Origin of the sequence: Streptomyces sp. NPDC014882 (assembly GCF_043081325.1) — a bacterium.
In the GTDB taxonomy this organism is placed as follows: Bacteria; Actinomycetota; Actinomycetes; order Streptomycetales; family Streptomycetaceae; genus Streptomyces.
Window position 1 is genome coordinate 1 of record NZ_JBIBWL010000022.1, and the last position, 56,555, is coordinate 56,555.

General features: G+C 72.2%; 50 protein-coding genes and 4 pseudogenes (1 of these 54 running past the window's edge). 21 read left to right on the forward strand and 33 right to left on the reverse strand.

Features of this window, described 5'->3' with window-relative positions:
* Positions 1-511: 511 nt before the first annotated feature.
* The 3 genes from ACF09K_RS32805 to ACF09K_RS32815 form a co-directional block, all read right to left on the reverse strand.
* Complete coding sequence (locus ACF09K_RS32805; protein ID WP_392248982.1) at positions 512-1,069, reverse strand: hypothetical protein; 558 nt, start codon at positions 1,067-1,069, stop codon at positions 512-514.
* 13 nt (positions 1,070-1,082) lie between these two features.
* Positions 1,083-1,271: a hypothetical protein gene (locus ACF09K_RS32810; RefSeq protein WP_392248983.1), complete on the reverse strand. Its 189-nt coding sequence runs from the start codon at positions 1,269-1,271 to the stop codon at positions 1,083-1,085.
* Positions 1,272-1,376: 105 nt separating this feature from the next.
* A complete protein-coding gene (locus ACF09K_RS32815; RefSeq protein ID WP_392248984.1) occupies positions 1,377-1,529 on the reverse strand; it encodes a hypothetical protein in 153 nt (50 codons plus the stop codon).
* 474 nt (positions 1,530-2,003) lie between these two features.
* Between ACF09K_RS32815 and ACF09K_RS32820 the strand changes: the two genes are divergently transcribed.
* Entirely contained in the window at positions 2,004-3,779 is a 1,776-nt protein-coding gene (locus ACF09K_RS32820; protein ID WP_392248985.1) for a serine/threonine-protein kinase, read from the forward strand.
* 138 nt (positions 3,780-3,917) lie between these two features.
* Positions 3,918-4,184 carry a hypothetical protein gene (locus ACF09K_RS32825; RefSeq protein WP_392248986.1) on the forward strand — a complete coding sequence of 89 codons (267 nt, stop codon included), beginning with the start codon at positions 3,918-3,920 and terminating at the stop codon, positions 4,182-4,184.
* Positions 4,185-4,205: 21 nt separating this feature from the next.
* Here ACF09K_RS32825 and ACF09K_RS32830 read toward each other — a convergent pair whose 3' ends face one another.
* Complete coding sequence (locus tag ACF09K_RS32830; protein WP_392248987.1) at positions 4,206-4,784, reverse strand: DUF6461 domain-containing protein; 579 nt, start codon at positions 4,782-4,784, stop codon at positions 4,206-4,208.
* A 697-nt stretch (positions 4,785-5,481) separates the two neighbouring features.
* On the opposite strand from ACF09K_RS32830, the gene ACF09K_RS32835 reads away from it, so the two are divergent.
* From ACF09K_RS32835 to ACF09K_RS32860, 6 genes and pseudogenes are all read left to right on the forward strand, one after another.
* Positions 5,482-5,877, forward strand: coding sequence for a DUF4158 domain-containing protein (locus ACF09K_RS32835; protein WP_392248988.1), 396 nt, complete (start codon positions 5,482-5,484; stop codon positions 5,875-5,877).
* Between the two features lie 343 nt (positions 5,878-6,220).
* Positions 6,221-6,652 carry an Rrf2 family transcriptional regulator gene (locus ACF09K_RS32840; protein ID WP_190191534.1) on the forward strand — a complete coding sequence of 144 codons (432 nt, stop codon included), beginning with the start codon at positions 6,221-6,223 and terminating at the stop codon, positions 6,650-6,652.
* 93 nt (positions 6,653-6,745) lie between these two features.
* Positions 6,746-7,498 (forward strand): SDR family NAD(P)-dependent oxidoreductase, encoded by a 753-nt coding sequence (locus tag ACF09K_RS32845; RefSeq protein WP_392248989.1) that lies wholly within the window; start codon positions 6,746-6,748, stop codon positions 7,496-7,498.
* Positions 7,499-7,607: 109 nt separating this feature from the next.
* Positions 7,608-7,784 (forward strand): annotated as a pseudogene (locus tag ACF09K_RS32850) (NAD(P)-binding domain-containing protein); the annotation flags it as partial.
* A gap of 128 nt (positions 7,785-7,912) precedes the next feature.
* Positions 7,913-8,134, forward strand: a complete 222-nt coding sequence (locus ACF09K_RS32855; RefSeq protein ID WP_392249067.1) for a hypothetical protein — start codon at positions 7,913-7,915, stop codon at positions 8,132-8,134.
* Between the two features lie 47 nt (positions 8,135-8,181).
* On the forward strand, positions 8,182-8,598 hold the full coding sequence (locus ACF09K_RS32860; RefSeq protein ID WP_392248990.1) for a nuclear transport factor 2 family protein: 417 nt from the start codon (positions 8,182-8,184) through the stop codon (positions 8,596-8,598).
* 697 nt (positions 8,599-9,295) lie between these two features.
* Here the strand turns inward: ACF09K_RS32860 and ACF09K_RS32865 are convergent.
* Positions 9,296-10,243 (reverse strand): alpha/beta hydrolase, encoded by a 948-nt coding sequence (locus tag ACF09K_RS32865; RefSeq protein ID WP_392248991.1) that lies wholly within the window; start codon positions 10,241-10,243, stop codon positions 9,296-9,298.
* A 98-nt stretch (positions 10,244-10,341) separates the two neighbouring features.
* Between ACF09K_RS32865 and ACF09K_RS32870 the strand changes: the two genes are divergently transcribed.
* Positions 10,342-10,977 (forward strand): TetR/AcrR family transcriptional regulator, encoded by a 636-nt coding sequence (locus tag ACF09K_RS32870; RefSeq protein ID WP_392248992.1) that lies wholly within the window; start codon positions 10,342-10,344, stop codon positions 10,975-10,977.
* Positions 10,978-11,410: 433 nt separating this feature from the next.
* On the opposite strand, the gene ACF09K_RS32875 is transcribed toward ACF09K_RS32870, so the two are convergent.
* Complete coding sequence (locus ACF09K_RS32875) at positions 11,411-11,992, reverse strand: GNAT family N-acetyltransferase (RefSeq protein WP_392248993.1); 582 nt, start codon at positions 11,990-11,992, stop codon at positions 11,411-11,413.
* Positions 11,993-12,446: 454 nt separating this feature from the next.
* Between ACF09K_RS32875 and ACF09K_RS32880 the strand changes: the two genes are divergently transcribed.
* The gene (locus ACF09K_RS32880; protein WP_392248994.1) at positions 12,447-13,280 is read left to right on the forward strand and encodes an alpha/beta fold hydrolase; all 834 of its coding nucleotides are present in this window, start codon (positions 12,447-12,449) and stop codon (positions 13,278-13,280) included.
* Between the two features lie 124 nt (positions 13,281-13,404).
* Here the strand turns inward: ACF09K_RS32880 and ACF09K_RS32885 are convergent, their stop codons facing one another.
* From ACF09K_RS32885 to ACF09K_RS32955, 15 genes are all read right to left on the reverse strand, one after another.
* A complete protein-coding gene (locus ACF09K_RS32885) occupies positions 13,405-13,983 on the reverse strand; it encodes a ScbR family autoregulator-binding transcription factor (protein ID WP_392248995.1) in 579 nt (192 codons plus the stop codon).
* Positions 13,984-13,989: 6 nt separating this feature from the next.
* Positions 13,990-15,060, reverse strand: a complete 1,071-nt coding sequence (locus ACF09K_RS32890) for a DMT family transporter (protein ID WP_392248996.1) — start codon at positions 15,058-15,060, stop codon at positions 13,990-13,992.
* Between the two features lie 145 nt (positions 15,061-15,205).
* Entirely contained in the window at positions 15,206-16,234 is a 1,029-nt protein-coding gene (locus ACF09K_RS32895; protein WP_392248997.1) for a GntG family PLP-dependent aldolase, read from the reverse strand.
* A 41-nt stretch (positions 16,235-16,275) separates the two neighbouring features.
* The gene (locus ACF09K_RS32900) at positions 16,276-17,493 is read right to left on the reverse strand and encodes an MFS transporter (RefSeq protein ID WP_392248998.1); all 1,218 of its coding nucleotides are present in this window, start codon (positions 17,491-17,493) and stop codon (positions 16,276-16,278) included.
* A 116-nt stretch (positions 17,494-17,609) separates the two neighbouring features.
* A complete protein-coding gene (locus tag ACF09K_RS32905) occupies positions 17,610-18,902 on the reverse strand; it encodes a DUF1116 domain-containing protein (RefSeq protein ID WP_392248999.1) in 1,293 nt (430 codons plus the stop codon).
* On the reverse strand, positions 18,899-20,275 hold the full coding sequence (locus tag ACF09K_RS32910) for an acetyl-CoA carboxylase biotin carboxylase subunit family protein (RefSeq protein ID WP_392249000.1): 1,377 nt from the start codon (positions 20,273-20,275) through the stop codon (positions 18,899-18,901). Before ACF09K_RS32910 ends, ACF09K_RS32905 begins: the two co-directional genes overlap by 4 nt.
* Before the next feature lie 56 nt (positions 20,276-20,331).
* A complete protein-coding gene (locus tag ACF09K_RS32915; protein ID WP_392249001.1) occupies positions 20,332-21,330 on the reverse strand; it encodes an aspartyl/asparaginyl beta-hydroxylase domain-containing protein in 999 nt (332 codons plus the stop codon).
* A 71-nt stretch (positions 21,331-21,401) separates the two neighbouring features.
* Positions 21,402-23,204, reverse strand: coding sequence for an asparagine synthase (glutamine-hydrolyzing) (gene asnB, locus ACF09K_RS32920; protein ID WP_392249002.1), 1,803 nt, complete (start codon positions 23,202-23,204; stop codon positions 21,402-21,404).
* 3 nt (positions 23,205-23,207) lie between these two features.
* Positions 23,208-24,470, reverse strand: coding sequence for a hypothetical protein (locus tag ACF09K_RS32925; RefSeq protein WP_392249003.1), 1,263 nt, complete (start codon positions 24,468-24,470; stop codon positions 23,208-23,210).
* Positions 24,471-24,508: 38 nt separating this feature from the next.
* Entirely contained in the window at positions 24,509-25,516 is a 1,008-nt protein-coding gene (sbnB, locus tag ACF09K_RS32930; RefSeq protein WP_392249004.1) for a 2,3-diaminopropionate biosynthesis protein SbnB, read from the reverse strand.
* A 53-nt stretch (positions 25,517-25,569) separates the two neighbouring features.
* On the reverse strand, positions 25,570-26,550 hold the full coding sequence (gene sbnA, locus ACF09K_RS32935) for a 2,3-diaminopropionate biosynthesis protein SbnA (RefSeq protein ID WP_392249005.1): 981 nt from the start codon (positions 26,548-26,550) through the stop codon (positions 25,570-25,572).
* Entirely contained in the window at positions 26,547-28,034 is a 1,488-nt protein-coding gene (locus tag ACF09K_RS32940; protein ID WP_392249006.1) for a M20/M25/M40 family metallo-hydrolase, read from the reverse strand. Before ACF09K_RS32940 ends, sbnA begins: the two co-directional genes overlap by 4 nt.
* Positions 28,024-28,956 (reverse strand): hydroxyacid dehydrogenase, encoded by a 933-nt coding sequence (locus ACF09K_RS32945; RefSeq protein ID WP_392249007.1) that lies wholly within the window; start codon positions 28,954-28,956, stop codon positions 28,024-28,026. The genes ACF09K_RS32940 and ACF09K_RS32945 overlap by 11 nt, the downstream gene beginning before the upstream one ends.
* Before the next feature lie 306 nt (positions 28,957-29,262).
* Positions 29,263-30,192 (reverse strand): NAD-dependent epimerase/dehydratase family protein, encoded by a 930-nt coding sequence (locus tag ACF09K_RS32950; protein ID WP_392249008.1) that lies wholly within the window; start codon positions 30,190-30,192, stop codon positions 29,263-29,265.
* Positions 30,189-31,322: a ScbA/BarX family gamma-butyrolactone biosynthesis protein gene (locus ACF09K_RS32955; protein WP_392249066.1), complete on the reverse strand. Its 1,134-nt coding sequence runs from the start codon at positions 31,320-31,322 to the stop codon at positions 30,189-30,191. Before ACF09K_RS32955 ends, ACF09K_RS32950 begins: the two co-directional genes overlap by 4 nt.
* 53 nt (positions 31,323-31,375) lie before the next feature.
* On the opposite strand from ACF09K_RS32955, the gene ACF09K_RS32960 reads away from it, so the two are divergent.
* Positions 31,376-32,011, forward strand: a complete 636-nt coding sequence (locus tag ACF09K_RS32960) for a ScbR family autoregulator-binding transcription factor (protein WP_392249009.1) — start codon at positions 31,376-31,378, stop codon at positions 32,009-32,011.
* A gap of 878 nt (positions 32,012-32,889) precedes the next feature.
* Here the strand turns inward: ACF09K_RS32960 and mscL are convergent.
* Positions 32,890-33,333, reverse strand: coding sequence for a large conductance mechanosensitive channel protein MscL (gene mscL, locus ACF09K_RS32965; protein WP_392249010.1), 444 nt, complete (start codon positions 33,331-33,333; stop codon positions 32,890-32,892).
* Positions 33,334-33,559: 226 nt separating this feature from the next.
* Positions 33,560-34,549 (reverse strand): AraC family transcriptional regulator, encoded by a 990-nt coding sequence (locus tag ACF09K_RS32970; RefSeq protein WP_392249011.1) that lies wholly within the window; start codon positions 34,547-34,549, stop codon positions 33,560-33,562.
* Between the two features lie 90 nt (positions 34,550-34,639).
* Here ACF09K_RS32970 and ACF09K_RS32975 point away from each other — a divergent pair, with 90 nt between their 5' ends.
* From ACF09K_RS32975 to ACF09K_RS32990, 4 genes and pseudogenes are all read left to right on the forward strand, one after another.
* A complete protein-coding gene (locus tag ACF09K_RS32975; RefSeq protein WP_392249012.1) occupies positions 34,640-35,476 on the forward strand; it encodes an NAD(P)H-binding protein in 837 nt (278 codons plus the stop codon).
* A 112-nt stretch (positions 35,477-35,588) separates the two neighbouring features.
* Positions 35,589-36,188: an NAD(P)H-dependent oxidoreductase gene (locus ACF09K_RS32980; RefSeq protein WP_392249013.1), complete on the forward strand. Its 600-nt coding sequence runs from the start codon at positions 35,589-35,591 to the stop codon at positions 36,186-36,188.
* A gap of 276 nt (positions 36,189-36,464) precedes the next feature.
* Positions 36,465-36,581, forward strand: a pseudogene (locus ACF09K_RS32985) (IS5/IS1182 family transposase); the annotation flags it as partial.
* A gap of 294 nt (positions 36,582-36,875) precedes the next feature.
* Positions 36,876-37,301, forward strand: a complete 426-nt coding sequence (locus ACF09K_RS32990; RefSeq protein WP_392249014.1) for a hypothetical protein — start codon at positions 36,876-36,878, stop codon at positions 37,299-37,301.
* A 154-nt stretch (positions 37,302-37,455) separates the two neighbouring features.
* On the opposite strand, the gene ACF09K_RS32995 is transcribed toward ACF09K_RS32990, so the two are convergent.
* Positions 37,456-38,130 (reverse strand): formylglycine-generating enzyme family protein, encoded by a 675-nt coding sequence (locus tag ACF09K_RS32995; RefSeq protein ID WP_392249015.1) that lies wholly within the window; start codon positions 38,128-38,130, stop codon positions 37,456-37,458.
* 732 nt (positions 38,131-38,862) lie between these two features.
* Between ACF09K_RS32995 and ACF09K_RS33000 the strand changes: the two genes are divergently transcribed.
* The 3 genes from ACF09K_RS33000 to ACF09K_RS33010 all read left to right on the forward strand — a co-directional run bounded on the left by ACF09K_RS33000 (position 38,863) and on the right by ACF09K_RS33010 (position 42,188).
* Complete coding sequence (locus ACF09K_RS33000) at positions 38,863-39,507, forward strand: hypothetical protein (protein ID WP_392249016.1); 645 nt, start codon at positions 38,863-38,865, stop codon at positions 39,505-39,507.
* Positions 39,508-40,368: 861 nt separating this feature from the next.
* Positions 40,369-41,532, forward strand: coding sequence for a sensor histidine kinase (locus tag ACF09K_RS33005; protein WP_392249017.1), 1,164 nt, complete (start codon positions 40,369-40,371; stop codon positions 41,530-41,532).
* Positions 41,529-42,188, forward strand: a complete 660-nt coding sequence (locus tag ACF09K_RS33010) for a response regulator (RefSeq protein ID WP_392249018.1) — start codon at positions 41,529-41,531, stop codon at positions 42,186-42,188. The genes ACF09K_RS33005 and ACF09K_RS33010 overlap by 4 nt, the downstream gene beginning before the upstream one ends.
* A gap of 118 nt (positions 42,189-42,306) precedes the next feature.
* On the opposite strand, the pseudogene ACF09K_RS33015 reads toward ACF09K_RS33010, so the two are convergent.
* The 3 genes and pseudogenes from ACF09K_RS33015 to ACF09K_RS33025 form a co-directional block, all read right to left on the reverse strand.
* Positions 42,307-42,614 (reverse strand): annotated as a pseudogene (locus tag ACF09K_RS33015) (IS5/IS1182 family transposase); the annotation flags it as partial.
* Positions 42,615-42,641: 27 nt separating this feature from the next.
* Positions 42,642-43,025 (reverse strand): peptidase inhibitor family I36 protein, encoded by a 384-nt coding sequence (locus ACF09K_RS33020; protein WP_392249019.1) that lies wholly within the window; start codon positions 43,023-43,025, stop codon positions 42,642-42,644.
* Between the two features lie 363 nt (positions 43,026-43,388).
* A complete protein-coding gene (locus tag ACF09K_RS33025; protein WP_392249020.1) occupies positions 43,389-43,781 on the reverse strand; it encodes a beta/gamma crystallin domain-containing protein in 393 nt (130 codons plus the stop codon).
* A gap of 1,082 nt (positions 43,782-44,863) precedes the next feature.
* Here ACF09K_RS33025 and ACF09K_RS33030 point away from each other — a divergent pair.
* On the forward strand, positions 44,864-46,786 hold the full coding sequence (locus ACF09K_RS33030; RefSeq protein WP_392249021.1) for a cellulose binding domain-containing protein: 1,923 nt from the start codon (positions 44,864-44,866) through the stop codon (positions 46,784-46,786).
* A gap of 98 nt (positions 46,787-46,884) precedes the next feature.
* Here the strand turns inward: ACF09K_RS33030 and ACF09K_RS33035 are convergent.
* Both ACF09K_RS33035 and ACF09K_RS33040 read right to left on the reverse strand, forming a co-directional pair.
* A pseudogene (locus ACF09K_RS33035) lies at positions 46,885-46,974 on the reverse strand (IS5/IS1182 family transposase); the annotation flags it as partial.
* Between the two features lie 299 nt (positions 46,975-47,273).
* Entirely contained in the window at positions 47,274-48,095 is an 822-nt protein-coding gene (locus tag ACF09K_RS33040; RefSeq protein WP_392249022.1) for an SDR family oxidoreductase, read from the reverse strand.
* Positions 48,096-48,302: 207 nt separating this feature from the next.
* Here ACF09K_RS33040 and ACF09K_RS33045 point away from each other — a divergent pair, with 207 nt between their 5' ends.
* The gene (locus ACF09K_RS33045) at positions 48,303-49,748 is read left to right on the forward strand and encodes a flavin monoamine oxidase family protein (protein WP_392249023.1); all 1,446 of its coding nucleotides are present in this window, start codon (positions 48,303-48,305) and stop codon (positions 49,746-49,748) included.
* 32 nt (positions 49,749-49,780) lie between these two features.
* Here ACF09K_RS33045 and ACF09K_RS33050 read toward each other — a convergent pair whose 3' ends face one another.
* A complete protein-coding gene (locus ACF09K_RS33050; protein WP_392249024.1) occupies positions 49,781-52,102 on the reverse strand; it encodes a chorismate-binding protein in 2,322 nt (773 codons plus the stop codon).
* 194 nt (positions 52,103-52,296) lie between these two features.
* Between ACF09K_RS33050 and ACF09K_RS33055 the strand changes: the two genes are divergently transcribed.
* Positions 52,297-53,457 carry an FAD-dependent monooxygenase gene (locus ACF09K_RS33055; RefSeq protein WP_392249025.1) on the forward strand — a complete coding sequence of 387 codons (1,161 nt, stop codon included), beginning with the start codon at positions 52,297-52,299 and terminating at the stop codon, positions 53,455-53,457.
* 30 nt (positions 53,458-53,487) lie between these two features.
* Here ACF09K_RS33055 and ACF09K_RS33060 read toward each other — a convergent pair whose 3' ends face one another.
* The 3 genes from ACF09K_RS33060 to ACF09K_RS33070 form a co-directional block, all read right to left on the reverse strand.
* Positions 53,488-53,691: a tautomerase family protein gene (locus ACF09K_RS33060; RefSeq protein WP_392249026.1), complete on the reverse strand. Its 204-nt coding sequence runs from the start codon at positions 53,689-53,691 to the stop codon at positions 53,488-53,490.
* 131 nt (positions 53,692-53,822) lie between these two features.
* Positions 53,823-56,117 (reverse strand): ATP-binding cassette domain-containing protein, encoded by a 2,295-nt coding sequence (locus tag ACF09K_RS33065; RefSeq protein ID WP_392249027.1) that lies wholly within the window; start codon positions 56,115-56,117, stop codon positions 53,823-53,825.
* 65 nt (positions 56,118-56,182) lie between these two features.
* Positions 56,183-56,555 carry the 3' portion of a gamma-glutamyltransferase family protein gene (locus ACF09K_RS33070; RefSeq protein WP_392249028.1) on the reverse strand. 1,421 nt of this gene lie beyond the right edge of the window, so 373 of the gene's 1,794 nt are visible here — the last part of the coding sequence; its start codon lies off the right edge, out of view; the stop codon is at positions 56,183-56,185.

The following is a 56,555-nucleotide window of genomic DNA, read 5'->3' on the forward strand; positions in this document are numbered from 1 at the left end:
CGCCCGGCTCCACAACCTCGCCTTGACCGGATAGTGGATCTATGACGACGACTGCTGAGGAGCACATCTGAGATCACTTGCGGGACAGCCCTTAGCGACGGCCATGATGTCGGGGCTTACCCGCGAGAGAAATCGAGTTCTTGGCCGCCGATTCGTCGGCTGCTGATGCAGCCGGTTCAGTCGCGCTTGACCAGGGTGGCCGGGCAGCTTGTCCGGTCCTCGTCCACGTGTGACGGGACAGGGCGAGGGGCTAGGGCGTGTTTCGAAAGTCCCTCCCCCAGAGGGGGTGCCCCCAGCCCGGCGACGCCTGGCACGCACTCCCCCCGAGGGGGACCCCCAGCCGCGTTGTCGGGATCACCCCGATACAACCAGTATCGGGGCGACCCTCCGCCTTGCGATCGCACGCACCAGACGCCGGACGAGTTCGAGTGCTGGCCCTGCGGTGGGGAGAGCACGAGCCCGCCTCCGCCCTGGACGCCGGCTGATTGACTGTCGTAGCCGGAGCGGGGTTTTACAGACCGCGGGCGTCGGCGAGGCCGGCAGCTTGGTCGAGCATGCGCAGCGGGATCCGGCCGGTGCCGTGGGCGTCGTTGAAGGCGGGCACGGATTCGACGTGGTCGCCGAAGCGGCGGCGGATGGCGTCCAGGACGACGGCCGCGGCGTCGGCTTCCAGGCCGCGGTCGCCGCCGGCTTCCTTGCGGATGGCGCCGAGCAGGCAGACCGCGCCGGACTCGTCGGTCAGTGCTCCCGCGCACCATCCGTCGGCTTCCATCCGGGTGCGGGCCCGCTCGAGGAGAGCGGCCACCGGGGTGGCGGGGAGCCGCTGCGGTGGCTGGAGGGTCGGTGTGAGCGGCACCGTGATGACGTCGGCGAGGTCGACGGGGTCGGTGTGGATATGCGCGATGCGTACTTCGTGGGCGACGGCGGCTTCGTCGAGCCGGACGGTCATGGCCGCCTCTACAGCGGCCAGCCGGGCGTCCAGGCTGAGGCGGCCTCCGTCGGCGGGTGCTGCTGCCGGGGGCGTCTGGACGGGCGTGGCGGCGGGTGCGGTGGGCAGTGAGGCGGCCATGGTGGTGCTCCCGTCAGCCCAGCGACACGAGGCCGGCCACGGCGGCCAGGAACTCCGTGGTGGCGGGGGCGATGCCGGTGGAGGCGAGGCAGAAGCCGAGCGCACCGCGGGCGAGGGCGGAGCCGGTGCCGACGGTGCGCCGGCGCAGCAGGACGGCCACGACGACGGCCAGGAGCAGGACGGCGGAGACGGAGACGATCACAGGGTGATTCCTTCCATGGGGTGGGGCGGGAGGGTGTGGGCCGTGCGGGTACGGCTGTGGCCCCGGGCGGGTGCCGGGGCCACAGCGCAGTAGGACGGAGGTTGGTCAGTCGTCCTGCGGGCCGGCGGGAGCCGGGGCGGGTGCGCAGATGCCGTGGTCGACCTGGTGCAGGCGTCCTTCGGCGACGAGGTCGGACAGGGCGTTGCGGACGGTGCCGGCGGCGGCGTCGACCTTGCTGCGGATTTCCTTGGCCGTCATCTGGCCGGTGACCGCGGCCAGGACTTTGTCCTTGACCGTGATCTTGGGCTGCTTCTGGGTGGGAGGGGCGGCGGGGCGAACGTGGCGACGTCGTCGAACTGGCCGCTGTCGGCGCCATGGCTGTCGTCGTCCTTGCCGGAGGGCGGTGGCACGGTCCAGTCGTGCCACAGGCCCTGTGCTTCCAGGGCGGCGGTCTCCCGGTCGGTGAGGCAGTTGATGGAGCCGTCCTCGGGGAGGATCTCGTCCAGTCCGTCGGGGGGCCGTCTTTGGGCAGGTGGACGTACAGGGAGCGCATCATGGTCGCTCCGGAGCCGGTGACGGTGCGGCCGACGCCCTGGGTGGGGTCGCCGCGTTCGTCGACGGTGGGGCCGCCCAGGTGCCGTTGATGAGGGCGTAGTCCGCGCACGTACCCCGGCCGGGGCCGCCCACTATCCTGCTTCCGTCACGGGGTGAGGTGACCAAGGGGAGGCGTACGTGCAGTCGTTGGAGAGCACGGACCCGGCCACGATCGGCGGCTATCCGCTGCTGGCGCGGCTCGGCGCGGGCGGTATGGGGCAGGTCTACCTGTCGCGCACGCCGACCGGCCGCCCTCTGGCGCTGAAGACGGTCCGGCCCGGCCTCACCGCCGCCCCGGACTTCGAGCGGCGCTTCGCCCGGGAGATCCGCACCAGCGACCGCGTCCGCTCCCCGTGGACCGTTTCGGTGGTGGACTTCAGTCCGCCCGGCCACCGCCCGCTGTGGCTGGCCATCGAGTACGTCGCCGCGCCTGCCCTCTCCGACTGGGTCGCCGGGCACGGGCCGCTGCCGCCCGCCGCCCTGCGCGCCCTGGCCGCCGAACTCGCCGCGGCGCTGGCCGCCGTGCACGCCTGCGGGCTCACCCACCGGGACGTCAAACCGTCCAACGTCCTGCTCGGCCGCGACCGGCCCATGCTCATCGACTTCGGCATCGCCCGAGCCGCCGATGACTCCCACCACACCAGCACCGGCGGTGTCATCGGCTCGCCCGGCTACCTCGCTCCCGAACAGGCCGCCGGGGGAACCGTCACCGAGGCGGGCGACATCTTCTCCCTGGGCGCGGTCCTGGTGTTCGCCGCGACCGGCACCGGTCCCTTCGAGTATCCCGGTGAGCAGCCCTCGGCCGCCTCCCTGCTCTACCGCATCGTCCACGAGCCGCCCCGCCTGGACGGCGTGCCGGCCGAACTGGCCCCGCTGATCCGCGACTGCCTGGCGAAGCGGCCCAAGGACCGGCCGGACAGCGTCGAGTTGGCGGCCCGGCTGCGCCGGGGGCGGGTCGCGGACGACCCGCGGACGGCCGCTCACGAGGGCGGGCCCGCTCCGGTGGCCGACGCGTGGAAGAGCGCGCTCCCGCCCGGACTCGGCGCCGACCTCGCGGCCCGCGAGGAGGAGGTCGCACACCGGTGCGCGGTACCGCAGCACGGCCAGGGGCAGGCGCCGTCGGACACGGTGACGCCCGCCGGCGGGAGACCGCCCGTGCCGACGGCCGCCGGGGCGGTGTCCCTGGCCCCGTCCCTCGAATACCCGACCCCCGCCACGCCGTACGCGCCGCCGCCCGGCGCCCCGGCCCCGTATGGCCAGTCGGCCACAGACACCCCCGGCCCGTTCGCCCCCGGCACCGCCGGGCCGGCCGGGTTCGGGCCGCACGGCGCCTGCACCCCCCACGGGGAGGGGGCCGCACGCCGCCGCGTCCGCTGGACCGCCGCCGGTTCCGTTCTCGCGGTGGCCGCCCTGGTGACCGGCGTCCTGCTGTGGAACCCGTTCGGCAAGGAGGCGGCCGGCGGAGGCTCCACGGCCTCCCCGACCCCGTCGTCCTCCACGCCCGCCCTCTCCGCCGCATGGGCGGGCGTCTGGACCGGCACGGGGCCGGGCAACCCTGACGCGGACGGCCGACAGCACCCGCGCACCGAGTCGTTCACCGTGACCCTCACCCTGCACACCGCCGCGGTGGGCGAACTGGCCGGCAAACAGGTCAGCAACATCAAGGAAACTGGCACCGGCCGCGAGGTCGGCTGCACGGAAGCCCTGGAACTACGGTCGGTGCGCGGCACGACAGCCACGTTCGTCGCGGCCACCAGCCACGCGACCAACCGCTCGGACACCTCGCTGCAGTGCGAGAGCGGCCACCTGTACGTGGTCCAGCTGACCGCTGCCGACACCATCAGCCTCGGTGATGAGGGCAGCCAGTCCGCCGGTGCGCCCACGGCCCTGTACCACAGCCGCGGCACGTCCTGAGCTTGTTCTTTGTCTACCGGGGTCTACCGGGCTTGCCGATGGCTTTGAGGGTCTCGGGGCGTTTGACGGTCTTGCCGACGTCGTAGCGGGGTGCCCAGTGCTTGTTCTTGGCGCCGGGTGGCCCTCACGGCCTTTGTCGTGATCACGTACACCTTGGTCGGAGCACATGACCAGACGAAGAAGGACTGCGCCCAGGTGACCGCTGTCCGCGCGGATGACACAGGTGACAACGCCGCCGGCCGGCCCACGATCACCCCCCTCGGCCCGTTCACCGGGGAGGAGAAGTGCGTGCGCGGCCACATCCCCGGAAGCCTCGACTCCGACCTGGGCGGTGCCTACGGAAACTTCGTCCAGAGCGCGCGTCTGGCTGACAATGACGGCTTCCGGCTGAGGGTGACTTTCTGACCGGCGGCCGCTGCAGTCCGGTCAGTCGGCCCGTAAGGGAACGACGACCGTCGGCAGCGGCCCCGCCACCTCCTGCGGGTTCACCGCCAGGCCGAACTCGCTCTCCACCGCCTCCAGAGCGGCAGCCGGGTCGGAGAAGTCGTCATCCGGCTCGTCCAGGAAGAAGCCGACCCGTTCCAGGGCTCGGTTGAGCCGGTCCGGCTCCTTCCCAGAAGCCGGGTCGAACCTCCACGAGTCGAACAGGGCGAGAATCTCCCCGTCGCGGGCGTGCGCCACGCGAGTGGTGCCGCCGAGGAACTTCCACACGGACACCGCTTCCGTGCTCCTGGACAGCTCCTTGAGCACCGGCTTCCTGAACGGGACACCCATCTGCGGGAGCGCATCGAACACATACGCCCAACCCGGCCCCTCCGGGCAGTGGACCCGCACCGCCCAGCTGTCCAGGCTGAAGTGCTCAGCCACACCGTCGATGGGATACCGGGGCAGCGGATCCGAGCCGGCAGCACCCAGCCGGGCCACTACGTCCGCCTCCCCCAGCCCCCGGACCGCGGTCACGCAGAACCACTCGTCCCCCAGCACATCGAACAACGTGGAAGCCATCACGACCCGCGCCTTCCCGGTCAGCATCCGCGTGGCGACCGCCAACACTACGACACGCACCTGAACTCCCGGTGACGAACGCTGACACCATGAAACCGGCAAGAGCCTGGTGGCCAGTCCCCCGGTTACCCGCGGCCGCAGCAGACCCCTTCGCTTCGATCCCCGTCCACCGGGCCGGCCAGGCCGAACCCTCCTCCAGCTCAACAGCAGACCGGCCGGACCGCCCGGGTCCCGCCTCAGTACCCGCGTGGCGCGCACCGTGCGCCACGCACCAGGAGTTCCCCCCTGCGCACCGCACGTGTCCGAATCAACCGCAGGATCGCCGTCGCCGCAGCAGCCGCCCTCATCGCCGGGGTGGCCATCACCGCCCACGCGTCGGCCTCACCCACTGCACCGTCCGCAGCCACCACCGCCCCGGTGCCGGAAAAGGACGCCCAGGCGTTCGCCGACGCGGCCGCGAAGAACCCGCCGGCAGCCGTCGACCAGGCCCACCACTTCCTCTGCACCGGCCTTCACAGCGGCTCCTGACCCCCGCTCCAAAGCGACCGGCTCCGGCCGTGCCGCCGAGCCCGGCCCGCGGCGGGGAGCGTGAGGACCAGCCGGGGCATGACCCAGATACGCCAGAAACCCGCCGCGGGATGATCTTGAACGCCTGAGCGGGTCCGCCCGTCACCCGTTCGGCTCAGCGTCGTTGGTGGTGACGTTGGATGCCGTCCGGGGCGGGGTGGGGGTGACCTCGATCGAGAGGACCGCGTGTCCGCGGTTCAAGTGGCTGATCACCGCGCATGAGCTGCATCTGTTCTTCGCGCCGAGCCGTGACGAGGTTGAGCGGGCTACCACCCGTACCGACGGCGATGAGCATCTGCTGGCCCAGCTGCTGATGCTGAAGCCGTACCAGCGAATGGGGTGCTTCCCGAAGCTGGACGGGCCCCCCGACACGGTCGTCGACTTCGCCCACCGGGCGTCGGACCTGCCGGAGGGCACCATGCCGGGAGCCGCGAACCGTACGGCGGAGCGGCAGCGGACCGCCGTACGGCAGCGAACGGGCCTGTCGTACGACAAGGCGAGGGCCGGAAGATCGCCGAGGCGGTGATGCGGAGCGAGGCCGTCTCGAAGAACCGCCCGGCGGACCTGGCATGACCAGGAGAGTCGGCCCTGGAGTCCTGCTGGCTCGGAGACCAGGGGACACCGGACCCGCCGGCAGGCTGGCGGGGCCCTGCTGCCGTTCGGCTTCTGTACGGTGCCGGCCGTGGGTGCGTTCCAGGAGTCGACGGACGGTGGCCCGGCTTGGCGGAGAAGAACTCGGCGATGGTGTGCTCGCGGGTGGCGTGCTCCTTGACGAGGCCGGTCCAGCCGGCTCCGCAAGACTTGCCGCACAGGGTTGTAACATCTACAGTTACGACTAAAGCCGAGGGGTGAGGGAGGTGGAGTCCGACGTGAGTGCCAACAGCAGACTGACCATCGCGGCGCACACCCTGACATGGATCGGGCTGTATCAGCGGCGCGGCCATGAGGTCGCCACCTCCGAGCAGATCGCGACGAGCGTCAACACCAACCCCGTGGTGATCCGCCGCCTGCTGGGCGAGCTGCGCAAGGCCGGCCTGGCCGATTCACGGCGGGGGGCGGGGGCGGGCTGGATGCTCGCGCGGGACCTGGCGGCGATCACCCTGCTCGACGTCTACCAGGCGATCGAACCGGGACCGGTCTTCGCCCTGCATCGCGCGACACCGAACCCCGAGTGCGTCGTGGGCCACGGCATCGGGCCGGCGATGACCGCCGTGTACGACGACGTGGAGGCCGCCCTGCGCAGGGAGCTGGCCAAGACCACGCTGGAGGACGTGCTGCGGGACGTCTTGAAAGCCGCCTGACCTCGAACCGCCGACTCCCCCTGATCGAGGGGGGTCGCATTCCACGGCCATCGATGTAACAAAAATAGTTACACCAAGGAATCGGAGAATCTCATGGGACAGCTGGACGACAAGACCGCCCTCGTCACCGGCGCCTCCAGCGGCATCGGCCTGGCGATCGCCCGCCGTTTCGCCGCCGAGGGCGCCACCGTCTACCTGACCGGGCGCCGCAAGACCGAGCTCGACGCCGCCGCCGCACAGGTCGGAGCCCTAGGCATCGCCATCCAGGCCGATGCCTCCGATCTCGGCGACCTCGACCGGGTCTTCGCCGAGATCACGAACCGCAGCGGCCGCCTGGACATGGTGGTGGCCAACGCCGGGGTCGGGGAATACAGCCCGCTCGGCACGATCACCGAGGAAGAGTACGACCGCACTGTCTCGATCAATTTCAAGGGCACGGTCTTCACTGTTCAGAAGGCGCTGCCGCTGCTGACGGCCGGCGCCTCGGTGACGCTGATCTCTTCCAACTCGGCCCTGCTGGCCACCCCGGGCCTGGGCGTCTACGCCGCCTCCAAGGCCGCGGTCCGCAGCCTCGCACGCACCTGGGCCGCTGAGCTGGCCGGCCGCGGAATCCGCGTCAACGCTCTTACCCCCGGCCCTGTCGAGACCCCTGGTCTGGCCGAGCTCATCGCCGCTTTTCCGCGCGACGATCGGCCCACCGCGGCCGAGCCCGCCCCGCCGACCCCGCTCGGCCGCTTCGGCCGTCCCGACGAGATCGCCGCTGCCGCCCTCTACCTGGCCGGCGACCAAAGCAGCTTCACCACCGGCGCTGAACTGCTCGTCGACGGCGGCGTCACACAGCTCTAGGCGGCGAATCGGCGAGGCGGCACGCATCGACGCTCCAGGGCCTCCGAGCCGCGTACTTGCGACCGTCTCGCCAGGGCAACGGCTTCGACACCACGACAAGGAGTGCGTCATGAAGAGCGTGGTCCACCACCGGGCGGGCGATGCGGCAGTCGCCGCCATCGGGCCCGGCGCCTCGGCGGCCACGTTCGAAGAAGCGGCGGCGGCCGACCTGGTTCTGCTCGCCGTCCCGTTCGGCGCGGTCCCCGCGGTCGGGCGGCGGCTCGGACACTGGACGGACCGAGTGGTGGTCGACATGACCGACCAGTTCGCCCGGTCCGACCCCTACCGCGGCTTCGCCGACGTCTCGCCGCCGACCGGCAGCGAGTGGGTCGCCCAGCAACCGCCCGGCGCCACGCCGATCAAGGCCTCACCACCATGTTCGCCACCTGTACGGCTCCCGTTCCCCGGCACCGGGACGGCAACCAGGTCGTCTTCCTCGCCGGTGACGACGAGAGCACCAAGACCCCCTTCACACGACTGCTGACCGAATCCGAATTCGAGTTCGCGCCGGTCGGCCTTGGCGCGCTGCGCGAAGGCGGGGCGCTCATGCAGCTCGGCGGGCCGCTGAGCGGCAAGCACTTCCTGCTCCAGGGCTGAGGCCCGACCGAGACCCTCAAGAGACGAAGAGACAAAGGACAAGGACGATGGCACCAGATGCTCAGACCTCGCGGACCGTGGCCGAGAAGTTCCTGGAGCGCCTCGGCAGGCAGGACCCCGACGGCATCCAGGAACTGTTCTCCGAGGAGATCGACTGGCACGTCCCCGGCAGCGACGCGCTGCCCTGGACCGGGCGCCGTACCCGCCGGGAGGAGGTCGCCCTCTACTTCACCACCATGTGGCCGCACTTCGCGCACGGCCGGAGCGAGGTCGTGCTGGAGCGCTTCATCGTCGACGGTGGTGACGTGGTGCTGCTGGCAGTCTTCACGCACACCGCCGTGGCCAGCGGCAAGGAGTTCACCACACCGGCGGCCATGCACCTGGCGGTCGAGGACGGCCGAATCGTTCGCATGCACCTGTACGAGGACACACTGACCGTCGCCGAGGCGTTCAACGCCGTCTGAGCGGAGGGCACTCAGGGACCCCGCGGCCCGGGGCGGCCCGGCCGGGCAGGTACGCACAGGGTCAGCCGAGACACAGCCGAAGCCGAAACGGGGAGCAGAACTCGCCCCCGGTCAATTGCTGCCGGTCAGCACGTCGGGGCGGTCGGCCTTCGGCGATGACTGCCGACCAGGTCCCCCGGCGTCGCCAGGCCGTCGGCCGGTGTCGCCATGTCGACCAGCGTGCCGCCCGCCGGGCCTGCCGCGCTGGGAACTTGACCGGCGCCCACGAACTTTCGCCCCCCACCGTGTTCCGCCGGTCTCCGGCCTCCTCGCCCGGCTGAATGGTGTTCGCAGACGATCGTTTGACGACAGCCGGCGGGCGTGGCTTGATCCGCGTGTCCGCGTCCACCCGGGTCGATGGCGGGCCGTCCCGGCCGGGTGGCGGCGAGAGACGCGCGCGGCGGCCGTGAAGCGGCTGACCAAGGCGGGGTCCGCAAGCTGGTCACCGCCCTGATCGGCCACAGTCGGGAGGTGTTTGACCCGCTTCTCGACTCTTTACGGCTCATCGGCCGGGACGGCCACGAGCTGCCGCAGCCGAAGCGGCCGGTCCGGGCAGCCCCGTACCGGCCGCTTCACAGCAGGGGTCGGCACAGTGGCGGTCGCCGTCCTGCTTGCGTGCGGCAGAAGATCGGCGGCCGGCGGTGCCGCACAGGCCGGGTCAGTTGAAGGCTGTGGCCACGGCGTCCGCGAGCTGGTTCAGTACGTCCCGCGAGAGTTGCACCGAGCCGGTGAACGAGAGGAAGCCGTGAACGGCTCCCTCGACCGGGAGGTGCTGGACCGGCACGCCGGCGTCGGCCAGCTTGCGGGCGTAGTGGTCACCCTGGTCGCGCAGGGGGTCGTTCTCGGCGGTAACGATGACGGCAGGAGCGAGTCCGGCCAGTTCCCGGGAGCGTGCCGGCGAGACCCTCGGGTCGGCGCCCTGGTCCGGGGTGCTGAGGTAGGCGCCCCAGAACCACTCGAGGTAGGAACGGGAGAGGACCGGGCCCGCCATGCTCTCGTACATCGAGGGGCTGTCGTCGAACCGGTCGACCGCCGGGTAGGCGAGCACCTGAAGCATGATGCGAGGTCCCCCGCGGCGCAGGGATTCCTGTGCGAGAACCGCGGCGAGGTTGCCGCCGGCGCTCTCGCCGAACACGGCGATGCGCTCTCCGTCGCCCCCGAAGCCCGGGGCGTTGTCCGCAACCCAGGCCAGCGCGGCGCAGGCGTCGTCGACCGCGGCCGGGAAGCGGTGCTCGGGTGCCAGCCGGTAGTCGACGGAGACCACGATTGTGCCGGAGCGGCTGGTCACGGTGCGGGCGATGTCGTCCTGAGTGTCCAGGTCCCCGAAGACCCATCCGCCGCCGTGGAAGAAGAGCGTCACGGGCAGTGGCCCGGCGCCCGGCTGGGCGAAGGGCCGGTAGATGCGGACGGGTATGTCGCGGCCGTCGGCAGGCACCGTGGTGTCCCGGACGTCGGCGACCGGTACGGGATCGCCGGCCAGGGCGCCGAAGGCGCGCCCGAACGCGCGGTTCTCCGCCACCGTCAGGGTCTCGGGGGCCGGTCCGCCTCCTGCGGCCACTTTCTTGAGCAGGGTCTCGATCTGGAGGTCGAGGGGCACGGCACTCACCTGTCCGAAGAGACGGCCACCCGGGATGGAATGACCTTTCCAGAATCATTGGCGGAGCGTAGTTGGAATGTCAATTCCAACTTGGGTAGCGTGGGCACATGAGCGCACCAGCGAAGGCCGGAGAGTCGAAGGGGCAGCGGCTCACCAAGGGCGGCCGCAAGACCCGCGAACGCATCATCGAGGCCGCCGCGGAACTGATGTTCCACCGCGGCGTGGGAGGCACGAGCATCCCGGACATCCAGGCGGCCGCCGGAGTCAGCGCGTCGCAGATCTACCACTACTTCGGCGACAAGCAGGGCCTTGTCCTGGCGGTCATCGACCACCAGACGGACACCCGGCTCGCCCAGCAGCGCCCGCTGCTGGACAACCTGGACAGCATCGAGGCCCTGCGCGAGTGGTGCGACAGGGCAGGGAGCCGGCAAGACGCGAGAGGATGCGAAGGCGGCTGCGAGATCGGCTCGCTCGCCGGCGAACTCGCCGACAGCGATCAGTCGGCGCGGACCAGACTCGTCTCCGCCTTCGACCGGTGGGAAGGCCCCGTCAGGTCCGGACTCGCACGCATGCAGGCACGGGGCGAGCTGAGCGAGCGCGCCGATACCGCCGCGCTCGCCACCGCTCTGCTGGCCGCCGTCCAGGGCGGCATGCTGCTGTCCCAGGTCCGCCGGTCGAGCACCGCCTACCGGCAGGCCGTGTCAGTGGTGATCGACCATATCGAGAGCTACCTCGTCCGGTAGCGGCTCGCGGGCGCCAGCTCACCCCTAACACCCTTTGACCTGCTGATACAGCGTCCGGAAACAGGCACTTACCGGCGCGCGGTGAAGGGGGTGGTGGGAGCGGTCGTCGCGGCCCGGGGAGTCGTACTGCACGTCGGAGATCCGCGCATCCGGCCGGTGCGGGCGGTGCTCGGCCGCCGACGTGGGCGCGGTCAGGGCGCCGGCGCTCAGGCGGCGGGCGGTGATGGACGCCGTGGTGCGTCACCCCAGGTCGCCCGGGGCCGCCACCCGAAAGTGGGCAACAGTTCCCCGCACCATCACCGTCTGCCGGACGTGTACGCGCGGCGGTACGAGCGGGCTGCGGTCTCGAGCGGAGGCTCCGGCCTGGCTGCCGACCGTCGCCTTCGCACCGGTCGACGGACCCCGCTCCTTGCCTGTGCCGCCCGGGGTCGGCTCAGCGGCAGGGCATGCTCATGTAGAGCGCCTGCTCACCCTTGGAAGCGGTGCCTTCGTAGAGGGTGGTGTCGAGTCCGCAGAAGGCGAAGCCCATTCGGCGGTATGCGTGGATTGCCGGCGCGTTGATGCTGGTGACCTCCAGCCAGAGGTGACCGGCGCCCCGCTCGCGGGCGAACTCCCCCGCGAGTCCCATCAGCGCGCGGCCCACTCCCCGGCCCCGGTGCTGTGGGGCGACTGCGATGTCCTCGACGACCAACCGGCGGTTCCAGCCAGAGTACGAGACGGCGACGAACCCGGCCAGGTCGCCGGCGGCGCCATGGACGACGAAAGCGCGGGAGTCCGCGCCGTCCGCGCCGTCCGCGCCGTCCGCGCCGTCCTCGTCGTCGTCCGGCTCGTCCTCGGGGAACACCTTGGTCAGGGGCGGCTCCACCGGGATCTCCCGCAGCGCGAACCCCTCCTCGGTCACGGTCACCTGGAAGACGGTGCCGGTGGTGAAGGAGGCGTCCAGGGCGTTGACGGCCTCGGTGTCCTCGGCAGTGGCGATGCGGTACCGGTAAGCCGTGTCGTCCACAGTGGTCATGGCACGACGCTACGACCACTCCCACCACGGCAGGACGGGTTCCGGCCGGGCTCGCCCGCACCCCGGCCCAAGGCTCCAGGTCGCCGGGCACCTCCGATCCCTCCACGCCCGCGGCGGTTTCGTCCGTTCGCGCTTCGTCGCCCCCCGGAGTCCGCCCGGCCGGACGCGGCATCCCCCAGGCCGCCGACGACCCGGAACTGCCCGAACGCCGGCTGGCCGAGTGGCCCGCCGACGAGAACGAACCGGTACAGCGCCGGCTCTCCGGCCTGCCATCCGAAACGACAGCGCGCCCCGAGGCGGACGTTCGCTCGTCGGGGAAGGCGGAGCCCGTCCCACCGCCCGAGGATCCTTGCGGGTGGCCGGAACGCGCCGTTTCCCCCGCCGGGCCGCCTCGTTGTGGATGCCATGTATGCCCGTCCGCGGGCAGAAGGGCTCGTCCAGGAGGTACAGCACCGTGCTCGAAGTGGAACGCGACGGCGTCCGGATCACTCTGACCCGGCGGGACGGCTCGGGCAGACCACTGCTCATCGTGCCGGGAGTGATGGCCGACGCCGCCGCCTGGCAGCCGGTCGTGGACGCCCTGGAACTGGCCGGACCGGTCTACGTGATGAACCGGCGCGGGCGCCGGCCCAGCGGTGAGCTCGGCGCGGACTACTCGGTGCGCACCGAGATCGACGACCTGGACCGTGTGCTCGACGAGATCGTCGCCGCCGAGGACGTGGGGCAGGGGGTGGACCTGTTCGGCTGGAGCTTCGGCGGGCTCGTCGCGCTGGAGGCGGCGGCGCGGCGCCCCGCGGCCGTACACTCGCTCACCCTCTACGAACCCGTCGTACGGCCCTTCGGCCGCCACGTGCTCGGCGCCCTGCGGGAGGCCGACGAGGCCGGCGACCTGGACCGCGCCGTGGAGATCGTGAATCGCGACGTGTCCGGGTTCTCCGAGGAGTACGTGGCGCGACTGCGCCGGAGCCCCGCCTGGGAGGTGCTGAGGCGACTGGCCGCCCCGCTGGCCCGGGAGCTGACGGCCCTCGACCGGCACCCCGCCGACCTGCGGGAGCTGGGCACGCTCGACCTGCCCGTCACCCTGCTGCTCGGCGGCGAGAACGAGGGTGTCCCGCCCTACGGCGACGCGTTCGCCGCGTTCGCGTCAGCCCTGCCCCGGGCCCGTGTGGTCACCATGCCCGGCCAGGGTCACCTCGCGCACGCGCAGGACCCCGAGGGCCTGGCCCGGCACATCGAGCGGACCCTCCAGGGGGCCGTGGGCCGGGACGTCGAGGCGCGGCTGCCGTAGCCGTGACAGTGGTTCCGGCCCGGTGCGGCGCGCGGGGCCGCGGACGCCGACGGGGCCGCGGGCCGGGGCCCCTGCGGCACCGCCGGCCGAGAGCTCCCCGGCTGCGGGATGTCCGCGCCGGCGGTCAATGGATCAGCCGCGGCAGCGCGGCGTGCCAGAAACGCTCCAGAGCCCCGGAGACCTCCACCGCGGCATTCGGCTGGCGCGAAAGGATCTGCACGCCGACGGTGACCGCGAGGACGGCGGCGACGATGTCCTCGACCGCGACGTCCGGTGCCAGGCTGCCGTCGCGCCGGGCGTCCTCCAGCAGCCCTAGCAGGAGCGCGGCCAGACGCCGGCGCAGGACCGGAACACCGCCTTCGGCACGGTCGCAGCTGACCTGGAATCCGGCTCGCACGACCACGTCGCGGCTCAGCAGACCGGCTAGTTCACGGGTCGTCTCCACCATTGCCGTCAGCGCCGGGCCGCCCCCGCGGGCACGGGCGGCGGTCAGTTCGTCGAGCGCGCGTGCCGCCTCCGACTCCAGCGCGGAGGCCAGCGCGTCCTTGTCGGTGAAGTGGAAGTAGACCGCGCCCTTGGACAGGCCGGCCTCGGCGCTCACTTTGGAGATCGTCGCGGCCCTCAGGCCGTACCGGTCGATGACGTGCGCCGCGGCCCGCACGATGGCGTCACGGGAGCGGATGGCGCGTTGCTGTCGTGCCACCGGGGGTCACTTCCCTCTCCCGTCGAACGGGTGCTCGGCCAGCGGCGGTGGGAGGGGTCCCGGCCGCGGCCGGTCACCGGCGGGAGCCGCCAGCACGGCCGCGCCGATCAGCAGCAGTGCTCCCACCGCGACCGTTCCCTGGTGCGCCGGCGGCTCCCCCAGCAGCGGGCCCAGGGCCAGGGATCCGAGCACCTGCCCGCTGATCATCCCGAGCCCCGCAGCGAGGACCCCGATGCGGCGCACGGTCAGCACGGCGGACAGCACCACCACGCAGCCCAGCAGGCCGCCGGTGTAGTGCCACAGCGGGCCGGACCGGGGCGCGGGCAGTTCGGAGAGGACCGCCGGCACCACCAGAGCGGCGGCCATCAGCGCCGTGCCGGTGGCAAAGCTGAAGAGGACCGCCGGGTACGGGTGCTTCCCGGCAGCCTCGTCCACCCTGCCGTTCACCGCCATCTGCCAGGACAGGGCACAGCCGGCGAGGAACGGCAGGACGGCGAGCGCGACCGTGCGGTCCGTGTCCGGGGCGGCCAGCACCGGAAAGGCCACGGCGCACACGGCGAGCAGGCCACCCGCCAGGCGGCGCCGGGTGGCGCGACGCGGGGCGCCTGGTCCCAGGCCGAGATGGTCCACTGCCACCCCGCACAGGGTCTGGCCCGAGACGAGGGCCAGCGTGTAAGGGGCCGGGCCGAGCGTGGCGGCGGTCAGTGCCTGCGTCAGGACCATGCTGCCGCCCGCCAGGCCGCCGAGGCAGTGCCACGGCCGCAGTGCTCGGGACCGCAGCGCCGCCGACAGCGCGGCGAACGCCGGCCGCAGGCCGGTCAGGAACAGCGCGGCCGCCGCCGCGACGCACAGACTGAGCGTGTTCGACCAGGCGGCCGCCGGCACGGACCCGGTGTGCGCACCGAGCCGGCCGTTGACCACGGACTCCAGGGCCAGTGCGGCGCCTCCGGCGACAGCCCCGGCCAGCGGCAGCGCCCCGGATCTGCCCGGCGGGAGCGCGGCCGTGGCCGGCGGTCCGGGGGAGGTCGCCGGCTCGGCGTGGTGAAGGCGACTGCGCGGTGTACGCGATGACGGCATGAGCGCTCCGGGTGGAGAGGATCGACGGGTGGTGCGTACGGGGACGGATGGCCGGGCCGGCCTCGCACCGGGCCCGGCCGGCACCCGGTGCGGTGTGCGGGAGGCACGTCGGTGCCGAGGGGCCCGTGAACGTGGCGGATGCGGCTCAGCCGGGCGGCGGAAAGGACTCCACGGCCCGCAGGACGTCGCGGCGCGACACGTCACGGTGTGTGATCATGCGCACGCCGGTGTCCGTGGGAACCGTGAGGACGCCGCGCTCTGCGAGCAGGGAGACGGTGCGCGGCGGGTCGTCGACCGGCAGCAGGACGATGTTGGTCTGTGGGGTGTCGGTCTTCCAGCCGCGCTCGGCCAGCCCGGCCGCGAGCAGCCGGGCGTGGTGATGGTCCTCGGCGAGGCGGTCCACGCGCTCCAGGGCCACCAGGCCGGCTGCCGCCAGCACCCCGCCCTGGCGGACGCCGCCCCCGAGCATCTTGCGGACCCGGCGCGCCTCCCGCACGAACGCGGTGCCGCCCGCCAGCACCGACCCCACCGGCGCGCCGAGCCCTTTGCTCAGGCAGACCTGGACGGTGTCCGCGCCGTCGGCCAGGTCCGCGGGCGGCACGCCGAGGGCGACCGCCGCGTTCCACAGGCGGGCGCCGTCGAGATGCACCAGCAGCCCGGCCTCGTGCGCCGCGCCGACCAGCCGACGGTGCTCCTGCACGGTGGTGACGGTGCCGCCCGCCGCGTTGTGGGTGTTCTCCAGGCACAGCAGCCGGTCGCGCAGCGCGAAGTACGGTCCGCCGCGGGCGACCGCCCGGGTGACGTCGGCCGGGCTCGGCGTGCCGGGGCCTGCCGTCCACGGCAGTGCGCGGGGCAATCCGCCGGCCAGCCATGCCGCCGTGCCGACCTCTTGGTCCAGTACGTGCGCGCGGTCCGGGGCGAGGAAGCGGTCGCCGCGTTCGAGGTGCACGCACAGCGCGATCAGGTTGCCCATCGAGCCGGAGGGCACCCACAGGGCGTCCTCGGTGCCGAGGCGGTGCGCGACCACCCCCTCCAGCTCCCGCATGGTGGGGTCGCCGTCGAGGACGTCGTCGGCGACCTCGGCGCGGGCCATGGCCTCGCGCATCCGCGCATCGGGGCGGGTGACGGTGTCGGAGCGCAGGTCGACCGGCGGTCCGGCCGGGATCGGGGTCATGGGAGTCTCCGGAAAGGGGATGCCGGCCGGTGCGGCAGCGGTCACGGCTGTGTCGGCCGCGCGACGCGGTACCGGGTCATCAGCAGGGCGGCCAGTACGCTGAACCCGGCGCCCAGGAACATCACCGCGGAAGGGCCGGACGCGTCCACGAACCATCCGCCGATCAGCGCACCCAGCGCGATGGAGATGTTGAACGCGCAGATGTACAACGAGGTCGCGGCCTCCGGGGCCTGCGGGGCGCTGGCGAAGACGAGGGTTTGCAGACAGACCGGCAGGGCCGTGTACGCGATGCCCCACACCAGCAGCAGGATCACCGTGCCGGGATGCCACCGGCCGTTCACCACCAGTGCGACGACGGCCGCGGCAAGCAGGAGGACGCAGGTGAGCGTGGTGGCGCGCAGTGCGCGTGCCGCCGCCGCGCCGCCCGCGAAGTTGCCGACGACCCCGGCCACGCCGTACAGCAGCAGCAGCCCGCTGACCCAGCCCGACGGGATGCCCGCGTCCTGTTCGAGGAAGGGCGCAACGTAGGTGTACGCGGCGAAGTGGCCTATGACCATGGCGGCTGTGACGAGGGTGGCGATGCGGAGGTTTCCGTCCCGCAGCAGCTGGGGCAGCTCGGCCAGCCGCACCACGGCGCGCGGTGCGAGGGGCGGCAGCAGGAAGGCCGCCGCGGCGAGGATCGCGACGCCGATCCCGGCGATCGCCCAGAACGCGGTGCGCCAGTCGGACAGGCCGCCGATGAAAGTACCGAACGGCACGCCGACCACGGAGGCGATGGAGATGCCGCTGAAGACGACCGCCGTGGCCCGGACGGCCTGGGCCGGAGGCACCAGGCGGATGGCGATGCTCGCGGCGATCGACCACATCACTCCGTGGGCGAAGCCCGTCAGCAGCCGCGACACCATCAGGACGGCGTAGGAGGAGGACAGCGCGGTGAAGGCGTTGCCCGCGACGAAGACGCCGAGCACCAGCAGGAGCAGCAGCCGGCGGTCGATGCGGCGGGTCGCGACGGTCAGCACGGGGGCGAACAGACCCGCGATGGCGCCGTACAGGGTCACCGACAGGCCGACGGTGCCCTCGGAGACGTGCAGGTCGCGGCTCATGGCCGGAAGCAGACCGATCGGGACCATCTCGGTGGTGGTGAAAGCGAAGACGCCCATGCCCACGGCGACGACGGCCAGCCAGCTGCGGACCGGGCCGAGCAGGGCGGGCGATGCGGCCGGTCGGTCGGCACCGTCCGGGGCGGGGGTGGCGGACACGGTGTCCGTGCCCTGACGGGGGGAAGGGGGCGAGTGTGTCACGGGTATCTCCGGATGGCGCGGGGGTGGCGGGATGCGGGCGTGGTGGCCGGCCAGGGGGTGTTTCGAAACACCCCCTAGGGCGCGGACAGCAGCTCCGCGGCCCGCTGGAACGGTTCGAGCGGGGGCAGGAAGAGGACGGCGCCGGCGTGACCGCCCTCGCGTAGCGTCGCGCCGAGGTGGATGGCGGGGACGATGCCGGTCTCGGCGACACGCGCCGCGTCGATGCCGCACGGCACGCCCCGGTAGGCGAGGGCGGGGATGCGGTAATCGGGGTGTTCACCCAAGGTGATCCGATACATGCGCTCGGTCATGCGGATCATGTCCCGTGGTGTGCTGGCGGAGTGGTCCTGCAGCGGCATGGCAGCCGCAGCGGCCATGCCGCCGAGGCCGACCGTCTCCGTGATCAGGCTCTCGCCGCCGACGTACGCCAGGTCGTCGGTGGTCCAGCCGTCGTACAGTCGGCCGCGCAGCGTGGACACCGGCGGGAGGGGCGCGGTCAGCCAGCGGTCGCCGAGACCGGAGACCCGCAGGCCGAACTGCTGCTCGTTGAGGTTCATCGCGGTGACGAGCGTGCTGCCGGGGATGCCGGAGGCGCTGTCGGCCGCGGCCTTGCACGCCGCCATCACGAGGTGCAGGAAGAGGTACTCGGCCGAGCGCAGGTACGCGGCCAGCTCCCTGTGGCGCTCCGCGACCCCGCCGCGCGACAGGTCCAGTACGGCGTCCAGCACCGCGGCCCGGAACAGCGCCCCGGCTGCCTTGTGCCGGCTGTGCAGGTCGTCGCCCATGGCCAGGGCCCGGCGGACGACCGGGGTGAGCGCGAGTCCGCCCAGGTGGTCCAGGACCTCGGCAAGGGCGGGCGAGACGACCTCGCTGACGTGCCGCAGCCGGGCGCCGACCCCGGCGTCCCAGACCCCGAAGGTCAGCGAGGCCCGGTCGGCGCCCTCGTTCATGCGGCAGAACGCGCGCCGGCCGGACGTCTCGTCCCGCACCACGACCACCGGCATCGACGCGGTGCACACGCCGGTGAGCGAGCCGACGGTCGCATGGTCGTGCGAGGGGCGCACCGCGATGGTGCCGTCGGCGAGCAGCGCCTCGGCCTCGTCCTCGTCCCGGGCGAGCCCTTCGTGGAGCGCGGCGCCGACGACGGCCCGGCGCTGGCCACCCGCGTACCGCTCCCACGGCAGGGGCGGTCCGGAGACGAGAATCGTCCGGGGGGTCATGCCGGGGACGACCTCGCCCGCGGGGGCGACGGTCTCCAGGACGGGGCGGGCGGCGGTGAGGCGGGCCACCGCGAGCGCGTTGGCCGCGTCACGGTCCGCGCGCCCGGCGTCGTGGTGCGCGGTGGCGGTGGTGGGACGGCCGGTCATCGTAGGGCCTCCTCGGACGTCTCGGCGGGTGACGGTTGCACGGCATGGATCGTCACGCGGGCGGTGGCGTCCTGCGTGGTGGGGCCCAGGTCGGAGCCGAGGGGGGCGTCCAGGACGACGGAGACCGACCTGCCCCGGGAGTCCGACAGGTCGCCGAGGAGGTCGCCGCGGCTGCGGCTCACCAGGACCGCATGGGCCCGGGCCGGAGCGTCTCCCGCGAGCGGCGGCAGGTCGGGCCACCGGCCCCGTTCGCCGACCCAGTGGACCGGTACGTCCTCGGCGGTCACGTCCGCCAGCAGGCCCCGGGGATGGTCGAGGTAGACCTGCCGGGCCCGGCGGCGCGGCGGCGCGGTGGACGGCTCGGTGCCGAGCGCGAGGTCCAGCAGGGCGGCGTCCAGGTCCATGCCGGTGGCCAGGCGCCACAGGCGGGTGATGGCGTCGCCGGGCGGTCGCGCGGCGGCCTCCATCAGCACCACCCGGTCCTCGGCGGTCAGCCGAAACTCGGCATGGCTCATGCCGGTGCCGAACCGGACGGCGCGCAGGAACTCCGCGTTGGCGTCGAACAGCAGCTTCTCCTGCGCCGGGGTGAGGTGCGGCGCGGGGGAGGTGTGACCGGTCTCCGTGAAGAACGACGTGGCGGACTCGTTGGTGTCCTTGGCCGTGATGCCCGTCCAGAGCACGGCACCGTCGCGGACCAGCGTCTCCACGGAGAACTCGCGGCCAGTGATCCGTTCCTCCAGCAGGAGCAGTTCGTCGGGACCGTAGTCAGGCAGCAGTGGGGGGACGGCATCCGGTCCGGCGACCGCGCGCACGCCCGAACTGGACATGCGTGAGGCCGGCTTGAGCACGGCGGGATAGGTGTCCCAGCCGTCTGCCGCCGGGGGGCGGGCCGGGTCCAGCAGCATCCAGCGCGGCGCCAGGGCGGGGGCGGCGAGCCTCTGGAGCAGCTTGTTGCGGCAGACCCGGGCAGCGTGCGCGCCGGGGCCGGGCAGTCCGAGGCTCTGGGCGAGGGCACCGGCGGCCTCCACGAACACCTCGCCGACGTTCAGCACCGCGCGCACCGGGCGGTCGCGCAGCCAGGGCGCCACGGCGCGCAGCAGGGTGTCGAGCGAGGTGTCGGCGACGTGCCGCAGGTCCTCGTCGGCGAGGCGGGAGAGCGGATGGCGCGGGTCGCGGCGGTGCCGGGCGAGTTCGTCGCCGGGTGTCTCGGGTCCGAAGACGAACAGCGGTGTCACCCCGCGCCGTCCGGCCGTGTCCAGCAGGCGCAGGTGCTTGGCGATGACGACCAGGTCGGTGATGACGATGACGGCGGGCCGGTGGGGGGCGGCGGCGTCCGCTGCGGACCGCGCGCCGCTGTCGCGGAAGGTGGTCATGGCTTCCCTCGGTCGGGTGCGGGGCGCGGGCGTGCCGCGCCCCGCACGGTGGTGGCTCAGGCGGCGAGGCGCTCAGCGCTCACGGTCAGCTCGTGGACCTGGCTGCCCTCACGGGTCCGCAGGACGACCTTGGGGTCCGGGCCGTCGGGGAAGACCTGGAGCGTGCGCTCCTCGCTCCAGCCGGCGAGCCGGTACTCGTTGTCGCCGAGGTGCACCAGCGCGAAGACACGGTCGCCGGGCAGCCGGAGCGTCATCCGGTCGCCGTCCTCGGCCAGCGTCGCCGTGATCTGCGGCAGATCGGCGGAGAGGGGCGTGTCGTCCTCCCACAGGTGGAACGTGGCGGGGACGGGGAAGCGGGTGCCCAGCCGGCCCCGTTCGTCCGGGGTCTGCGGGCATTCCTGGCGGTTGAAGAGCACCTCGCCGTCGCGGAAGTACTTCTGCCAGTTCTCCGGGAACAGTGCGGCCAGGCCGGGGGTGACGAGAACGTCGATGACCAGGTGCACGCGGGCCTCGGTCCCGGTGTTCTGCACGCGGTGGAGGCGGCTGAAGTCGCCGAACCAGAACTCCCCGGGCTGCCAGCGGTGCTCCACTCCGTCGAGGACGAGGACGGCGCCGGGGTTGGTCACGACGGGCACGTGCAGTCGGCCCACGCCCCAGCGGGGCCCGTACTTGGGGTCGGTGTGGTCGATGCCGACGGTGTCGGGGCCGAGCGCCATGAACCGCACGGCGTGCAGCGGGGCGGGGATGGAGTCCAGGACCTCACGGACGTAGGGGATGCGGTCGAGCCACACGGTGTCCGCGAAGTCCCGCGGGCCGGGGCCGCCCGGGTCCGTGCGGTCGCCGTCGCCGCCGGGGCTGCGCAGGGCCAGGCACCGCCAGTCGACCTCGGTGGCGGCGCCGACGCCGTCCTCGGTGTAGACGCGCTGCTGGTCCCAGGTGTGCTCGCGCAGGGAGGTGAGTTCGCGCAGCAGGCGGCCGGCGTCGAAGGAGGGCTTGAGCCGGACGCCTTCGGCCGGCATGGGCGGGGTGCTGACGAGCGAAGTGGAGGATGACATGGATGACGTCCTTCGCGGGTGTCGAATACGGACGGACGGGTGATGTGCAGGTCCGCGGGGAGCGCCGGTGCTCAGGCGTGGGCGACGGCGGCCGCCTCGCGGGCCGTGCTGTCCTCCTGGAGCCGGTGCCAGCGCTCCAGCATGTAGAGCGTCCACAGCGCGTAGCTGTGCTCGGGGCGGAACTCCCGGACCACGGAGCGCAGCGCGTCCGGGCGGAAGTAACCGCGCTCCAGGGAGGCTTCGGACAGCAGCGTGTCGGTGATGGTGGCGCGCAGCACGGTGCCGAGCCAGCTCTCCAGGGGGACGGCCAGCTCCTGCTTGCGGCGCTCCAGGATCTGTCGGGGCAGGTACCGGGCGGCCACGCGCTTGAGCGGGGCCTTCTCCTGCGCACCGACGAGCTTGCGGGCCGCGGGGATGCGGGTGACGTAGTCGATGAGCCGGTGGTCGAGCAGCGGGCTGCGGGGTTCGACCGAGTGCGCCATTGACATCCGGTCGATCTTCACCAGCTGCGCGTCGGACAGCCAGAACCCGCTGTCGACCTGCATCACGCGGTCCAGGTCGGGAACCGAGGGGTCCGTGCGGTCGAAGCGGGCCCGCAGGTGGTTGTGCGGGTGCCCGGGGATCCGGGCGGCGAAGCCGGCCGTGTACAGCCGGTCCTTCAGTGCGTGGGGCACGCCGTCCACGAGGATGCGTTCGTAGCGGTCGGCGAGGTCTCCGCCGGCCGGGAGGTCGCGCAGGCGCCGGTAGCGGCCGTATCCGCAGAAGATCTCGTCGGAGCCGTCGCCGGTCAGCACCACCGTGACGTGCTGTTTGGCCAGCCGGTACATACAGGACGCCGCGATCGCGGACGGGAACGCGTAGGGCTCCCCCATGTGGGTGAGGATGGTGTCGACGGCCTCCTTCGCGTCCCCGGCGCCGATCCGGTACACGTGGTGTCGGGTGCCGCAGTGCTCGGCCACGGCCCGGGCGTGGGCCGACTCGTCGAACGCGGCGTGCTCGAACCCGACGGAGAACGTGTGGACGGGCCGTCCCAGCTGCCGGGTGGCCATGGCGACCACCAGGCTGGAGTCGAGCCCGCCGCTGAGCATCGCGCCGAGCGGCACCTCCGACTCCAGCCGGTCCTGCACGGCCTGCTGGAGCAGCGCGTCGATGCGGTCGTCGAGCTCGGCCTGCGGGGTATCCGTCAGCTCGGCGGTGAAGGCGAACTTCCAGTAGGTGCTCCGGCGTTCGGGCCGGCCTGCCTCGAAGACGAGGACCGTCGCCGGTTCCAGCTTGCGCACCTGGCGGTAGACGGTGTGCGGTGCGGGGACCACCCGGTAGCTCAGGTACTGGTCGACGGCGACCGGATCGATGTCCCGGCCGATGCCGGGGTGGAGCATCAGCGCGGGCAGCTCCGAGGCGAACGCCACCGTCCCGTCGGCGGGCGTCGCGTAGAACAGCGGTTTCTTGCCCACCCGGTCGGTGGCCAGGACGAACCGGTCGCGGCGAGTGTCGTACACGGCGACCGCGAACATGCCGTGCAGCCGCTCGACGAAGTCCTCGCCCAGTTCCTGATAGAGGTGCGGCAGTACCTGCGCGTCGCTGCCGCCGCGCACGGGACGGCCGCGGGAAGCGAGGAAGGCGCGCAGCTCCTGGTGGTTGTAGATCTCTCCGTTGAGGACGCACACGACGCTGCCGTCGTCGCTGAAGACGGGCTGGGAGCCGTCGTGCAGGCCGATGACCTTCAGCCGGCACATCGCCAGGGCTGCCCTGGCCGTGACGAAGGACCCGGTCTCGTCGGGGCCTCGGTGCGCCATGGCGGCGCAGGCCGCCGACGCGTAGGGGACGTGGACGGGAGCGTGTCCCAGGGACACCGATCCGGCTATGCCGCACACCGGTCAGCCCTCCCTCAGGTCGAGACGGCGCTTGGCGTGGCCGGACCGCAGCCCGCCCGGCGGGACGGCGGTCACGCGGACCGGTCCGACCAGGCCCGACGCGATCATCTGCGCGACGTCCGGGGCCTGCCGGTCGACGGCCGAGCGGACCGCGGCGAGCTGGTCGTCACCGACGGTGTCGGTGACGACCCGGATGACCAGGCCGTCGTCATCGACTGCTTCGAAGGGGCGGCCGGGGAAGACCTCGGCCATGATCTGGACGAGGTCGTGGTTGCTGATGCGCTCGCCGTGCTTGAAGTCGCCGGCCAGGCGCCCGTCGATGCGCTCGAACGCGAACACCTCGCGACCGTCGTGGCGTATGCGGCGCAGACCGGTGACGGCGTCGCCGGTCACGTAGCGCACGGCGGGGAAGTAGCTCCGGGTGAGGGAGGTGAGCAGCAGCGCCCCGCTGCCCTCCTGATGGGACGGGACCCAGTCGTCCGCGGTGAGGCGGGCCAGCTCCCGCGCAGGCACGACCTCGGGGAGGATGTGGTCGTGGAAGTGGTAGAGGCCGGTCTGCGCGCACCAGTACGCGATGGCGCCGATCTCGATGGAGCCGAACACGTCGAGCACGTCCTCGGGGCGCAGGCCGAACCGTTCGGCCACGTGAGCGCGCCAGGCGGGGGGCGCGACGTCGCCCACGACCATGATCTTCCGTGGCCGGATGTTCAGGCCGGGTCGGGCCTGCAGCAGCCGGTCGAGGATCATCGGCATCGTGAAGAACACGTCGGGGCGCCACGCGTTGAGCTTCGCCACGTGCTCATCCACGGGCCGGGTGAAGTCGATGTCGTGGGCGGCGAAGCCGAGTTCCGAGAAGACGCGCCTCGCGGAGGCCGCGGCATGGCCGGTGCCGAGGTCGGCGACCGCGACGGCGCCGCGCGGTACGGACCTGGTGAACTCCCCGAAGAGCTGCCGGCGCTGGGCCACATAGGCGTCCTCGTCGGCGGGCGAGTAGAGGATGCGCTTGCGCCGGCCGCCGGAGGTACCCGAGGTGTGGTAGGCGGAGGCGTCCGGCAGGTGCGGGTGGTCCGCCGTGTAGTAGTGCGCGCTGAGCAGGTCGGTGCCGAGGAGAGGGAGGTCGGACAGGTCTCCGGAGCCCGGGGTGCCGCGGCGCAGGAGCAGGTCGCGGTACCAGGGGAAGCGCTGGGTGTGACCGGTCGCGAGCGCGGCGAGCTCCGCCGCGCGGGCGGGGGCGTGGGCCGGGGTGGTGATGGTGGTGTGCGGCATGGGGGCCTTTCGTCGGGCGGGCGGGGTGTGCGCGGGCGTCAGTTCCAGCGCTGTGTCTCGCCGAAGAACCCCGGGACAGGCACCGCGAGGCCTTTCTCGACGGCCTGCCGGTAGAGGCGCTGTCCCACCGCGAGGTCCAGGACGCCGAGCCCGAAGGGCGAGAAGATCCTCGGCCGGTCGGTGGCGGGCGTGACCGTGCCGCGCAGGACCTGCGCGAGGGTCCCGTCGATGAAGTCCCGGTGGCCCAGTTGCTGTTCGGCCAGGTGCGGCGAGGTGTCGGCGGTCAGGCAGTGGTCGATGTCGTCGAGGATGTTCTGCGCCCCGGCGATGAGTTCCGGACCGAGGTCCCGCAAGGAGATGTTGAGCACGGTCTGGCCGGCGGCGAAGGCGTCGGTGCGGGTGACCCAGGGCTTCGGCGCGGTGGTGGCGAAGACGACGATGTCGGCGTCGGCAGTGGCCCGTTCGAAGGAGTCTTCCTGTTCGGCACGGTAGCCGAGGCCGGTGACGCGCCGGGTGAGGGCGGCGGCGTAGGACGGCTCCCGGTCGTGGACGACGAAGCGGTTCACGGACCACGACTGGGCGGCGAAGAACTCGGCGATGTTACGTGCGATGACACCGGCGCCCACCAGGGTTATCCGCTCGGCGGCGCGTCCGCCGATGAGTTCCTGGGCGCCCAGGACGGCGGACGCCGCGGTGCGGGCAGAGCTGATCTGGGACGCCTCCAGGCAGGCGAAGGGGTATCCCGTCTCGTGGTCGTTGAGGAGCAGTGCGGCGGAGGCGCGCGGGATGTTCCGCTCGATGTTGCGGGGGTAGCTGGCGATCCATTTGAGGCCGGAGACGCCGTAGTCGCCGCCGAGGTGGGCGGGCAACGCGATGATGCGGGCGTCCGGCTTCTCCGGGAAGCGCAGGAAGTAGCTGTTCGGGTTGACCGAGTCGCCGGCGTCGTGGGTGAGGTAGGCGGAGCGGACCGTCTCGACGATGTCGGGGCGGGAGACGTCGATGAGGGTGCGCAGGGCGGTGCCGCCCACCACGTGGAAGTCGAACATGCGGGTGTCCCCTTCTTCTCGTTGCGCGTCGGAGCGGGTGGGCCGGGGGCCGGTCATACGGCGACGGGGTGCGTGCCGGAGCCGCCCAGGACGTCGCTGCCGAAGGTGTCGGCCACCCACATGTCGTCGTAGATCGTCTTCACGTAGCGGTCGCCCATGTCCGGGGAGAGCGCCACGACACGCGAGCCTGCGGGGATGCGGTCGGCCATCGACTCCAGGGCCGCGAGAACGGACCCGGTGGAGCCGCCGGCCGGCAGTCCGTGTCCCCGGGCCAGACGCCGGCACATGCGGACGGCGTCGGGTTCGTCGACGAGGACCACCTCGTCCACTTGGTCGGGCCGGCACAGCTCGGGGCGGCGGCTGGTGCCGAGGCCGGGGATGTGGCGCAAGCCGGGCGGGCCGCCGAAGGTGACGGACCCGGTGGTGTCCACCGCCACGATCCTGGTCCAGGGCGAGAAGGCACGGAAGTGCCGGGTGCAGCCCATGAGGGTGCCGGTGGTGCCCGCGCCGACGACCAGGACGTCGACGTGACCGATGTTCTTCAGGATCGACGTGGCGGTCCGGCGCGCGTGCGCCTGGGCGTTTGCGGGGTTGGCGTACTGGTTGAGCCACACCAGGCCGGGATCGGCCTCGATCATCCGGTGGATGTGGGCGATCCGGGTGCCCAGGTAGCCGCCGTTGCGGTCGCGACGGGTGACCTGGACGACCTCGGCTCCCAGGGCGCGGACGAGGGCCAGGCTCTGGGGGGAGATGTTGGGGTCGGTCACGCAGGTGAAGTGGTATCCGCGAGCGGCGGCGATGACAGCCAGGGCGATGCCGAGGCTGCCGGAGGAGGACTCCACGATCCGGCCGCCGGGCCAGAGCACTCCCCTGCTTTCGGCGTCCTCCACCATGCCGAGCGCGGACTTGAGTTTCACCGATCCGGCCGGGTTCATCCCCTCCAGTTTCAGGAAGAGGCTGCTGCCGGACAGGATGCCGTTCAGTTCCAGGAAGACGTCGTCGGTGACGATGTCGCAGGCGCGCTGGTAGATCATCGGTCCTCCCGCTGACCGGTGGACGCAGGGCGGGTGGCGCCGTCGTCGTCCCTGCCGCGCGGATTCGTCCGCAGCGCGGCCAGGCGGCGCAGGAAGAGGGCTTCGGCGTGGGCCAGAGAGGCGATCTCCCCCGGGCTCACGCTCTCGTCGGTGCCGTGGATGTTCGACGGCGGGTCCTCGACGCCGCACAGGATGATCTCGGCGTCGGGGTAGAGCGTGCGGAAGGCGGAGCAAACGGCGATGGAGCCACCGGCACCCACTTCGCGGGCCGGGACACCGAAGGCGTCCCGCATGGCGCCGCGCATCACGGCGTGCGCGGTTCCGTCGGTGTCCGCGAGGAAGGACGGACCACTGGTGACGCGCCGGATGTCCAGGTGCGCGCCCCAGGGGGCCCTCCCCCGCAGATGGCCGGCGAGCGCCTCGTGCACCCGCAGGACGTCCTCCCCCGGCGGGGTCCGAACACTGATCAGTGCCTTCGCCGACGGCAGCAGCGCCGGCACCGCGTCGTCCAGGGGCGGCGACTGCACGGCGAGCACCGTGACGGAGGGCAAGGTCCACAACCGGTCGGCGATGGAGCCGGCACCGATGAGCTCGACACCGTCCAGAACGCCGGCGTCGGCGCGGAAGTCCGCCTCGGCGTACCCGGCGTGGTCCGCACCGCTCCGGGCCGCGGCCGTCCCGGCGACGTCCGGGCGAGGCACGCGGGGCACGCCCCGGCTGTCGTGCAGGGTGGCCAGCAGACGGATCAGGGCGGTCATCGCGTCGGGGGTGGGTCCGCCGAACTGGCCCGAGTGCAAAGTCCTGGACAGCGTGGTGAGCGTGATCTCCACGACGGCCATGCCGCGCAGGGACGTGGTCAGGGTCGGGACGCCCGGGGCCACGTTCCCGGTGTCGGCGACGATGACGGCGTCCGGTGCGAGGAGGTCGGGGTGGGCGCGCAGCAGTTTCTCCAAGCTGCCGTCCCCGGGTTCCTCGCTGCCGTCGACGAGGACCACCAGGTCGAGGGCCGGAAAGGGTTCGTCGGGCAGGGCTGCCCGCAGGGCGCGCAGCGCGGTGAGGTGCATGACGACGTTGCCCTTGCAGTCGGCGCTGCCACGGCCGTACCAGCGTCCGTCGCGCTCGGTCAGTTCGAACGGCGGAGTGCGCCAGGCGGTCTCGTCCTGGGCGGAGACGACGTCGTAGTGCGCGTAGAGCACCACGGAGGGCGCGCCGGGCGGGCCGGGGCAGCGGGCGTAGACCGTCTCTGTGCCCTCGTCGGTGGGGAGCAGTCGGATTTCGGGGAAGCCGGCGTCCGTGAGCAGGGCGGCGATGTGGCGGGCCGCGCGACGGAACTGGTCGGGGGGTGAGACCCCGACGACGGTGCGCAGCGCGACCAGTTCGGCGAGATCGTCGCGTGCCCTGGTCATCGCGGAGCGCACGGTCGCGGCCAAGGGGGAGCAGACATGGTGGTCTCCGGCATGCGGGTGCGGTCGCTCAGGCGGCACGAACGGGGGTGAGGAGCGGAGCCAGTTCCTCGAGGACCTTGCGGACGACGTCCTGTGCGGCGCGCAGCTGGGCGTCGCGCGTGCCGGCGCCCAGGTGCGGGAGGGCGAGCACGTTGGGCAGGGCCAGCAGCGGTGAGTGTGCCGGGGGTTCGGTGGCGAACACGTCCAGCGCCGCGCCGGCCAGTTCTCCGTCGCGCAGCGCCCGGGCCAGGGCGGTCTCGTCGACGATGCCGCCGCGGGCGGTGTTGACGAGGAGCGCGGTGGGCTTCATCAGGGCCAGTTCGCGGGCGCCGACGAGTCCCGTGGTCGCGGGGGTCTTCGGCAGGTGGAGGGTGACGACGTCGCTCGCGGCCAGGAGTTCGTCCAGCCCGGTGGCGCGTACGTCGTCGCCGACTGTGTCCGCGTACGGGTCGTGCACCAGGATGCGCATGTCGAAGGCGGCCAGTCGGCGCGCGACCTGTCGGCCGATGCGGCCGTAGCCGACGATGCCCAGGGTCCGGCCGGCCAGTTCCACCCCGGCGAAGTCGGACCGGCGCCATTCGCCGTCCCGCAGGGAACGGGCCGCGGCGGTGATGTGGCGCATCGAGGCGACGATGAGCCCGACGGTGAGTTCGGCGACGCTCACGGTGTTGGAGTCGGGGGCGTTGACCACGGCGATGCCGCGCGCTCGGGCGGTGGTGGTGTCCACGTTGTCGAGACCGACGCCGGCGCGGGCGACGAGTCGGAGCCGGGGTGCCCGGTCGAGGATCTCGGCGTCGACCCGTGTGCCGCTGCGGACGATCAGGGCGTCCGCGTCGGACATGGCTGCGAGCAGGGCCGGGCGGTCCCGGCCGTCGACGTGCCGGACATCGCATGCGGTGCGGAGGGCCGCGAGGGTGTCACCGGGCAGTGCGTCACTCACGATCACGATCGGTGAGGGCACGGATCTCTCCTTGAGGAAGCGTCGAGGCCGCAAGAGTAAAAGCCAAACGTTTGGTTTGTTTCATCGAAACCCTAACGTTTGGTTTTGTTTCTGGGAAGTCGCCTTTCGTGTGTTCTGCGTCACTCCGGTCGGCTGTGGTCCGGGCAGGCACCAGCGGGGCGCACGGCGAAGGCCGGGGCGAACCGGAGCGCGAGCGGGCCCGGCTCCGACCCGGGCGCTCCCGTCACGCCCGGGTCGGACGGGACCGCCATGGCGCGGGCGGGCGCCGACCCCGGGCATACGGGGCAGCACCGCGGCCCGCGCGTGTCAGGACAACTGCTCGCGGTACCAGGCGGCGTGGGCCGCCAGGCCCGCGGGGAGGTCGATGTCCGGCGCGTGGCCGGCCGCCGTGCGCAGCCGGGTCGCGTCGAACCAGTGATCGATCCCGAACAGGTCCAGGAGATGACCGTCACACCCGGCGGCGATCAATTCCTGTCTCGCTCGGTCGAACGGCTGGTCGCCTTCCACGAGCGGGAAACCGAGGTGCCGGTGCGCGGCCACGACCAGCTCCCGCAGACTGACCGGTTGGGCCGGACAGGCATGGAGGACGCCGGTCGCACGCCGCGACGGTGAGGTCACGGCCATCCGCGCCAGGGTCGTGGCGAGACTGCTCACTTCCGTGAGCGACAGCAGCGCCGACCCGCCCTCGGGCAGCCCGGAGCGCAGGGCGCGCACCGTCCGCAGCAGAGCCGGCATCACCCACTCGTCCCCCCGGCCGTAGACGAGGTACGGGCGCAGGACCGCGCCGCCCGCTCCCAGCACGAACCGCTCGCCGGCCAGGCGGCTGCGGCTGGTCGGCGAGACGGGGCGCGGCTCCACCGCACCCTCGGTCGTCCCGCGGAACGGCCCGTCGCCGTACACGGCCGCGGTGCTCAACTGCACGAGCCCGCCCACCCCCGCCCGGCCGGCCTCGGTCACCAGGTGGCGGGTGCCGTCGACGTTCACCGCCTCACACCGCTCCTCGTCCTTGCCGATGTACGAGGCGAGGTGCAGCACGCAGTCCACGTCGCGGCAGATGCCGCGCAGGGTGGCGGGGTCGGTGAGGTCGCCTTCTACGACCTCGACCCGCGGTCCCGCCGCCGGGGACCGCAGGTGGGCCAGCACGCGCACCCGCACCCCCGCGGACCGCAGGAGCGGGACGACCGTGCCGCCGATGAACCCGGACCCGCCGGTGACCAGGACACGCGGTCTGTTCACCGTTCGCCCCTCGAAGACAGGGGCACGCGGTGGGCGGTGAGCAGGCATTCGTAGGCGATGGCGCCGTTCTGTTCGGCGGCCACCTGGACCTCCCTGCCGCCGGTGCCGGTGGTGAGCAGCCGGGCGCGCACCAGGCAGGGGCTGTCGAACTCCACGTACCGGTGGAACCGGCCGGCCATCATGGGCGTCAGAACCGTGCCGGGACCCGCGAGGCGGTGTGCCGCCTGCCGTGCGGCCTCCAGCAGGAGCATCCCGGGGACATGGTCGGTGGGGTGGTCGAAGAGAGTGGGGTGCGCCCAGTTGACGCACAGCGGCCAGACGCCCTCGTCGGGATGAGCCTGGTCGTGACCGGCCGGCGAGAGGCCGAGGACCACGTCGGCCTCGGTGGTGCGGCCGACCTGGCACGGAGGCAGGGGCGCGGGCTGGTCGGGCAGGCTGACGGGGATCTCGGCGTACGAGCCCCGCAGCCGCCGGTAGACCGAGCGCCGCATGCAGTTGAACGTCATCCGGCCGTGGCCCAGGGCCACGTCGCCCCGTGCGAGCCCCACCTCCATCGTCATCCCGGCCAGACGGCCACCGTGCAGCTTCACGCCGGTGCCCTCGATGGTCAGCTCGACGTCGACCGGCCGGGGGCCGAGGCGCAGGGCATCGGGGCAGAGGGTGAAACTGAGGTCCGTCATCAGGGTCGGATGGTCCCGGGGCAGGTCGTAGAAGACATGGCTGACCAGAGAGGACGCCTGCCGGATGCTTTCGGCGGCCAGCAGCGGGTCGTGCCAGAAGCCGCCGACCGGGCCGTAGAAGTTGTGGCCGCGCGGCCACTGCGCTCCCACCTTGAAGCGGTGCGGGCCGAGGCGTATCCAGTCGGTGAGCAGCACCTCGCCGACGGCCCACCGGTGGACGAGATCGCGCGGTGCCGTCTGTTCGAAGGAGAGGGGGCGTAAGTGTTCGTCGGCGGGCGGGGGGGGTGCGAGCGGTGGGGACGGAACGGAGGGAGAGGTCGACCGGCATGTCACACGGCTCCTGTCTGTACTGCTTCCCGGAAGCCGCCACTCGGCCCTCCGGGCACAAATGATCGCGATACAGCTTGCGGAGCCATATAATACCCAACGTCTGGTTTGTTTTGGCTGCACTTCATCGGGCTCTTCATGGGTCCGACATGACGCGGAAACGAAGGTGTCACGCAATGGCCCGACAGGAACGAGCGATCGAGACGCGACGGAAACTCCTCGTCGGGGCGGCCCAGGTCTTCGACGAACGGGGCTATGCGGCGGCGAGCATCAACGAGATCCAGGAGCGCAGCGGCGTCACCAAGGGGGCCATGTACTTCCATTTCGCGTCCAAGGAGGAGATCGCACGCGGGGTGATGGCGGCGCAGACCGAGATCCCGGTCGAGATCCGCAGCCGGCCCGCGTCACCCATGCAGCAGGTCATCGACCTCACCCACGAGCTGGCCCGCCGGCTACGCACGGATGTCCTGTTCCGGGCGAGCATACGGCTCACGGTGGAGCGGGGGACCTTCCAGGCGAACGACTCCGACCTCTACAACTGGTGGTTGCGCACCTTCGGGCGCGAACTGGCCCGTGCCCAGGGCGCCGGCGAACTGAAGCCGGAGTTGGCTCCCGAGGACGTGGCGGCGAGCGTGGTGGGCTCCTTCACCGGCATCCAGATGCTCTCCCACGTCATGTGCGACCGGCGTGACCTCCACGAGCGCCTGGCTCGCTGGTGGGAGCAGATCCTCCCCGGTATCGCGGCCCCGGAGGCCGCGCGCACGATGCTGCCGACCGGTTCTCCCGAACTCGGCCTCCCCGACGAGGCCTGACCGCCCGGCGCAGCCGCCGCTGCCGGGCACCGGTTGGTGTCCGGCCCGGGTGACATCACGCCGGCTTCCTGCTGCGGAACACTCGGGACGGCGCTGTCACGTCGTCGAGTGTGTGAGTGTGTGTCGGGTGATGGGGCCGGGTGGCAGTTTCGGGTCAGGCCGTGGTGGACCGGCCGACCGCGCCGGTGACCTGGTCCCGGACGGCGAAGCGGATGGCCATCTCGGCGGGCACTGTCACGTTGGAGGACCGGTGCGGTGCCGCGGGTGGTGATCACCGACAGGCTGCGTTCCTGCGGCGCGGCCCACCACGGCCTGAGCACAGGCCCCGAACCGGGCCCCGACACGCTCCGACGCACCATCAGACAGTCACGCACCCAACAACGTGACAACGCCGTGACAAGGCATGCGCATCAGACGGTCCGTGACAAGTCGCCGGGATGCCCGGCCGGCCCAGGTTGCCGCCTCGGTGCCGGGGTGCGCTGTGGCGCATCCGGGCCCTGCATCCGAGCAGGCCGGCGAGTCGCTGGTCGTGGTGCCGCCGAGCGCCTCGGCGCGGGCCGCGCCGGGCGGACCGTTTCGGCCTGGACCTCGGCCGCCTCCCGGGCGGCCTCCGCCAGGGCCCTGCCCCCGCCGGGCTCCCGGCCGCCGGTTTCCGGGCATCGGGGCCGCCTGGCCGGCCCCGCCTCGAGCACGACAGGCCTCGCACCGGGGACGGTGACGCCCCGCGGGCCCGTGCGATCGCCGAGCAGGCGCGTGCGCGGGCCGCCGCACCCCGCCGCTCCCCCGGAAGGCATCCCGACAGCCTGTGCAGCCCGACGTTCCTCCCCTGCCGCAGGCCCGGGCGCGCTCCCGGAGTGTCCGGCTGAGTACGGCCGCGGTCAGCCGGCGCGCTGGGTCGTCTCCCCTGCCTGGGCGGGCACGGCGGGCAGGGGGACGGTGCAGGAGGCGCAGCGTCGGGCCTGGGCGGGAACGGGGCTGAGGCATTCGGGGCAGTCCCGCTTGGGTGCCTGGACGTCGTGGTGCGGGGCGAGGCGTTCGTGCAGCTTGTTGATCGGCAGCACGACCAGGAAGTACAGGGCGGAGGCGAGGAGGAGGAAACTGATCGCCGCGTTGACGAAGGCGCCGTAGGGAAACTCGGTGGCGCCCACGGTGAAGGTCTTGTGGCCCATGTCGCCCGTGACGCCGGTGGCCAGCCCGACCAGCGGAGTCAGGAAGGCACTCACGAAACCGTTGACCACGGCGGTGAACGCCGCCCCGATGACGATACCGACAGCCAGGTCGACCACGTTGCCGCGCAAAATGAAGCTGCGGAAACCCTTCACCTTCTCACTCCTTGGAACTCATCGACGCCGACGGACGGGACCCGAGGTGCGGCCGGCCCGTCTCCTCCCCAGGTGCCCGGGCGCGCCTCACCGACGCCTGCGGAAAGCGGGCGCCGGCGCTCCGGTGGGCCGAAACCGGCGAGGACGGCGGGGCACGTCCGCGGACACCGAACGCCTCGCCTTGCTTGCCGAAGGACAGAGAGGCACCCCCGGTCAACCAGGCGGGTCAGCCGGCCTGAACCGGGGTGGTGGGCCCACCAGGTGTGCCGAGGTGCTGCTGGTGCGGGGCTGTGGCGGCGTTGCGGTACGCGCTGGGGCTGACGCCGCGGATCCGTTTGAAGGCCGCGCTGAACGCGAACGGGTCGGAGTAGCCCACGGTGCGGGCGATCTCCGCGACAGTCGCCGTTTCGCGCTCGGTCAGCAGGTCCGCCGCGAGCGTCATGCGCCAGTGGGCGAGGTAGGTCAGTGGCGGCTCGCCGACCAGGTCGGTGAACCGCTTGGCCAGCGTGGAGCGCGACACCCCGGTGCGCTCGGCCAGTGAGGAGATCGTCCACGGCGCCGCCGGCTCGCCGTGCAGCAGCCGCAGCGCGCCGCCGACCACCGGGTCCCGCCCGGCGGAGTACCAGCCCGGAGGATGGCTGTCGGGCCGGTCGAAGTACGCGCGCAGCGCGCACACCAGCATCCAGTCCAGCAGCCGGTCGAGGACGACCTGTTGGCCCGGTGCATCGGTGGCGACCTCGGCGGCGAGGTGTTCCCACACGGGGTCGGGCCCGCCGTCGGACCCCACGCGCAGTACCACGGGCAGCGCGTCCAGCAGTCTGCGGCTGATCTCGCCGCGCACCGGGTAGGCGCCGACGACCAGCGTCGTCACGCCGTCGCCTCCGTCGTGGGTCTCGTACCAGCCGAGCCGGTGCCGGGTCCCGCCCTGCTCGGGCGTCGAGCAGAACGCGCCGCACGCGACGGGCTCCGCCCGGGTGCCCACCTCGTCGACGAAGAGGAACGGCGCCGGACCCCGCACGATCAATGTCTCGCCGACGCGCAGAGGTTCGGGCGGGCGGTGCTCCGGCACGATCCAGCCGCCTCCGGACAGGACGGTGCACAACGTCAGCGGTGCGCCGTCCACGAAATGCAGCGCCCAGGGCGGGGCCAGGGTCGAGCTGCCGAACAACGAGCCCTGAGCCCGCACCCCGCGCAGGAGGTCACCGAAGGCATCCATCGTGCAAGACTAGCCAAGCTGGACGATCAACCAGGTGATTCGGCTCATCACCTATGGATACGTCCGCATCCGTGTCGTTGAATCGCCGTCATGAGCAACGACACCACTGTGGTCCTCGGTGCGACGGGCAACACCGGCCGGCGGGTCGCCGCCCGGTTGCGGCTGCGCGGCACGCGCCTGCGCACCGCCTCCCGTTCCAGCCAGACCCCGTTCGACTGGTTCCGCCCCGCCGACTGGGACCAGGTTCTGCAGAGCGTCACCACCGTCTACGTGGTGCCCCCGACCGTGCCCGGTCCAGTGCACGATTTCGTGGCGCGGGCCGAGGCTGCCGGCGTGCGGCGCCTGGTCCTGCTCTCCGGCCACGGCGCCGACGACTGGGGCGGCTCCGCGTTCGGGCTGGACATGCGCTCGGCCGAGGAAGCCGTGCGCGGTTCGACGCTGGAATGGACCGTTCTGCGCGCCGCGAACTTTGCCCAGAACTTCGACGGGCCTCCCTTCCACGCCCCGCTGGCCGCCGGCGAGCTGGCTCTTCCGGCGGGTACGGTGCCCGAGCCGTTCATCGACGTCGAGGACGTCGCCGACGTCGCGGCCACGGTGCTGTCCGAGCCCGGCCGGCACGCCGGCCGGGTCTACGAGCTGACGGGGCCGCGCGGGCTGACCTGGGCGGAGGCCGTCGAGCTGATCTCCCGGGCGTCCGGGCTTCCCATCGCCTACCGACAGATCTCCCCGGCCGAGTACACGGCGGCATTGGTCCAGGAAGGCTGGAGCGAGGACGAAGCCCATCTCCTCACCGAGATGTTCGTGCTGCTGGAGCGCGGCACGCTCGCCGGGACGACGCACGACGTCGCCACCGTACTGGGACGCGCACCGCGGACCTTCGAGGACTTCGTCCTGCGGGCCGTGGCGGCGGGAGCCTGGCGACGCTGAGTCCCCCAACGGCCGCTCCGGCGTGGCGGACCCCTTCGAGAAGGAGCCCGAGCGCCGTCCCGCACCTCCTCGCCTCTGTGAACGTCCGCTCTTCACGTGATGGGAACCACCGATGCACACCTTGCTGGTCGCCGCCAACCCGGACCCCCGGTCCCTGACGCATTTCGTGCTGGGCAGACTCGAGGCAGCGCTTCCTCCCGGATCGGTCGAGATCGCCGACCTGGCCAAGGAGAACTTCGACCCCCGGTTCACTCCGGCGGATCGTCAGGCGTACCACGAGGGCGGCAGCCATCCGGCCGACGTCGTGGCCGAGCAGCGTCGTCTTGAGCGTGCCACCGATCTCGTACTGGTCTTCCCCGTGTACTGGTGGTCGATGCCCGCACTGCTGAAGGGGTGGATCGACCGTGTCTTCGTCAACGGCTGGGCCTTTGAGCACTCCCCCGCTTCGGGCCTACGGCCGAAACTGCAGAACCTCACCACCCATCTTCTCCCCATCGCCGGCGACGACTCCGGTACGTACGAGCGCCACGGATACGAGAAGGCACTACGGACGCAGATCCAGCACGGCATCATCGACTACTGCGGCAGCCGGCGCGGCTCCACAGCGTTCCTCTACGCATCCGAACAGCTCTCCCCCGAGACCACGGTACGAAGTGTTGACCGTGCGGTGCGGACCATCAGCGAGGCCATCCATGCCCACCTGACGGAATGAGGCAGTTCAGACGCCCTTCCACTGAGGTTTTCAGGGTGGGGTCGATGCGTTGGCACCCAGACCTGTGGCGGTGAGGCAGCCATCGATCAGGACCGTGCCGTTCCAGCAGCCGCCACACCGTCGCCCCCCACACGAACTCAGCCGCAGCCGTCGGCGGATCACTGGGCTTCTCCGAGTGAAGCCCCGACCAGGTGATACCCGCCAAGCGCAACGAACGAGGCCCGGAGCAGTCGGTCGAGGTGTCCGACGTCTCAACCACGCTCCTCAGGAGCCTCGTTGGCCATCCGTCCTGCCGCACTCGACCTGCCTCACCCGCTCGTGGAGTGGGTCACCCTGCTCATCGCCCCCCGTAGAAGCGGTCGGCTCTGCAAGCTCCGCCCGTCCCAGCGCGCTGATCAACGCTCAGCGCGCATTGCTGCCATGCGGGAAACCGCCCGGCCCGTCCGGGAGGCCACCGGCACTGAAGCGCTGAGCCCTCCCCGGGACCGGGGCCTGTCCGGCGAGATCCGCCGGGCAGGCCCCGCGATCCCCGCCGGGGAGCGCGCACGCCGTGCATTACCCCAGGAGTAATCGACCCTGCCCCCTCACGGACGGGATCGTGGTGGCAACGGGTTCCGGGCCGGCGCACTCCGGTCCCAAAACCCGTCGCCCAGGCCACGTCCCTACCTCAACGGAGGGTGATTCCTCATGTCCGCCACCCAGCCCACCGCGCTCACCGCCCTTGCCCGCACCGCCGAGCCGCACACCGCGCTGCGCCGCTTCCTCGCCCTGGACGCCGTGGTCACCGGCGCCAACGGCCTGGCCTACCTCACCGCCTCCGGCCCGCTCGGCCGTCTCCTCGGCGTCGCCCCGGACCTGCTGCTCGCCCTCGGCGCGTTCCTCGCGGCGTACGCCGCCGGCGTCGGCCTGCTCGCCTCCCGTGCCCGCCCGGCCGCCCTGCCCGTGCGCGTGGTGATCGAGGCCAACCTCGCCTGGGCGGCCGTCAGTTGCCTTGCTCTCGCGCTCTGGTTGTCGCCGACCGCGACGGGCGCCGTGTGGACGGTGCTGCAGGCGCTGACGGTGGCCGGCTTCGCCGCGCTCCAGCACCTGGCGCTGAAGGCCCGGCAGCATTGACGTACATCAACCCACCAGTCCATGCAGGTACTCGACCGCCGCCGGGACGGTCTACCGGGTCGCGTCATGACGGTCTTGGTCATCGGCGGCAGTGGCCTCCTGGGCACCGAGTTGATCCGGCAGACGGCAAGGGCCGGGCCGCACAGGACGTGGATCAACGCACGACGGAACGCGCGACGCGGAATCCCACGTCGTCGACCTGGAAAGTCGGGTGGCTGCGGCGCCGCGCGGAGGCCCGGCAGCTCCAGTGCTCATCGAACCAGCCACCGCCACGGAGCACCCGGTAGGTGCCATAGACCTCGGCGTCGTAGACGTCCCAGCACCAGTCCCAGACGTTGCCGAGCATGTCGTGAAGTCCCCACGGGTTGGGGCGTTTGCCGCCCACCTCGTGGATGCGCTCGTGCGAGTTTCCGCGGTACCAGCCGATCTCGTCGAGATCCCCGTAGCGCGGCCCGGTCGTCCCGGCACGGCAGGCGTGCTCCCACTCGGCTTCGGTCGGCAGTCGATACCCGTCGGCGGACGTGTCCCACTCGATGTCTTCGGTCTCGGCACGGATGTGGTACGCGGGCGTGAGGCCGGCGCACTGGGACAGGGCGTTGCAGAACCGCGTCGCGTCCCACCAGGAGACGCACTCGACGGGCAGCCGGTCCCCAGGGGTGGCACTCGGCCGCCGGCCTGTGATCTGTGCGTACAACGCCTGGGTGACCGGGAATGCCGCGAGCTGGTAGGGCACAAGCTCGACCGACCAACTGCGCCGTGTCCGCCGGTCCGACAGCGTCACCTGCCCCGGCGGGATGGCGATCATCTCGTTCCCCGTCATCACGTCCATGATCAGGAGATCCTAACGAGACCTGCGATTGCGAGACGACAGAGCCACCCACGGTTGTCCTTGGCCGGCACGAATCTGCAAGTGGTCATCCTTCACTCACTGACACAGACAGTCATCGATCATCCTTCAGCGGCAATCGATCAACGTTGGATGCCTACGATCTGGCCGGAGGCGAGCTGGTGCGGGCCGGCACCCGCTCATGAGACACCTGGAACAGCTCGCACGGACGGCGAGCTGGTGGTGTGGGAGCGGGACCGGTGGGCGTTCGAGCGGCTTCGGCAGCGGCTCGTCCGGCACGAGGCCGGTGAGGGGTTCGACGACTTGGTCTCATCAGCTGTGCGCGCCGGACGCTGGGGCGCTCACGCGTGGAGCAGGGGTTCCAGTTCGGCCGGCGTCGCCTCGGGGTCTTCGTCAGCGGCCGGTGCTGTGTGGAGTTCGAAGTCCCGCCGATGGGGTGGCGCAACCGGATGTCTGCTCGGAGACGGCCGGGAGGAAGGTGTTCATGTCGGTGTCGATGATGCCGGGGGCCACGGAGTTGACCGTGATGCCGCGGCTGCCGAGCGCCTTGGTCGGAGGGACGGTCCGGCAAGACCATTCCTGACGCCCCATCAGCCAACTGCACTACCGACGGCACCTCTGACCAGGCCAGACAGCAGACTGCCACGGGAGTACTAAGCTGTGCGCCGGTCGGCCCCGGGCGCGGGGGCTCAGGGGGCGGGGAACAGGATGTCCGTGGAACGTCACGTGGCGGGGATGCTCCGGCAGATCGCCCGTCAGCAGGACGTCGTCGAGATCGCCCCCCAGGGCTCCACTCCGAAGGCGGCCGCCCTGGCGTACGTGGCGGAGCAGTACGGCTACACGTACGGCATGGCGTACAGGACCGGCTTCAAGAACTCGCTCGTGCAGGTCCGGATGTACCGGGACCCGCGGCCCGACGCGCGCGTCCGCGAGGCGGCCACCATCGCCGCCCATCCGCAGGCGGGCAACGGCGGCACGGTGCCGGGGCTGGAGCGGGGCTCGCTGAAGCCACTTCCCGAAGCGGTCGGCGCGGTGGCCGTGCTGAAGGACCTCGTCACCTTCGACGTCATGGCCCAGTACGTCGCCGACCGGAACCAGAAGGTACTGGGCTACCTCGCCTGCGCGGTCCTGACCCTCCTCCTGCTCATCGACAGCTCGCCGGTCGAAGCGGTCGCCTCCGGCGGGGCGGTCGCGCTGCTCTTCACCGCGGCGTTCAAGGTGGGCGCGATCCGCCGCGAGAAGATCGCACAGCGACTCACGGACGCGGGGTTCCTCGCGGTACGCGACGCACAGGGCGCCCAGCGGTTCCTGCGCCCGGGGCAGCAGTCGCCCGGCCACACCGACCCGACCGCGGCCTGAGGCCCTGGCCTGCGGCGCAGGCAGGGCCGGGGCACTGCCGGGCAGCCGCTGCCGGCCGGGCTCGCCCGGCCGCTCGACGTGTACGCGTCCCAGGTGACGGCGCGGCTCCACCACCGTCGCCGGCCTGGAGCTGGTGACCGCCCTGCCCCTGTCGGCCCATGCCGTGCGGGACGATCGCTCCCACGTGTGCCTGCCCTGGCCGCGCAGCCCACGCCTCCGCATCGGGCGGCACCTTTCTGGGCGCCATTGCGTCGGCACGTGCCGACTCCGACGTCCTCACCCCCGTCAACAAGCGATGGGTGGCGGTGCGGGCGAGGTCGCGGAGGCCGTCGACGTCGGCGAGTCGTGCGAGGTCGCGGACGGGGCGAAAGGGCCGTGATCCTGTCTCATCCCAGGATGCCCGGCCTTCGAGGTCGTGTGCTTGGACCGTCGTCGGCGTGCGACCGGGCGCACTCGGTTCGCGGCAGTACACCGGAAGCACGCCTGAGCGACGCCCGTGTCCGAGTGATCTGCCGGATGTCCGCTGGGAGTTGACCGAGCCGGTCCTGGCGGCCCGGCGTTTCGAGCGCTGCGGCCGAGCCCTGGACTTCGACCGGCCCCCGAACACGACCTGCGCGGCATCTTCAGCACCGAGGTCTCTCCGGCAACGGCACCGGCCAAAGGCGCCTGGGCACCTCGACCTCGGGCCCGGGGTTGCCCACCGGCGGTGGCTCCGGGCCGGAAGCCGGCGGCTGCTCGGTGGGCTTCGGGGTGTTGCCGACTCTGGTGTTCTTGTGGCCGGCCCATCGGCGCGGGACCCTCGTCCCCCTTCGGCTCCCGGCGGGCCGCGGGCGTCGGCTCTGTCGCTACACTGCCCCGGTGATGGAGCGTCGACGTGTCCCGGAGCTGTGGCACCGGCTCGATGTCACGGCCCGGGACCTCCCGCTGGGGATGTTGCTCCTCGTGGCGTCGGTCGTGCCGGCGTTCCACGGCAACGGCACGGAGGTCGGCGGTCTGCCGACCCGCCCCGCCGACGCGCTGGCCGGTGTGGCGGCGGTCCTGCAGTGCCTTCCGCTCGCCGTGCGCCGGCGGTGGCCGCTCGTCTGCCTCACCCTGGTGTCGTGCGGCTTCGCCCTCGACCAACTGCGCGGCTACCACCTCTTCGCCGGCACCGCGCTGCCCATCGCGCTGCTGAGTGCCGGGTCGTATCTGGAACGGTACCGGCGCGCCACCCTGGTCTCCTCCTCCGTGGCGTTCGCGGCTCTGGCGGTCGCGCTCCACCAGCGCGCTCCCGGCGAACCGATGGCCGAGTTCGTGACGTTCTACCTGGCGCTGGCCCTGGTGTGGGGCATCGGCGGGTGGATGCGCTCCGCCCGGACCGCGGAGGCCGAACGCCGCAGCCGCGTCGCCGAGGAGGCCCGTGCCGCCGAGCGTACCCGGATCGCCCGCGAGCTCCACGACGTCGTGACCCATCATGTGACGGCGATGGTCGTGCAGTCCGAGGCGGCCCGGTACCTGACCGCCTCGCCCGACCGCCTCGATCAGACCCTGATCGCCGTCAGTGACACCGGCCGGCAGGCCATCACCGACCTGCGGCATCTTCTCGACCTGCTCGACCCCGACCCCGGCACCAGCCACGGCGGCCGGGACAGGACGCCGCCCGTCGGCCGAGTACTCACACTCGTCGAGCAGACGCGGCTGGCCGGGCAGCCGGTGGAGTTCACCGAGGAGGGCGCACCGCCGGCCTCGACCGGCAGCGCCGACCTCGTGGCCTATCGGGTCGTGCAGGAGGCCCTGACGAACGCGCTCAAACACGCCCGTGGCAGCCGGACCTCGGTCCTGGTGCGCCATGGCGAAAGGGAGATCATCGTGGAGGTCGGCACGGACGGTCCCGGTTCGCGGGTCGCTTCCCCCAGCGGCAGCGGGCGGGGATTGGAGGGTCTGCGCGAACGGGTCGACATCCTGGGCGGCGACTTCAGTGCGGACCACCGAACCGGCGGCGGCTTCCTCGTCCGGGCGCGGATACCTGCGGGAGGCCCGGCATGAGCGTGCCCGTCCGGGTCCTGGTCTGCGACGACCAGGCACTGATCCGCACCGGGCTGTCGACCATCATCGACGCGCAGCCCGATCTGGAAGTGGCGGGCGAGTGCGGAGACGGGCGGACCGCCGTGGAACTGGCCGGCCGACTGCGCCCGGACGTCGTGGTGATGGACGTGCGCATGCCGATCCTCGACGGCATCGAGGCCACCCGGCTGCTGGCCGGTGCCGGGGTCGAGCACCCCGTGAAGGTACTCGTGGTGACCACGTTCAACCTGGACGAGTACGTCTACGAGGCTCTGCGGGCCGGAGCGAGCGGGTTCCTGCTCAAGGACGCGCCGCCGGACCGGCTGCTGCACGGAATCCGGACCGTGGCCATGGGCGCGGCGCTGCTGGACCCCGAAGTGACGCGTCGGCTCGTGGGCCGTTACGCCGCCCGTATCCGGCCCGTCGAGAGCGGCGCGCAGAACACCCCTTTGACGCCCCGCGAGTTGGAGGTCCTCCGCCTCCTCGCGGACGGACTGTCCAACAGTGAGATCGCCGCGGTGCTCGTCATCAGCCACGAGACGGTCAAGACCTTCGTGTCCCGCATCCTCACCAAGCTCGACCTGCGCGACCGCGTCCAGGCCGTCGTCTACGCCTACCGGCACGGCCTGGTGACCTGAGGACTCTCCCGTGACCATCCGTGCCGCTCCTCCCTCGGGTCCCGGCACCCTCTTGAGGCCGGAGGCCGGGATCAAGCCGGGAAGGACGGGGCCGGACTCTTCGCATGCCTTCGCATCTCATGGCATGGTGCACACTCCATCGCCTCTCAGGCGGCAGTCGCGCAGGATCTTCCAGGTCTTCACCGGGCGAAGGCGCGCTCGACGCGGGCGTGAACCCGCGTGCGGAACTTGTCGTGGGCCTGCTTCCCGTCGGGCGGACCCTCCCCCCTTGCGGCAGCGGTGCGGCATGAGGAGCCCGGTTCCCGGGCAGCCGCTCTCGGCGAGGGTCGTCATGGTGCCGAGAGCGGCCTTCGTCCCGGGATCCGCCCAGGCCCGGCAGTCGTCGCGACCACCCGGCAGTGGCCGGCCGACCATCACGACCAGACGAATGGCGAGATGTGGTCAGCGGCCGGCTCAGCCCCCGCAGCCGCCGAACCCGAGAGCGGTCACCGCGTTGTCGTAGGCGAACAGAAGTTCCTGCTTCGCGCCCGGCGGGATGCTGAACCAGTAGCCGTAGTAGTCGGCATCGGTCCAGATACAGGCGAACTTGTCGCTGCGGTTCCAGACCGAGCCGGCCCGATCGTTCCACGCCCAGCCGATGTTGGGGATGTCCACCGGATCGAGCTGCAGGACGTCCCCGGTATTGTCGTGGCCGTCAAAGAGGCAGACTTTACCTTCTGAACAGCGGGTCACGGACCCGTCTTTGGGGTCATCGGCCGATGCGGTTCCCGGAGCCGCCAGTACGGTGGCGGAGGCGAGGAGTGCTCCTGCCACCGCGGTTTTGACTGCCAGTTTCACGAATAACCTTTCCTTTATCGCCCACGGAAGCGCGGTCCTGGTCACCGCGTCCAGCTGTCGCTTCTCGCGGGATCTTGTTCATAAAACGGTTGCCGCACGCATGGGGTTCGCAGGGATGACGTCGGGCGTCGTCTCCGCAAGAGCTGACGACCCGGGCCCGGGGAAGGCGGCGCTTGTCGTGGTCACAGCCCCGGTCGGCGCTCCCGGCGGAGCTTGCCCGGCAGGTCGGGAGACAGTCGATGTCCCGGGTTCGCTTCCACCGGTCCCGAAGCGGAAAGGAGATACCTTCCTCGTCCGCGATCAGGGAATTGCCGTACTGCGCCGTGAACGGCATCGCCGAGGCGTCTCCCGCAGAACCCCGCCTCAACTCACCGGGCATTCCACGGGGCCGCCACAGATACGCACGTTGTACACGCGGGCATGCAGGCCCCAGTCGATGGTGTAGTCCTGCCATTTCCGCAAGGTGCGCTCGGTGTAGTAATCGTTCTCCTCGATGATGTAACTGAACGTAACGGTATTGTTGCCCGAGTGGAAATGCCTGACGCCGTTGAAGGACACCCTCAAGCTGCCGGCGTTGGCGAAGCACATGCGATTGCCGGTGCTCGTTTCCGCCCATGCGAGGTCGGTCCGCGGGGGGAGAGTGGGGTCTCCGCAAGAAGTCTCGTTGGCCGCGGAGGCAGGGGTGGTCGGCATCGCGAACGTCAAGCCGGCAGCGGCCACCGCCGCGACGAGAACTCTCCTGGCTACCTGCGTCATGGTGGTTCCCCTCTATGGGACAGGAACGGAAATGGTCATGTGAACTTGTCGGATCTCTTCGCCGTCGGCCCGGCGCGGGCGCTGCGGCCAGGTGGAAGGTTACGGAGAGGGCGGGTCGCAGTCGTCACCACACAGAGCCAACTCGGGCGTAGCTCCCACGGGGGACGGACTCCCTGCCCCTTGGCGCAGCCGCGGTGAAGCACGCTCGGGGTGTCTGTCGGCGTGCATATCGGGCCACGGCAGTCTCCTCAGCTGCTCGGGGAGGCCTGGGTGGTTGCCCCTGACGACGGCGATGGAGTGGATGGGACGCTTGCGCAGCCGCAGTGCGTTCGCGTGCCGGGGGTGGGTCGCGTCCGCGATGAAGGCAGCGATTCCCCATCAGGTTCGTCAAGGGCTGCGGTAGTGGACGGTGACCGTGTTGTGCCGCTGCGCGGCCGCGTTGAGGTGGCTCGTCGGCGAAGGTCTGCCGGTCGCGCGTGAGGGACCGCAAGACGTCGAGACGTCGAGACGGCGTCGACCGTGGCCGGCAGCCGCTCACGGTCACGCAGCAGATCCGCCCGGCAGGCCTCCAGGTCGGGCAGGCAGGAGACGTCGGTGCGGAAGTGGCCGCAGCCGACACGGCGGAATCGCACGGGGCAGTCCTGGCCGTTCTCGGCGACGTCGGACGGTTCGCTGCAGATGCCGTAGGGGCGGCGACTTCGCCGACGGCGCGCTGGAGGTGTTCGGTGTCCAGCAGGATCTCGGCCCGCCTCCGGACGCGGTTGCCGTGACGGTCGAAGTGCATCCGGGTGACCCCCTCGACAGCCTCACGGCGGCGTTCTTCCCCCACCCGGCAGTACTGCTGCGTGGTGGCCGACTACTTGTTGTGGTCCATGAGTTGTCACAGCACGTCGACCGGCAGGGCCGACCGGGCCATTGACGTCACCCGCACCGCCTCCTACGGTATGGGAGCGCTCCCACCGACACTGGGTCCGGACATCGCTCACACCTCTCCTCATGTCGGTGAACACCCGCACCCTCGTCAGTGCTCACACCCCGGCCCCCGGACCTGCGCGCCCCCCACCGAGGCACTGGAGACAGCCATGACCCCACGACGCGACGATTCGACGACCCCGTTCCCGAGCCGGAGGGCCGTGCTGGCCGCGATCGGGGCGGTGCCGATCGTCTCGGTGGCGATGCCTTCCCCCCGTGCGACCGCCGCGGCCGCGGCCGCCGTGGTCGTCGACCCGTCCGCGCGGCGGCAGACGATCCGGGGCTTCGGCGGGATGAACCATCCGGCCTGGGCGGGGGACCTGACGGCCGCCCAGCGGGACACGGCGTTCGGCAACGGCACGGGCCAGCTGGGGTTCTCCGTCCTGCGGATCCACGTCGACGAGAACAGGGCGAACTGGAGCGCCGAGGTGGCCACCGCCCAGCGGGCGGTCGCACACGGGGCGATCGTCTTCGCCTCGCCGTGGAACCCGCCCGCCGGCATGGTCGAGACGTTCACCCACGGCAGCCAGACCAACGCCAGACGCCTCCGGCGCGACAGCTACGCCGCCTACGCGCAGCACCTGGACGACTTCACCCGGTTCATGAAGACCAACGGCGTCGACCTGTACGCCATCTCGATCCAGAACGAACCGGACTACGCCCAGGACTGGACGTGGTGGACCGCCGGCGAGATCGTCACCTTCCTGCGCGACCACGCCGGGTCCATCAGCACCAGGGTCATCGCCCCGGAGTCCTTCCAGTACGTCAAGAGCATGTCCGATCCCCTTCTCAACGACGCCGGCGCCCTGGCCAACCTGGACATCCTCGGGGCGCACCTGTACGGCACGTCCTTCTCGAACTTCCCCTACCCGCTGTTCAAGCAGAAGGGGCAGGGCAAAGAGCTGTGGATGACGGAGGTGTACTACCCCAACAGCACGGATTCCGCCGACCTGTGGCCGGCGGCGCTCGGTGTCGGGGAGCACATGCACCGTGCGATGGTGGACGCGGAGTTCCAGGCGTACGTGTGGTGGTACATCCGGCGCGGCTACGGCCCGATGCGTGAGGACGGGCGGATCAGCAAGCGCGGCGCGGTCATGGCCCACTTCTCGAAGTTCGTCCGCCCCGGTCACGTGCGGATCGACGCGGCCCCGAACCCGCAGACGAACGTCTACGTCTCGGCCTACACGGATGATTCCACGGTGGTGATCGTGGTCGTCAACAAGAACTCGGCCGCGGTGAGCCAGCAGTTCACGTTGGCGAACACCGCGTCAGCCACCGTCTCCTCCTGGGTGACGGACGCGAGCAGGACCCTCGCGCCCCTGAGCGGGCCGGGCATGTCGAACGGCTCGTTCACCGCCACGGTTGCGGCGCAGAGCATGACGACGTTCGTCGTCACCGTGGGCTCGTCCAACGGGACCGACACACAGGCGCCCGGCACGCCCGGTCTGCCGTCGGCCACCGGGGTCACCAGCACCTCGGTCACGCTGAGCTGGACGGCCTCCACCGACAACGTGGGGGTGAGCGGGTACGACGTGGTGCGGATCAGCGGCGGTACCGAGACGCCGGCCGGGTCGTCCACGACCGCCCGGGCCACCGTCACCGGGCTGACCGCCGGCACCGCCTACACCTTCGCGGTCTACGCGCGCGACGCGGCCGGCAACCGCTCGGCCCGCAGCAGCACCGTGACCGTCACCACCACCGCGGGCCCGACGGGCGGTTGCGGGGTCGGGTACCGGATCGTCGGGAGCTGGAACGGCGGTTTCCAGGGCGAGCTCGTCATCCGCAACACCGGCAGTGCCGCCCTCGACGACTGGACGCTCTCCTTCTCCTTCACCGCGGGCCAGACCATCACGCAGTTGTGGGGAGGCACGTTCACCCAGAAGGGAGGCGCCGTGAACGTGGTTCCCGTCGACTACAACCGCAGTATCCCCGTCGGCGGTTCGGTCACGATCGGCTTCATCGCCGGCCAGGGCAGCACCAACCCCGCACCGACCGCCTTCGTCCTCAACGGCGGCACCTGCGCGAACGAGTGAGGAGCGGTGGACAGCGGCCGACGCGCTGTGGGGATGCTCTCCCGGCACCCGCACAGCGCGATCCACGACCTCGCCCGCACAGGCTCCACTGAGCGTTTTCAGCGGTGCCGCTCCAGGGTGAGGACGGCTCGAGCGATTGACGTCATTCGAGTCGGACTGCAGCGCGCGTGACGGAAGATCCTCCAGCCTGTTCCAGGTGGCCCCGTCCGCTCCGAACGCCGGCCGGACCTTGGAGGGTTGCCCCTGGCCCGGGAGAGCGTGCCGTTCGGGGCCGGTGTCCTCGTCCGGGGGGTGGGCAGCCCGGGGTCAAGGCCCGGTGCCGAACGAGGCGTACCGGTGTCTCGGGCTGTCGGGGAACAGCGTCACGCCGAGGCGGGCGCGGGTTCCTCCAGGACGGCCACGACCATCACGGGAAGATCGGTGTCCTGCTGTACGACACCGGCGGTCAGGGTCCGTCCGTCAAGGGTCCGGGCCGGTGGCGGGCGGGTCAGGGGCGGGGCCAGTCGGGTCCGGCCGCCGCATCGGTGACGTACTCCCGGAAGGTGCGGGCGCGGTGCCCGGTCAGCCGGGGCACCGTGTCCAGGGGCTCGGTGTCGCCCAGGGCCCGCAGCGCCGCGTAGGAGGCGAGTTCCCGTTCGACGGACTCCTCGGGGCGGCCGGCGGCGGCCTGTGCGGCGCGGTAGGCGTCCTTGCCGCCGTGGAACGTCATCGGCCGGCCGGTGACGTCCTCGATGACGGTGCAGGCCTCGGCGAAGGACAGCGCCTGCGGCCCGGTGAGTTCGTAGGTCCGGTCGGTGTGCCCGTCCTCGGTCAGGACGCGTGCGGCCACGGCCCCGACGTCGTCGAGATCCACGAATCCCTGCCGGCGGTCCCCCACCGGGACCGCCAGCTCCCCGGCCAGGACCGCTCCGCGGAAGGGCCCCTCGTCGAAGTTCTGGTCGAACCAGTCGACGCGCAGGACCGTCCAGGCCGCGCCGCACTTCTTCACGGTGTCCTCGGCCTCGATCAGCCGCTGGTCCCCCATGGTCTCGATGGCGCGGCTGGACAGCAGGACGATGCGGCCCACCCCGAGGTCCGCGGCCAGGCCGGTGAAGTCCGGGTCGACGGGGATGCCGTCGGGGGCCATGAGGAACATGCGTCCGGCGCCGCGCAGGGCCGGTTCCCAGGTGTCGCGGTCGTGCCAGTCGAACCGGGTGGCGCCGTGCCGGGACGCGGGCCGGACCGGTACGCCCAGGGTCCGCAGGTGCGCGGCGACACGTCGGCCCGCGGAGCCGGTCGCCCCGAGGACGAGGATCGGTGTGGTGCCCATGTCCTCGTGAACGACGGGCGGGCGACAGGGCAACGGTCGCCCGCAAGGTGCACCCGATTGCCCCGGGGCAGTCGTTTCATGCCTGCTTGTCGTCAACTCGCGGCAGTTCGGCCGGTTCTGTCGCCCGCCCTACGTCCATATGATTTCCTGTTTTCAATCATATGGACGTGACAACCCCGCGTCGTCGCGGGTGGGAGGGGAGAGCCGATGGCCGAGGTCACGCAGACCGACGTGCGTCGCGAGTTCGACCGGGGCATGCCCGGGGTGCGGGTGCCCGGCAGGGTCGTCGTCATCGGAGCGGGTCTGTCGGGCCTCGCGGTGGCGTACGAACTGGCCGAGCGGGGCGGGGACGTCACGGTGCTGGAGGCGTCGGACCGCCCGGGCGGGCGGGCGTACACCCTGCGCGCGCCCTTCGCGGACGGCCTGTACGCGGAGGCCGGCGCGATGACCCTGACCCCGCACTGCCACTACGCCATGCACTACCTGCGCGAGCTGGGGGTGGAGCTGGACACGGCCGACCTGGTCGGCAGCCGGTTCTCGTACTTCGCCGGCGGCCGGTTCTTCGGTCCCGACGCCGACTCGCTCGACCGCGCCGGGCTCCCGCTCGCCCCGCACGAGAAGGGGCTGGGCGTCACCGACATGATCGACCGTTACGTGCGCCGCACCTACGAGACGCTGAAGCCCGACATCACGGCGGCCGACTGGGCGCCGACCCCGCTGCTCGCACCGTACGACCGGCGGTCGGTGTACGAGGTGCTGTCCGAGCGCGGCGCCTCGCCGACGGCGGTCGACCTGGTGGAGCCGCACTTCCTGGAGATGCGCGGCGGCGACCTGAAGACCGCCTCGGCCCTGTCCTGGCTGCGGCACGAGGCCGGCCCGCACTCCCTGGCCAACGCCGACCCCCGGTGGTCGAAGGTCAAGGGCGGCACCGACCGGTTCCCCCGGGCGTTCGCCGAGCGGTTGAAGGACCGCATCCGCTACCGGGCTCCCGTGGTGCGCGTCACGCAGGACGACGCGGGCGCACGAGTCACCTTCCTGCACGGCACCCGGATGCACACCTTGGACGCCGACCGGGTGGTGGTGACCGTGCCGTTCAGCGCGATCCGGCACATCGACCTCACCGACGCCGCGCTGTCCGACGCCAAGCAGGCCGCGATGCGCCGGGTGAAGTACTCGTCGATCGTGCGCGTCTACCTCCAGATGCGGCGGCAGTTCTGGCCCCAGGACAACGCGAGCTTCTCCACGGACCTGCCGGTGCGGTGGGTGCGGGACGCCACGCCCCGGCTGCCCGGCCCCCGCAAGATACTGGAGTGCCTGATCACCGGCTGGCGGGCCCGCGCCCTGGCCGTGCTCAGCCCCGAGGAGCGGGTCCGGTTCGCCCTGGACCAGGTCGAGGTGATGCTGCCCGGCGCCCGGGAGCACTTCGAGACCGGCACCTCCGTGGTCTGGGACCAGCAGCGGTACATCGAAGGCGCCTACATCCTGCCCGAGGTGGGGCACAGCTCCCTGATGCCGGCCATGCGCAGGCCGGAGGGCCGGCTGCACTTCGCCGGCGACCACACCTCGTTCGAGCCCAACGGCGGTTCCATGACGCTCGCGCTGGAGTCGGCCGCGCGGACCGTGCTCGAACTGGGGAGCACCGCGGCCGCGTGACCGGGCCGGGGCTCCGGCCCGGGGCCCGGCGCTCAGTCCAGCAGCAGGGTCAGCAGTTCCGCCCCCTCGACGCTCAGCACCGACGCGGGGAGGAAGGCGCAGCCGCCGGTACGCGGGCCTCGCAGGGCCGCGAGCTCGCCGTCGCCGGGGCCGTACCACAGGGTCAGCCCCAGCCGTCGGGCCAGGGCGTCCGTGTGCGGGCCGGCCGACACGGCGTACGCGCCGCCGTACCCCACCGTCGCACGCCGGCCGAGGACGTCGATCTCCTGCTGGGCGGCGGCCCCGCCCCTCGGCCGCACGGATCCGGCCAGACCCAGTTCGGCGAGCAGGAGGTGGAAGCCGAGTCCGACGCCGACGGTGCGCGTCCCCCGGGACACCAGGCCGGCGACCAGGGCGCGCAGGGCGGCGATCCGGTCGTCGCCGGTGGCGAACGGGTCGCCGGGGCCCGGACCGACGACCACCGTGGTCCCGGGCGCCAGGGGGTCCACGGCACGGTGTGCGCCGCCGTGGGCCGTGGGCCCCGCCGACCGCGTCCCGGTGGCACGGGCCACGGGGTCCGCGGAACGCGTCCCGGCGCCGTGCGTGCCGTGGTCCGCGGGGCGCACCCCGGTGGCGCCGGTCACCGCGTCCCGGGGACGCACCCGGACCGCGGAGACCGCGAAGTCCGCGGAACGCACCCGGGCGTCGGGCACCTCGGGGTCCCCGGGGCCCACCCCGGCCGCGTGGGCGACGTGGTCGGCGGAACACACCTCGACGGCGCGGCCGAGTCCGCGCAGCATGGCGGCGAGCGCCGGCGTCTCCTCGCCCCCCGCGTCGACGAGCAGCACCGGGCCGCCGGGAGCAGGCCGGCCGCCCGGCCGCGACCGGCCCCGCCAGTGGGCGGACAGCAGCGCACGGCGCCGGTCCAGTTCGGCGCGCACCGACGGCCACGCCGCCGGGTCGACGGGGACGGTGGAGCGGGGCCCGGTGCGCCGGTGGCCTGGTGTGCGGCCACCCGGCGCCCCGTCGCCTTGCGCTGCGGCCGGGGTGTCACGTCCCTCCGGCACGTCGTGCGGCGCGGGGTCGCCGGGGGCGTCGGGGCCGGGGGCGGTGTCACCGGGGGCGGTGGCCGCGGTGCTCTCGAACACCGACAGCAGGGCCGATGCCTTGGCGCGGGTCTCGGCCGCCTCGTCGGCGGGCACCGAGCGCGGCCCGACGGTGGCTCCGACCGACAGCTTCACCGTGCCCCGCCCGGAGATCTCGAAGGTGCGGATGAGCACGGCCGTGTCCACCTGCTCGCCGCCCGAGGCGTCGTGGCCCAGCAGCGCGATCGACCCGCCGTAGTAACCGCGTCCGGAAGGTTCGCGCCGGGCGATGACACGGCAGGCCTCCGCGAAGGGACGGCCCACCGCGGTCGCCGCGAACAGGGCGCCGGCGAGGGTGTGCCGGACGTCGAGCGCGGCGGTCCCGCTGATGCGGCACTCGGTGTGCAGCACACGGGCCAGCGGACGCAGACGGGGTCCCTCCAGCCGTACGTCCCCGGCGGTGACCCGGCACAGGGCAGCCAGCTCCGCGTCGACCACGGCTCCCAGTTCCTCGGTCTCCTTGCGGTCGCGCAGGAAGGCGGTCAGGTCCCCGGCGGCAGGCAGGCCGTCGGGCGGGAGGCGCAGCGTCCCGCACATCGGGTGCATCACCACCCGGCCCCGCTCCACGCCGACGTGGCCCTGCGGGGAGGCGCCGGCCAGTGCGGCGCCGCGCGGACCTCCGGTGTGGACCGCGAACGTCCAGTGCGCGCCCTGCTCGGCGGCGGACAGCCGGCGGAACAGCTCCCCCACGGCGGCGGCCCCGTGGCCGGGCAGTCGCGCGGTGAAGTCCCGGCGGATCAGGACGTGCAGGCCGGTGCGCGCCACCTCGTGGGCCAGGAGGTCGCGCACCCGGCCGGCGTACTCCTCGTCGGTGTCGTCGAAGCCCGCCTCCTCCCAGCGGAGGTCTCCCGCGGGCCGCACGGCGGCGAGGGCCGCGGTGAGCGCGGCGGTGTCGGCCGTGTGCCACCGGCGGATCCTCAGGACCCGTAGGGGGGTGCCGTCGTCACGGCAGTCCAGTCCTCGTTCGGCCAGGCACCGGTACGGCAGCACGGCGAGCGCGTGGGGCCCGCCGCCCGGCCGGGGCGGGCCCGACGGCAGGTCCGTGACCCGCCGTACCGTGTGCAGGGTGCCGATGTACACGTCGAACGGGTCTCCGGCGCTTCCGTCGTGCGGGTGGCGGCGCACGAGGGCGAAGGGCGGCGGGTCGGGGGCCGAGAACAGGTCGGCCAGGTCGGCCGCCGGGAGCGGGGTGGGCGTCGGGAGCGGGGTGGGCGTCGGGACGTCCGGCATGAGGCGCCCTTTCGTCGGGGGGCTCGGTGACAAGGGACGTGACGATGAGAACCTTGGTTACGTCCGGGAAATGAATGGTGCGGCTCGGAGCGGTAACTCTTCTTTAGTGTCCGGCGGTTGACGCTTCATTCGTTTCCGTTCGGATATCATGTTCGGTACGTCCATCCCTCCCCTCAGAGCCCCGGTGAGGTGTCATGCGGATAGCGGTGATCGGAGCCGGTCCCGGCGGGCTGTACACGGCCTGCCTGGTCAAGCGCCTGCGGCCCCACGACGTCGTGGAGGTCTGGGAGGCCGACGCGGCCCGGGACACGTTCGGGTTCGGGGTCGTCTTCTCCGACGGCGCGCTCGGCGGCATCGAGGCCGCCGACCCGGCCCTGTTCGAGGCCGTCACGGCCGAGTTCGCCCGGTGGACGCGGATCGACGTCCACTACCGGGACCGCACCCAGCGCAACGAGGGGTACGGGTTCGCCGCGGTCGGCCGCCACACCCTGCTGCGGCTCCTGCAGGAGCGCTGCGCCGGTCTCGGGGTGCACCTGCACTTCGGCACCCCGGCGCCGGAGGTGTCCCGGCTGCGCGCGTCCCACGACCTCGTCGTCGCGGCGGACGGCGTGGGGTCGCGCACCCGGGCCCGGTACGCGGCCGCGTTCGGCACGGAGCGGCAGGAGGCGGGGTCGCGGTACATGTGGCTCGGCACGGACCGCCCGTTCGACGCGCTGACGTTCGCCGTCGTCGAGACCGAGCACGGCCCCGTGCAGGCCCACGCCTACCCGTACGCGCCCGGTCGCAGCACGTTCATCGTGGAGGTGGGCGACGCGGTCTGGCGGGCGGCCGGCTTCCGGTCCGCGGAGCGCCGGCCCGCGGATCCCGTGGGCGACCGGGACGGCATCGACGAGGTGGCGCGGCGCTTCTCCGGCCTGCTGGACGGGCACGCGCTGTGGGGCAACCGGTCGTACTGGGGCCGCTTCACCGCCGTACGCAACCGGAACTGGAGTCACGGCAACCTCGTCCTCCTCGGTGACAGCGCGCACACGACGCACTTCTCGATCGGTTCCGGCACCAAGCTGGCCATGGAGGACGGGCTCGCCCTCGCCACGGCCCTGCACGAGCACCGGACGGTGCCCGAGGCGCTGGCGGCGTACGAGGCCGAGCGGCGGCCCGCCGTGGAGCGGATGCAGCGGACCGCGCTGACGAGCCTGGAGTGGTTCGAGAACATCGACCGGTGCGTGGGGCTGCCGCCGGAGGCCTTCAACGCGCACCTGCTGACGCGCAGCGGCCGGCTCACCCGGGACGACCTGCCCGCGGTCGACGCCGATCACGTCGGGCGGATCCGCCGGCGCTTCGCCGACGCGGCCTGAGCCGCGGCGCCCGGGGCGGCCCGGGGCGGGTCAGCCGCCCCGGGCCGCCTTCTCGTCCGCCACCGAGGTGCCGCCCACGAACCAGTGCCGCGGCGGGCATTCGTCCACCGTCACCCGGACCGCCTCCCGGGGTGTGCCGAGCGCGGTGTGCGCGGCCTCGGTGAGGGCCCGGCCGAGTGCGGCGATCTCCTCCTCGCTGCGGCCGCTCAGCAGGGTGACGTGGATGAGGGGCATGGCGACTCCTTGCCGGGGTGGTGTCCTTGTCGGGGTGGTGCGGCCGGGCCGCGGCACGGGGGCGCCGGAGCACCCGGCGTGCCGTCGGGTGCTCCGGGCCGGCCGGAGGTGGTGGTGCCTGCCGGGGCCGGTCAGAGGTGACCGTGCGCGGCGAGGTCCTCGGCCAGGCAGCGGCCGGTGTGCGAGTCACGGCGGCGGACCAGGTCCGCGGGGGTGCCTTCGAACACCACCCGGCCACCGTGCCGGCCCGCCTCCGGGCCGAGGTCGATGATCCAGTCGGCGTACTTCAGCACGTCCAGGTCGTGTTCGATCACCACCACCGTGTTGCCGCCGTCGACGAGGCGGTCGAACAGGGCGAGCAGCTTGCCGAGGTCGGCCATGTGCAGACCGGTGGAGGGTTCGTCGAACACGTAGACGCTGCCGGAGGTGTGCAGCCGGTGCGCCAGCTTCAGCCGCTGGCGCTCACCACCGGAGAGGGTGGACAGGGGCCGGCCGAGCGTGAGGTAGCCGAGGCCGACCTCGGTGAGCAGGGCCAGCTTGCGGCGGACGGAGTCCTCGTCGAAGAACGCGATCGCCTCCTCGGCCGTCATGGCGAGGACGTCGACGACGGTCCGGCCGGACAGCGTGTGGCGCAGCGCCTCGTCGTTGAAGCGGAGCCCGTCGCAGCGCTCGCAGACGGTGGTGACCGGGTCCATGAAGGCGAGGTCGGTCTCGATCACCCCGCGGCCCCGGCACTCCGGGCAGGCGCCCGCGGAGTTGAAGCTGAACAGTCCGGGGTCGGCCCCGGAGGCGCGGGCGAACAGGTGCCGGACGGTGTCCATGATGTCGGTGTACGTCGCGGGGGTGGACCGGGAGGAGACCCCGATCGACGACTGGTCGACCACGACCGCTTCGCCCGGGTGCCGGTCGACCAGTTCCCGGGCGAGCGAGCTCTTCCCCGAGCCGGCGACACCGCTGAGCGCCACCAGCACGCCGGTGGGCACGTCGACCGTGACGTCCTGGAGGTTGTGCAGCCGGGCGCCGCGGACCGTCAGTCCGCCCCGGGGGGCCCGCAGCCGCTCCTTCAGCCCGGGCACCGAGTCCAGGGCCCGGCCGGTCGGGGTGCCGGCTCTGCGCAACCCGGCCGTCGAGCCCTCGTAGACCACCTCGCCGCCCTCGCTGCCCGCGCCCGGGCCCATGTCGACGACATGGTCGGCGACGGCGACGACGTCCCGGTCGTGCTCCACCACGAGCACCGTGTTGCCCTTGTCGCGCAGCGCGAGGAGCAGCGTGTTCAGGCGGCGGACGTCGCGCGGGTGCAGGCCCACGCTCGGCTCGTCGAAGATGTACGTCAGCCCGGTCAGGCTGCTGCCCAGGTGGCGCACGGTCTTCAGGCGCTGCGCCTCGCCGCCGGAGAGGGTGCTGGTCCGACGGTCGAGGCTGAGGTAGCCGAGTCCGACGGCCTCGATCCTGCGCAGCGCGGCCAGGGACGCCTGCACCACCGGTTTGACCGACGGCGCGTCGATGCGCTCCAGGCGGCCGATGAGGTCGGTGATCTCCAGGGCGCAGTAGTCGGCGATGGTGTCGCCGGCGATGCGCGAGGCGAGCGCGGCCGGTCCCAGCCGGGCGCCGCCGCAGACCTCGCAGGGCCCTTCCGTCACCACCTCCTCCACGGCCGCCCGTTCCTTCGCCTTGAGGGCGTCGAGGCCGGCCTTGAGGTAGCGGCGGGTGAAGCGCAGCACGATCCCCTCGTACTCGTTCTTGTAGACGCCGTGCCGTCCGGCCCGGTCGACCTTGAACCCGGAGCCGTGCAGCAGCGTCTCTCGGTCCTCGGCGGAGAACTCGCGCAGCGGCAGGTCGGGGTCGAACAGGCCGGACTCCGCGTACAGCTGCCACTGGAAGGTGCCGACGGCGAAGGCGGGGAAGCGGATGGCGCCCTCGTTGAGGCTCCTGTCCTCGTCCAGCAGCCGGTCCAGGTCCAGCCGCAGCCGGGAACCGAGCCCCTCGCACCGCGGGCACATGCCGCGGGGGTCGTTGAAGGAGTACATGTGGGAGGGGCCCGCGCTGGGCGTGCCGTGCCGGGAGAACAGCACCCGCAGCATGGCGTGGACCTCGGTCATGGTGCCGACCGTCGAGCGGGCGTTGCCGCCGACCGGCCGCTGGTCGATCACGATGGCGGTGGAGAGGTTCTCGATGACCTCGGCGGCGGGCCGCTCGTACTTGGGCAGCCGGTTGCGGATGAACGCGGGGTACGTCTCGTTCATCTGCCGCTGCGACTCGACGGCGATCGTCCCGAAGACCAGGGAGGACTTGCCCGATCCCGACACGCCGGTGAAGACGGTCAGCCGCCCCTTCGGGATGCGCAGGCTGACGCCCTTGAGGTTGTTCTGCCGTGCTTCCCCCAGAACGATGAAGTCACCCGGGTCCGGTGACGGGTGGGACACCATGCCGTTCCTCTTCCATCCGTCGAAAAGATTTCTCTACGGAAACTTATCCCCTCAGAGGAGGGTCCTCAATCCGCCACGGCGTAGGCCTGCGCGCCGCGCGGACTGGCCACGGCTGTGACCATGTCGTCACTGCTCAGGGCCGTTGCGCAGACCTTGCTCAGACTGTAGTCGGCGACCGTGCGCACCTGGTGGCCGCGTCGTCGCAGTTCCTCGATGGTTTCCTGGGGGATCCCCTCTTCCAGGACGACCGTCCCGGGGGCGAAGCGGCGGGGGGTGAAGGACGTCGGTACGTGGTCGGTGTGGAAGGTCCGCGCCTCGACGGCCTCCTGGAGTCCCATGCCGTGCTCGGTGTGGCGCAGGAAGAACTGCAGGGTCCACTGGTCCTGCTGGTCGCCGCCCGGTGTGCCGAAGGCGAGGCGGGGCCGGCCGTCCCGGAGC

Coding starts and splice junctions, on each gene's coding strand:
- ACF09K_RS32805 (WP_392248982.1), bottom strand. CDS start 1,069: ATGGCCGCCTCACTGCCCACCGCACCCGCCGCCACGCCCGTCCAGACG.
- ACF09K_RS32815 (WP_392248984.1), bottom strand. CDS start 1,529: ATGACGGCCAAGGAAATCCGCAGCAAGGTCGACGCCGCCGCCGGCACC.
- ACF09K_RS32830 (WP_392248987.1), bottom strand. CDS start 4,784: ATGGCTTCCACGTTGTTCGATGTGCTGGGGGACGAGTGGTTCTGCGTG.
- ACF09K_RS32845 (WP_392248989.1), top strand. CDS start 6,746: ATGGGACAGCTGGACGACAAGACCGCCCTCGTCACCGGCGCCTCCAGC.
- ACF09K_RS32855 (WP_392249067.1), top strand. CDS start 7,913: ATGTTCGCCACCTGTACGGCTCCCGTTCCCCGGCACCGGGACGGCAAC.
- ACF09K_RS32860 (WP_392248990.1), top strand. CDS start 8,182: ATGGCACCAGATGCTCAGACCTCGCGGACCGTGGCCGAGAAGTTCCTG.
- ACF09K_RS32870 (WP_392248992.1), top strand. CDS start 10,342: ATGAGCGCACCAGCGAAGGCCGGAGAGTCGAAGGGGCAGCGGCTCACC.
- ACF09K_RS32875 (WP_392248993.1), bottom strand. CDS start 11,992: ATGACCACTGTGGACGACACGGCTTACCGGTACCGCATCGCCACTGCC.
- ACF09K_RS32890 (WP_392248996.1), bottom strand. CDS start 15,060: ATGCCGTCATCGCGTACACCGCGCAGTCGCCTTCACCACGCCGAGCCG.
- ACF09K_RS32895 (WP_392248997.1), bottom strand. CDS start 16,234: ATGACCCCGATCCCGGCCGGACCGCCGGTCGACCTGCGCTCCGACACC.
- ACF09K_RS32905 (WP_392248999.1), bottom strand. CDS start 18,902: ATGACCGGCCGTCCCACCACCGCCACCGCGCACCACGACGCCGGGCGC.
- ACF09K_RS32910 (WP_392249000.1), bottom strand. CDS start 20,275: ATGACCACCTTCCGCGACAGCGGCGCGCGGTCCGCAGCGGACGCCGCC.
- ACF09K_RS32915 (WP_392249001.1), bottom strand. CDS start 21,330: ATGTCATCCTCCACTTCGCTCGTCAGCACCCCGCCCATGCCGGCCGAA.
- ACF09K_RS32925 (WP_392249003.1), bottom strand. CDS start 24,470: ATGCCGCACACCACCATCACCACCCCGGCCCACGCCCCCGCCCGCGCG.
- sbnB (WP_392249004.1), bottom strand. CDS start 25,516: ATGTTCGACTTCCACGTGGTGGGCGGCACCGCCCTGCGCACCCTCATC.
- sbnA (WP_392249005.1), bottom strand. CDS start 26,550: ATGATCTACCAGCGCGCCTGCGACATCGTCACCGACGACGTCTTCCTG.
- ACF09K_RS32960 (WP_392249009.1), top strand. CDS start 31,376: ATGGCCCGACAGGAACGAGCGATCGAGACGCGACGGAAACTCCTCGTC.
- ACF09K_RS32970 (WP_392249011.1), bottom strand. CDS start 34,549: ATGGATGCCTTCGGTGACCTCCTGCGCGGGGTGCGGGCTCAGGGCTCG.
- ACF09K_RS32975 (WP_392249012.1), top strand. CDS start 34,640: ATGAGCAACGACACCACTGTGGTCCTCGGTGCGACGGGCAACACCGGC.
- ACF09K_RS32980 (WP_392249013.1), top strand. CDS start 35,589: ATGCACACCTTGCTGGTCGCCGCCAACCCGGACCCCCGGTCCCTGACG.
- ACF09K_RS32990 (WP_392249014.1), top strand. CDS start 36,876: ATGTCCGCCACCCAGCCCACCGCGCTCACCGCCCTTGCCCGCACCGCC.
- ACF09K_RS32995 (WP_392249015.1), bottom strand. CDS start 38,130: ATGGACGTGATGACGGGGAACGAGATGATCGCCATCCCGCCGGGGCAG.
- ACF09K_RS33005 (WP_392249017.1), top strand. CDS start 40,369: ATGGAGCGTCGACGTGTCCCGGAGCTGTGGCACCGGCTCGATGTCACG.
- ACF09K_RS33010 (WP_392249018.1), top strand. CDS start 41,529: ATGAGCGTGCCCGTCCGGGTCCTGGTCTGCGACGACCAGGCACTGATC.
- ACF09K_RS33025 (WP_392249020.1), bottom strand. CDS start 43,781: ATGACGCAGGTAGCCAGGAGAGTTCTCGTCGCGGCGGTGGCCGCTGCC.
- ACF09K_RS33030 (WP_392249021.1), top strand. CDS start 44,864: ATGACCCCACGACGCGACGATTCGACGACCCCGTTCCCGAGCCGGAGG.
- ACF09K_RS33040 (WP_392249022.1), bottom strand. CDS start 48,095: ATGGGCACCACACCGATCCTCGTCCTCGGGGCGACCGGCTCCGCGGGC.
- ACF09K_RS33045 (WP_392249023.1), top strand. CDS start 48,303: ATGGCCGAGGTCACGCAGACCGACGTGCGTCGCGAGTTCGACCGGGGC.
- ACF09K_RS33050 (WP_392249024.1), bottom strand. CDS start 52,102: ATGCCGGACGTCCCGACGCCCACCCCGCTCCCGACGCCCACCCCGCTC.
- ACF09K_RS33055 (WP_392249025.1), top strand. CDS start 52,297: ATGCGGATAGCGGTGATCGGAGCCGGTCCCGGCGGGCTGTACACGGCC.
- ACF09K_RS33060 (WP_392249026.1), bottom strand. CDS start 53,691: ATGCCCCTCATCCACGTCACCCTGCTGAGCGGCCGCAGCGAGGAGGAG.
- ACF09K_RS33065 (WP_392249027.1), bottom strand. CDS start 56,117: ATGGTGTCCCACCCGTCACCGGACCCGGGTGACTTCATCGTTCTGGGG.